The organism is Paenibacillus sp. 2KB_22 (assembly GCF_052115745.1).
Classification (GTDB): domain Bacteria; phylum Bacillota; class Bacilli; order Paenibacillales; family Paenibacillaceae; genus Paenibacillus.
On record NZ_JBFRHG010000001.1, the window covers coordinates 230686 to 288356 of the forward strand.

Here is a 57671-nt window from a genome sequence, read left to right on the forward strand (position 1 = left end):
AAATTTCACGGTAATGTCTCTGTACAAGTCTCTAATCATGGGCACCATGATGGACTTGTGGATTTTATAGTCCGTAACAAATTGCGACAGATCGGCAAGTGCATTATCCAGCTCTTCCTTGGAAATCTTCCTCTTCAGGCGTATAAGAAAATCAGCAAGCTTTTGCTGAAAGTCTGCTTTTTTGTCATTATGGTATTGGAACCGATGCATCGGTGTTTTTACGACTTTTTCGGTATGATAATAGAAATCCTCACTCACATTTGTAGCTTCCGTATACGCCTGTTTGATCGATTCCCAGCCTCGGTGTGGACCTCCAAAAGCGACGGATACCCTTTGATTCAAATATTGATGCAAATGAGTGATGATCTGCCCTCCCAAGGATAGGCAAGCATATTCCGTTTCCATATCACTGCGGTTATTTTCCCAGGATAAAAAGCCAATAAAGCGATTATCAGACAGATCCGCAGCTACACCACGGCCACCACTCATCACCGTTTCTTCGATGATATTCGTAATCGCATATTTCAAGATGTTTTGATCAGCGGCAGCGTATTCGTTTCGGAAACTTTCATACGTATTCATCTCAACGATGAAGCAGCAATAGTTGGCTTGAAAGAAATGAAACTGCATGCGATTGGCAAAATCCGATGCCCGATGAGAAGGAATTTCACCTCGGATCAGTTCGTTAAAAAATTGCTTACGGACTCTATATTTATTTTCAAGTACGGATACGTTTAACGAGTGAAATTCCGCTTCTTTTTTCTCAAACTCATTTAAAATTCCAGCTGCCTTATCCAATGCTCGATTCAGATCGGCTTCCCTTAGCGGAACCTTTACAATGTACTCCAATACGTTGGCTTGAATAGCTCGCTGGGCGTATTCAAAGGATGAATAGGCGGTCAAAAGTATGTACTGGGTATGGGGGAGTTCAGCCTTGAGCTGCTCAATCATAGAGATGCCGTCCATTCGCGGCATAACGATATCGGATATGACGATATCCGGCTTAAGTTTGATGATCTCCTCGATCCCATTCAGCCCATTATTTGCTTTTCCCACTAGAACAAATCGCTTATCCCTATGAGATAGCTCACTAAAAAACAATTCCAATCGTTGAATGATCAGGTCTTCATCGTCAACAATGAAGCAGGTATACTCTTTCCCCATTATGCATCTCCTTTTTGCAATTCTGCCGGGAATAATGCGCGTATGCGGGTTATTTCCTTAGGTATGCTAATGATATCCAGTCCGAATTGATCTCCGTAGTGAAGTCTTATTCGACCATGAATATTATTCAACCCGATTCTTTTTCTTTTTACTTCCTCTTCACTCGGTTCTGAGATTAAAATATGCTTTAATTTGTCGGCCGGAATTCCCTCACCTTGGTCAACAACTTCGATGATGACATAGTCTTCCTCCCTGTACGCATGAATCGTAATAGGTCCCTCAATTTCGCCTCCGTTATAACCATGGAAAATACTATTCTCCACAAGGGGCTGCAGCAGCATTCGGAAAACTGGAAAATCAAGTAACCCTGCTTCAATATCTTCAATCAAATTGAAGTTTCGGTTATACCGAATGTTCTGGATCTCGATATAGTCCGCTACATTGCGTAATTCTTGACGTAGGGATACCTTCTCAGAAGCATCGTCTATCCCGTATTCCAATAATGAAATAAGCGACCCGATCACTACATCTACTTTCTCTATTTGTCCGAGACGTATCACATTGCTGATCGAACCAAGCGTGTTATACAGAAAATGTGGATTTATTTGAGACTGTAACACCTGGATTTCCAGCTTCCGCTCAAGTTCATTATGAAGCTCGGCTCGGCGAATCAGTTCAACAATTTGCTGTAACATCCGATCGAATGCTCGTGAAAGATCTCCAAACTCATCGTTTCGGTTAATTGTTATTGTCGTTGTGAGGATGCCTTGCTCTACTTGCTTCATTTTTGTTTTGAGCGTATAGAGTGGTTTTCTTATAAATTTGGCAACCATAAAAGAAATGAACAAACTTAAAAGAAGACCTGCAGCCAGAAGCTCAATATAATAGGTTTCCAATCTGGACAAAGCTGCTTTCAAGCGAGATTCATCATTAACGGAGACAATGGTCCAGTTGAATTTCTCCGTTGGTTTCTTCAAAAGGGAGACGGGAATGCCATCCTTCGTATGCACTTGAAGGGTGGTTTCTGACGTATCCAAAATTTCTTCCGCTGACGTCTCTCCGATTGAAAACGTATGATCTTGAATACTAAGGGCTCCTTTATTTTCAGAAAATCCGGCAATGATCTTCCCTGACGCGGTGATTAGAGCCAGATTCATTTGTTCCTGTTTATTAATCTTGAACAAGGTTTCTTCAATGGCATTTAGATCTAGATCAACCGCAATGGCCATAGGAAACGGAGCACCGTTCAGATATCGAACCATCGTAACAGTCCAGCCGGAGTACTTTGATTTGTATGGTTCACTAACAAAGGTAGTCCTTCTATTTTTGTCAGCCGCATCATACAAAGGCTCCCTTTCCGATAAAGGTTCATCGAATATTCGTGTAGGTGCACTTCCGCCTAGAATGGATAAATCGCTTTTGATCAAATAAATATTACTAACATAATTGCTATTGAGTTCATACAACTCTCTTAATTGCTCTTTAATCACTTCGGTATGGTTAATATTAGCTTTCACCGAAGTTTCAACCGAGAAGAGGATCGTTTGAAAGGAAGAAAAGTTAACGGTGAAATACTGGTCCACCTTGTCTAATATTTGATTGGTGTAATAAATATCATTGGTTCGTATTTCTTTTTGGACATAGCGATAAGATAATTGGCTTATCAAGATGATGCAGCCCAATACAAATGCAAACACGATAAAAAACAATTTTAAAGGCAAGCTGATTCTTCTTCGCATGGATCATCTTCCTTTTAGTTCCGTTTTGTACTAAGAATAGCATATGCGAATAAAGAGAGGGGCTACGAATAGCCACTCTCTCTTTGTTTATTTTTACTTGATGAGGCCGGCGTCTATAAATTGCTGGGTGGCTGTTTCCTTATACTTCTGCATGTCAAACTTGGTATCCAACGTTTGGAGGAAATTGTCCCAGTTGGAAAGAGGTTCTTTGCCCGTCATAAATTTAACCAAGCTTTCATTAATGAAACGTTGGCGGTCAGCATCCAAGGTGTCGCTCGGGTCCGGGGTCAATAAATTTCCGGGCAACGTTGGCCCCACATATTGCTGATTATTCTTGAAAGCTTCCGCCGTCTTCGGATTTTGGAAGCTGAAGTACTCCGCATCATCACCACGGCGCGGCATTCTATAATGATCGACCCACAGGTACTTCTCTTTCATTTCCTTCGATAATTCGGAGGTTTTATTTTTGATCTTGCCATCTACGACGTCCCAATGAATCCCTTTGATTCCGTATGCAAAATTGGGATAGGCTTCTTCATCCGTAAAGAGATAATTCAGCATGGACAAGATGCGAATGATTTTGTCCTCGTCTGCTTTTGCAGATATGGCCCATGAATTGCCTTGGAATGATTTTCTCTCTACAATCTGATCCCCGTAAGGACCTTTCATCGGAGGAATAACGATCCAGTCCGGCACCTCTCCACTAATTTCTTTCATTTTCTGCTGATAATCCGGCTCCAGTCTGCGGGCATCCCTGATCATGAAACCAACTTTACCCTTAAACATCTTTTGGTCCAACAGATCAGGTGAATTCATCGTCACCCAGTCCGGGTCTACGACTTTGGCTGCCATCATTTTATTAATGTAAGCAAGTGCCTCTTTCATTTTGGGATCGATAAACAGAAATACCGGTTCATTATCTTTAATCTCAACGGCCGAAGGAGGATTAACGCCAAACATCCACATCAAGCTATCAAAGCCGTAGGTTTGCAGATTGCCTTCTTTATTCATACCGCCGATGAATCCGTACGTATCGTTTTTGCCATTACCGTCCGGATCTTTCTCTGTAAAGGCTTTCATAACTTCGAACAACTCGTCAGGTGTCGTTGGCACATCCATATTCAGCTTTTTCAGCCAATCGTTACGGATGAAGAAGCTACGACTGATACCGTTTACATTATCATAGCCTGGAACTCCGATCGTTTTCCCTTGATAGGACATCGCCTCCCAGGAGTCATTGCCAAACCGTTTCTGTAATTCAGGAAACTGATCCAGATAAGGTGTCAAATCCGCAAGCACGCCTTGGTCGTAATATTGCGCAAGATCAGCACGGCTCTTCAAGAAGAGCAAGTCTGGAATATCCCCGCCTGCAATGAGCGTGTTCAGTTTTGTTGTTGCTTGACCCGCTTGAGGAATCATCATATCCAAGTCGATGTTCATCTCTTCTTCCAACAGTTGGCGTTGAATATCTTCATCCCGTGGAGGTACCGGAGCAGCAGCATTGAATGTACCTTGGTTAAACATGGAGATCTTCATTTTGGTTGCAAATTGGCCAGACTGGCCTTGCGAATTACTCGAGGTTGTCGATGTAACTTCTTCATTTCCCCCACAACCCGACAATAGCGTTCCAAGTCCTAAGATTGCCGACATAATAGCAAATGAAATCTTTTTACGCTGCATATTGACCTCTCCTTTGTTTGTATATTATCACGGTTTCCCCGTAATAAGTTAGGTTGGAACACCTTTTAACCTTTAACGGATCCCAGGAGCACTCCTTTGGTAAAATGCTTTTGCAAAAATGGATAAACAATCAAAATCGGGACCGTAGTCACAACAACTGTAGCCATTTGCACAGCGAACGTACTGACAGCTCCGGAATTGGCGAGTGAATCAGCGCTTTGCGTTGCCACGTTAAGTAGGATATTGCGCAAAATCACTTGAAGTGGCATGTAGTTGGAATCATTGATATATACAATGGCATCGAAATAACTGTTCCAATGCCCGACTGCGTAAAACAAGGAAATGGTTGAAAGCACGGGTAACGACAGAGGTAAAATGATCCGCCATAACGTCTGAAGCTCACTGGCACCGTCTACCCTCGCGGATTCCTCGATTTCACCAGGTAGTTGCTCAAAAAATCCTTTAATGATCACCAGATTAAATGCACTAATGAGATTGGGAATAATCAATACCCACGGACTATTTAACAATCCGAGAGAACGAATTAGTAGATAGGTCGGAATTAACCCACCGCTGAACATCATGGTAAATACAATGAAGAGTAAAAACGGACTTCTTCCGGGCAAATATTTTTTGGATAACGGATATGCCGCGATTACTGTAAAAAATACATTTAACGCAGTCCCTACAATCGTTCGAAACAACGTAATTTTATACGCCTGCCAGATCCCCTGAGAAACGAATACTTCTTTATAGGCCAAAAAGGTAAAGGATTCAGGTATAATCACAATCCCTCTTCTTAATACTTCCGACTCTGGCGTTACGGAGACAGCAACCACATATAGGAAGGGCAGCACACAAAGTAGGGATAACAAAATAAGCATCACATAAACGACGGTTTGCCAGACTTTTTCACCAATTGTCATATGGATCATTCTAAAGACCACCTCACCAAATTTGCCCATCGAATTTTTTGGCGAGCTTATTCGCTGCCAACACCAAAGCAAATCCGATGACAGCTTTAAACAATCCTACAGCAGTAGCCAAGCCAATCTTGAGACGCTCCAACCCTTCACGGTATACCCATGTGTCGATAATGTCGATCTTCTCCTGATTAAAGGTATTGGCAAACATGAATATTTGGTCAAAACCCGCATCCAGGATATGGCTTAATTTTAGAATCAGCATCAGAATAATGACTCCTCGAATACCAGGTAACGTGATATGCCATAGTTGTCTCCATTTGGAAGCGCCATCCATTCGAGCTGCTTCATATAAGCTTGGATCTATTCCTGCCAAGGCGGCAAGGTACAATATTGCCCCCCATCCAATATCCTTCCATACTTCAGATAAGATGATCAGCAATCTGCCCCAGGCAGGTTCCGTTAGAAACGAGATGGGTTCAAAACCAAAATCCTTCATAATCATGTTAAAGAGACCATCGCCTGGGGCTAGTAATGCCACCATAATTCCATACACAATGACCCATGACAGAAAATGAGGTAAATAAGTGATGGTCTGTACGATTTTCTTAAACCATTGGCTATACACTTCATTGAGGAGTAAAGCAAGTACGATGGGCGCGGAGAATCCGAACAATAGCTTATACAGCGATATGATGATCGTATTTTTCATGATGTCCCAGAAATAAACGCCGTTCATAAAATCCGTAAAATTTTTGAATCCCACCCAGGGGCTATCCCATAGTCCCAAAGCCAGGTTATAGTTTTTAAAAGCAATCATGATTCCCGCCATAGGAATGTATTTGAACACGGCAAAGTAAATTAAGGCTGGTAATAAGAGAGCATACATCACTTTGTGCTTTTGTATTGTCCTTATCCATGACTTTCGCTTTGCGGAGATGGGAACGACGTCCGCTGCCAATTTCGCTTGCATTTCATCACCTCGTCTTTGTTTGTATTTGTATAATAGCACCCGCCTATCGGATAAATTTCTGAAATTTCAAGAATTTCTTATAAGATTTTAAGGAAGTGTACCAGGGTTCCTTTCAACACTTAAATCCAGGCAAGCTGGGCAAAAATTTGTTCTAATAAAATATAAAAAAAGCCGCTAAAATAGCGACTTTCAAATGGCGTTATATTCTTATCCCTTATTGTTGATATAACTGGGTATCATTTTGGTGAACTATACTTCTCCCCAAAAAATTTCAGTTTCATAGTCGAATGCAACAATACCCTCTTGATTATTTTTATCAAATAAATTCCGCAGTTCTGACATCATAGGATCGTAATTTGCATGCCCGGGTGCAGGGCTGTAGGAAGATGATAGCAACCGGCCTTTCAATCCCTCGAAATCGAACTTCTGACTCATTCTGAATCGCATTTCATGCATCGAACCTTCCTTGAAAAAAGAGAGCAGCATCGTTTGAGAAATATTTTTATGATTAACTTTTTTGTAGTCGGTTCCATATGTATGGAGCAATTGATTGTACTCTTCACGAAACGGAGTACCGTGTGAAAGGCGTGAATTCCAGATGAGTATTACTCTCCCGCCTGGCCGTAGAATTCTGCGAAACTCGATTTGAGCTGCGGAGCGATCGAACCAGTGAAATGCCTGAGCACAGACAATAAAATCAACCGACTGATCAGGTAATCCAGTAGATTCTGCAGAACCTGCTATACTCTGGAATTGCGGACTGCTTTTTAACGTTTGCTCGGCGGCTTCCCGCATGGCCTGATTTGGCTCGACCGCTATTACATAGCTTCCGCGTTCCAGAAGTAGCTTTGAGATGATCCCAGTACCTGAACCGATGTCTGCTATATTACTGTTCGAACTTAAACCAACTACGTCGTACAAATGGTCAATAGCCTCTTTTGGATAGCTCGGGCGGTATTTCAAATACGATTCGACCCGGCTCGTAAACCGTTCTTCACTGTTCATCGATCGTCACGCTCCCATCAATATTTTGACAACCTATATACCGGCCACAGTAACAGCTTCAAAATTTTACTGCCCCAAAAGGCAAATACCGTCGTTCCGGTCCATGAGCTGCGCTTATCTTGACTGTATTGATCGTTGATCATATAAGTCCGAGTCGAAATAGGACTCTTTAGACCGAACTGTTCCCATTTGGCCGGATCATTTGAACCTCCAAGTTTTCTAAGCATATTCGCTGACTCTTGATCTATTTTAGCCGGAATTTTCTCAAATGCTTGGGTGATTTGCGTATGAAACTCATCGATCGGGTTGCGACTGGTAATACTCTCGAGATGGATGCTTTCGCGAATGTAAGATACGTATGCCAGATGGTCAGCCCAGAACTCATCCATATAAAAAAGCCGTACCCGCTGCTCCGATGGGCTCATTGGTCTCTCGCCTTTCAATATTCCGAGCCTTTCTTCGTATAGGATTCGCCTCTGATCCTCCACCATATCCGAATAACCGTTTAATTCCCGCTGAATATCGAAGTTTTGACCTATGATCACGCGCTGAATATGCTCGATTTTGCTGCGTAGCGCCGGATCATCAAGAGCCTCGTCCTGTCTGGTAGCGCGAAACAGTCTATGAATGCCGAAGCGAAGCATCAACTCGTCTTCCAGGCTTATATAAAATACGGAAGCTCCCGGGTCACCTTGGCGGCCAGAACGCCCGCGCAGCTGGTTATCTATTCGCATGCTTTCATTCACATGTGTACCTATTACGTATAATCCGCCCAGCTTGGCAACCACTTCTGCCTGAGCAGGATTACCGCCGCCAAGACGAATGTCGACGCCGCGCCCTGCCATATTCGTAGATACCGTTACCGCGCCTATTTCTCCCGCTTTAGCGATGATTTCGGCTTCTCTCGCATCGTTTTTTGCATTCAGAACCTGGCAAGGTACGTAAGCAGCGGCAAGCGCCTCCGCCAGCATATCAGACTCCTCAACGCTTGACGTACCAATAAGAATGGGACGTCCCATCCTATGAACGGAAGAGATCTCTTGTACAAGTGCCTTATATTTGGCTTCCTTATGGGTGTATATTCGGTGCTTGTGGTCGATCCGTATGTTTGGCTGGTTCGGTGGAATTTGCACGACCTGCAACGCATAGATATCCTCGAATTCCATTGCTGAAGCGTGCGCCGTAGCCGTCATTCCGCAGATTCCCGAATACAGGCTAATGAAATGTTGAATCGTGATCGTGCCGAGAATTCTCCCGCCGGCCTTCCACTGCAATCCTTCTTTCGCCACCAGCGCAGCTTGCAGCCCGTCCGGCAAATACCTGTTCTCGGCCACACGGCCAGTATGTTCTTCGATTAGTTCAATTCCACCATCCCGGACGATGTAATCGACGTCTTTTTTTAATAGCGATTCCACATGCAGTGCACAATTCAATGATGTTAATAAATGACTGTTATGGCTATCGTACAGATTGCCGCATCCCAGAAGCAACTCCGCTTTCGCAGCACCCGCATCATTCAAGTATACGTTCCGCTGGAACTCATCAAAATCGTAATGCTCTCCTGGCTGAAGCTGTCGGGCCACTTCTGCGAAAAGAACACCATCACTCTTGGTTGTGCTCGAATCGCCACTAATGACTAGTGGCACCCGCGCTTCATCGAGTAGCAGCGAATCCGCTTCGTCTACAATGACGTAGTGGAAAGGACGGTGTACGGTATCAGCTTCATTTAATGCTATTGTGTCACGCAAATAATCGAACCCTGCTTCTTTAGCCGTAACATAGGTTATATCCTTGGCGTAAGCTTCCCTTTTCTCGAACAGGCTCATGCCCGCTTGAACCGAGCTTACGGTTAACCCGAGGAAGCGATAGATCGGGCCCATCCACTCTGCATCTCGATTTGCCAAGTAGTCGTTAAAAGTGAGCACATGAACGCCTTTGCCAGTCAAAGCGTTGAGATAAACAGGCATAACAGCAGAGAGTGTTTTTCCTTCACCGGTATGCTGCTCGATCAAAAATCTCTTGTGCAAAGCGATAGCAGCCATAATCTGCACATCGTAAGGCTGTAATCGGAGTGTTCTCTTCGCAACTTCGCAGACTAAAGCATAAGCATCAACCAGAAGATCATCCAAAGGCGTGCCTGATCTTGCTTCTTCTTGTAGCCGAAGGGATTCCACTTGCAGGTGCTGATCGTCCCAAGCTTCCAAATTCCGTTTCCTGATATGCTCCACTTTGTCTCGATAATCTTTCAACAAACGCCGGGTATCGCGCTCTTTGAATTCATCTATCAACTTGACGAGTACATTCATTGGAATGGATTCCTCCTTAGTCGAAACAAGATGTGAAAAGAAAAGACTCCATATGGAGTCTTTTCTGTCGATGATTAATGTGCCACTCAAACCATTTGTTGTAAGAGATAAGAGAGATAGTTACCTTACTTCTCCGATGGGAGCGGTGTAAAGAGCAGATTGACCGGCAGGTTGCTTCCTGGCGCGGCAGAGAATAGAATCGTTACGCTCTCTCCAATTGATCCGGTGCGGTAAAGAACGCTTTGTTCGCTTGAATTAGCAACGGCAACATTGCCTTCGGCAATCGATACCAACTGGTTGTTCACCAGCGCTACTCCGGAGTACTTCCCTCCACGAGGGTTAAAGGAGATAAGCGTACGCGGTGCAACATTGGTCAGCGTGATTTTGTACAATACGCCGAAATTACCCGCATTGGATGCGTCTGTGTAAGCCATCGGATCTGTTCCTACCAGATTGGGATCGCTTGAATTGTCACCAAGTGGCAGACGGGCCGGTTTGATTCCCACGTGCTCATCGTACTTTATGATGCGAGTCGCGTTCGGGTAGGTACCCCGGTTATGCACTCCGTCACGATCAAGCACGGGAAGCAATGGCAACGCTTCGAACGGATCTTTATTTTCTTCCACCAGGATAACGTTATAGTCTAAGGAATAATCACTATATGTATCCGAATAGAGAGAGATGACTTGTCCTTCTTTCATCGGCGTTTTATTAAGTTCTGTCAAAATCAATTTGCTTTCCCCAGGTTGAAGGTACTCTTTCTTTTGATCCGCTCCAGTCTGAATTGACTTGAACCATTTATCAATAGACAATTTCCCGGCTACGGTCGCATACGGTGTAGGTCCGGCAAAGCCCATATTCTGTTGTTCGAATACAGCCGGATTTGGGTTGTTATTGGTTGCAATCACATACATTTTTACTCTTTTGCCTGTGTTGTTCACGTGGTGAATCATGAAACGGGTCTGTCCTGAAGATGATTCTTTATATACGATGCCTTCCGTATTCACGGTTTCCGGACTGTTACTGCGGATCAGCAAACTTGGCTCATCCATATACGTATAAGGCACTTTCTCCATGGTAGTCACTTCGCCGCCGTTAAAGGTAAATTTCTGTCCTACCGGCGTGAAGAGTAAATTGAAGTCGGTAAATGAATATAAGGTCTCATTGGTTATGGTGATAACCTTGGAGTACGTATTCGTAGCGCCATGATTGTCAGTAACCGTAAGCGTCACCGTTTTTGGACCTGGTTCAAAGAAAGCAAGGGAATTGTTCTCCCATACTGCTTTGACTATATTATTTTCATCATCTGTACTTTGGTCTGTGTATGTTATTTTTTCGCCCATTTTATATTCTTCTTTATCTGTGGCGAACATCGCTACAGGAGGAAGATTAGGACTCAATACTTCAATGGTAATTGAATAGGGATCACTCCATTGGCCGTTGGAATCCTGTACTTGATATGAAATCGTATATGTACCTGCTTGATCAAATGAATCCTGGCGACCTGTCCAGCGTTCATCAACGATATCCATTCCATTGGGGGAACTGTTAGAAGTCACGTAGTCCACTTTATCCCCTGCAAAGATTTCCTTTTGGGAAATGGTGAAGCTTGCAACAGGTTTCGTATTCAGATTCAGCACAACCGTCTTGGCCGACTGATTCACTTTATAGGTGATGTTCAGGGCTTGAGTAATGGAAGTTAACGGCACCATGAATGTACTTTTTTGCTGATAAGCCGGGCCTTTCATCGTTCTTGTCTCTCCATTGACGGTATAGTCCTTGCTGTTCGTCTTGAATCGGAGTTCATCCTCACCACTAATAATGATGGTTTCCTTGGTTTTGTTATCATATTTGACGCCGTATCCCACACGGTCAACCAGCGCACGGATGGCAACATAGGATACACCGTTTTTTACAGCCATTGGCTGGCCAGCAAGATACGTTTTTCCATCCTGCTCCATTTTGTTGCTATTCATGTACAACGTCAGATTCCCACCTGCTGCTACAGGAGACGTCCCATCAATGGATGGTTGCTCTATTTGAGCAGGTGTAGCTGGCGTTTCCCCCTCAGGGGCTTCCTCTTGAACCTCAGGTTTTGTGCCCGTTGCGTCAGTAGTGGTCTCTCCCCCATCCAATGCAGGTTTCTCACTATCTGTTTTGGATGTTGCTTGATCGCCGGTCGAGGTTTTAGTTTCCTTGGCTTCAGAGGACGGAGTATTGATCGATTTGTTATTGCTCTCTGTCTTCACTTCACGCTCTGCAATCGGTTGCTCTTGTTTTAACACCTCTACGGATTCTACTTTGGCCGTGTTTACTGACGCGGTGTCACCTTGCGGTGCGGATTGCGCATTCACAGAACCAACTGCAAATGCCTGAAAAACGGTTAAAGCGGTAAAAATGGATAATTTCTTCTTCATATTCATGCGTTGTCTTTGGCTCCTTCTACTCTCTAGTAATTTATTTACATCCCCTCAAAAAGTCATAGTATTAGACGCTAGATTTAGGAAAAAGTTTCTAATTGGATTGTAAATTATGGATTTTGACAACGATCTTTCAAACTTTGGTTATAAGTTCTTGAATAAAAAGCCTCTTTTGAATAATCATCTTGATTTTGCACAACATAATCCATGTCGCATTTTATAAAGAGGTGGATCAATGACCCCAATCAATCAGGCATTCTCTGAATTAAAAATGAATATTGCTTATGTAGAGCAGTCCCTGTGTAATACTGACGATTTGAAAAAACAACTGCTTCTACTCAATGGTGTACAGAGTGTGCTTCTCTATATCGATTCACTTGTAGATCAGGAGATCATTCAAACACATGTCTTAACAGCACTAAATGAGCATGCTCATGCGGAAATCTATCCATCGTTCACCACATTAGAAAGTCGAAAAGAAACGAATCTGCACATTGGAGTAGACTCAATCATTCAAGGTAAATGTCTGTACATACTTGATGGATACCCGGAGTTTTACATACTTTCTACCGAGAAGATGTATGTCCGTAGCACAACCGAGCCGGAAAACGAAGGTGTTATTCGAGGGCCGCACAATGGATTCATAGAGCAACTTTCCGTTAATTTGAATCTGCTTCGTAGACAAATTATAAGTCCGTCTTTAATCGTTCGATATTTTAACGTTGGCGAGAAGACACATACCAAAATTGCAGTTGTATACCTTCAAGACTTAGCCAATCCGGAGTTGGTAAACGAAGTTAAAGAGCGAATCACATCAATATCTTCAGATATGGTGCTGGCTCCAGGATTTATTGAAGAGTTTATCGAGGATAATCCTTTTTCTCTCTTCCCTCAGCAACTCAATACCGAAAGGCCTGACCGGGTTATTGCCAACTTGATGGAAGGACGTGTCGCCATACTTGCCGAAGGCAGTCCTTCAGCTCTTATCGCTCCAGTGACGTTTTTTGCTTTTTACCAGAGTCCGGATGATTATCATGGTCGCTGGATTGTCAGTTCCTTTTTACGGTTAATTCGAATGATGAGTTTTGTCATTGCTTTTACATTACCTGCTGTTTATATTGCGACCATTTCCTTTCACTCCGCTATTTTACCGATCGAGCTGGCACACACAATCAAGAAATCATTGGAGAACATCCCCTTTCCTGCACTTGTAGAGGCAATGTTGCTTGAATTGATCTTTGAAGTATTAAGGGAAGCCGGAGTCCGACTTCCGAGCCGAGTGGGACAGACCATCGGCATCGTTGGCGGTTTGGTTATCGGAGATGCTATCGTTCGAGCGGGGCTTGTATCCTACACCATGATTATTGTGGTATCACTAACCGCAATCTCGTCATTTTTGGTACCTTCGCATGAGATGAGCTCAGCGGTACGTATTCTCCGCTTTCCAATGATGATTGGAGCTGCGCTTTTTGGATATATCGGCATCGCATTTGGTCTGGTGATTCTAACCATTCATCTATGTAAGTTAGAAAACTTTGGATCGCCTTATTTTGCTCCAGTGGCCCCTTTCCGATTAGCTGACATGAAAGATGTATGGATTCGCTTTCCGATCTGGGCGCTTCGCGGGCGTCCTCATGATGCCCGTCCGCAGCGGTTGAATCAGCAGAAGTTTTCTAGGAGTTGGAAAAAACGTGAATAAGGAAACGACAATCACTCAGGGACAATTGTTCTTACTTACTATGAAATTTGAAATTGGTGTAGATATCTTGTCCCTCCCTTATCGAATACACCTTCTGTCCAAAGGCGGCGGGTGGATTTCTGTTTTTCTTGGAGGGTTCCTGATTCAGCTTGTCATACTGTTGTGCTGGCTTTTGATGCGAAGATTCCCGAGTTCGTCCATTTATCAAATTGTAACGCTGATTATGGGTAAATGGATTGGCAAATTGCTGATCATTGCCTACGTTGGATATTTCCTATTAATGGGTACTTCTGTTTTGGTAAACGCCTATGGTGTGATTAACCGTTGGATGCTGCAGGATACACCTCGGTGGGCTATATTAGCCCTGTTTTTGTTCAGCAGTATCTATTTGGTTCGGCAAAAATTAAGAATCATCGCCCGGGTACTTGTTCTCATCTCCTTTTTGGTCTTGCCCATGATGGTATTGATCAGTTACGGACTTAAGGAGATCAATCTGTTATATCTTTTGCCTTTAACCGAAGCAGGATGGCCGAATATCATCAGTGGATCAACCGAAACATTAATGGCCATGTTTGGATTCGAGTTTTTTCTTGTTGTGTTTCCCATGGTTGAAGGTAGCAGCGGTGGCAAACTCAAGTCTGTTGCCTCTGCAAGTGCTGTAGTCGTTTTGTTATATGCATTTACCGTGTTTATATGTTCAACGGCTTTCAGCCCCCAGCAACTTGACTTAATGCCTGAACCCGTCATTTATTTACTCCGTTCTATCCCACTCGGGACAATGGACCGGGCCGATTTCCTGTTCCTTCCCATCTGGTTAATTTCAATTTTTGGAGCCATCTGTGGCTACTACTATACGGCATCCTATGGGATAAGTTATCTGTTCAAACAAAAACACCATAAAAAAGCTGTGCCTTATGTCGTTATTGCTTCTTGTGTTATTGCCTATCTGCCACAACAAAAGAAAAACCTTGAGTTGATTAGTACGATAGCCAACAGATCGGCTTACTTTTTTCTCATGATCCTGCCTTTCCTGCTATTGGTTCTATCCTATATATTGAAACGAAAAGAGAAGATGATATGAGTAAACGAGGACTGGCTCCTGGTATGTTGATCCTGCTTATGGTCGTGACGGGATGCTGGGACCAGGATAGTTTAAAAGATGCGAGGCTGGCTAATGCTTCGGCGTTCGACATCACCTCAGAGGGTGAAATCAAACAAACACTTGAAATTGTCGATGATTTTGAGAGTCAACAAGGGAGCAGTATTAATGAGGTTCATTCAGGCATCGGGAGATCGGTCCGACAAAGCACCGATCGAATTCGCGCTAAAGTGACTGGTGATATCCGGTTCTTCAAATATGGGATGATCTTATACGGGAACAAACTAGCACAGAATGATATCTATCCTTACCTGGATGTCTTATATCGGGAACCGGATTACCCGACCTCGCATGTGAAAATTGCCGTTGTGGATGGCGACGCCGGAGAGTTGTTACACCAAAAAAGAGTTGGCAGTATATTAATTGGTGAGTTTATCACTAAAAAAATTAAGAGTCTGGAGGAACTATGTATCTTTCCTGAGATGACATTAGAGACTCTTCTCCCGCCCATGCTGGATCCAGGACAAGATTTCACGCTGCCTTACCTCTATAAGGACGGAGAGGAGATTGATGCACGGGGAATTGCTCTGTTTCATGGGCAAAGGTTCAGTGGGAGTCTCGATACCGAACAAGCCCCTTTATACATTATTATGAGTGGTAAGTGGAATAAAACAGCGCGTTTTGTCAAAAAGGTTCACCCAGGTCCTTCAAACAATCCACGGAACTATGTTACGTATGAAGCGAATATGCAACAAATCAAACGAAAACTTGCGGTCAAGGTGGCATATGATAGCCAAATTGATGTGAGTCTCCATATCGAACTTCCTGTAACGATCGTTGAGTATGCGATGAACCATCTTCAGGAAAAAGACACGATTGAACGTCTAAACCGTAGGTTAACCGATGAAATGACCCAGGACGCAGAACAAATCATCAAGACACTTCAGCGAAGTGGGTGTGATTCCTTCGGTATTGGCAGACATTTAATTGCCCATTACCCGGAATTGTGGAAAAGCCTGGACTGGAATAAACAATATGCCCAAGTTCGTTTTCACCCGGAAGTAAAGGTGAACATTGTCGGCAATGGTGTGTTAAATTAACGCATGAAGTGCACCTCGTAGAATTTCATCGGATCAACCAGGGGTTATCCTATGTCCATTCTTACGGGTGCACTTCAATTACTTTCGAACCTTATGACCTACTGTTCTTTAATTCCGTACAACAGGAATCCACATTTCACCATATACCAAACCGTTTTTCTGTCCCATTTCAACCGTTGCATTGGGTCCGCCAACATAGGCATAATCCTTTTCTGCGGGGAGGGCTTGACCAAAGGCAATGCCAGTAAGCATATTACTGAGTGCATCTGCCGTCTCTGCTTCGCCCTTCACAACCAGGTATTCTCCCTTAGGGAATTGGATCACTCTTGTTGCTTCTGGCAGAGATTCTTCTGTCATGACGCCAGCATAATGCATCATTTTGTTATTCACCGCTTCGTTTACAGCAAAAATATAGTCATTCGTAGCCAGAGACTTTAATGTGTCCAGGCTTCCATCTTGTTTCACAGTGGACCAAAAATCCGCCTTCTCTTTGTTGATGCCAGCATAGTCTGTGTAGTCGCTCTTAAGCTCCGTACCAATACCTAAAACGATAAAGCTGTCTTTTTCTTCAAAATGATAATTACTCATTGTTACACCATCCTCTTTTAATTTTCAATTGATTTGTGTTTTCACTTGATGGGTTTATAATAACCTTAAATCATGTCAGAATATGATACTGTTTAGGGGGCCCAATGAAAAAAGTTGAACGCATTAATATCATCACGCGGTATATCAATAACCGAGCGCACTTTACCATTTCTGAAATCATGCGAGAATTTAACATTTCGCGTTCGACAGCCATTCGAGATATCAGAGAAATTGAAGCTATGGGAATGCCACTTGTCGCTGAAGTTGGGCGGGACGGCGGTTATTTTGTCATGAACAACTCCCTCCTGCCCACGGTACGCTTTACCGATAATGAACTCAAAGCGTTATTCATTGCCTTTATGGCGACAAGAAATCAACAACTTCCTTATCTGAAGAGTCGTCAATCTTTGGCTGAAAAATTATTGGGCCTCATCTCAGAGAATCAGCAAGATGACCTTGTGCATCTCAATCAATTATTGCTTTTTGAAGGGACCAATCCCCATAATCCAGACTTGCTTGATCTGTCAGACCTGCCCCACCCTACCTTGGAAAAACTCATCCAACTTCTTCTTATCGAACGTTATTTGTTAGTTACTGTCCAAGAAGAGAAGAAAACAAAGTCCTATCCCATCGTTCTCTTGCACCTTCATCATCAAAAAGGCCATTGGATCATTGAAGGTTTTGACTTGGAGGAAGAAAAGAGACGAATCATATCTGTCAACAATCTCATCCGTGTAGAAGCATACCCGACGAAAAAAAGACCGAGTATGAAAAAGATTGTAGAACAACTAAAACGAAATACACAGGAAGAGGTCATCAACCTTGTTTTGGAACTTGGCCCAAAGGCGATTGCCCAATATAAAAAGTACCATCCTTTAAAGTTTTCAATTGCCTATACGAATCCGTACCAAACTACAGCCCTTCTAAAGACATTTACAAATGTTCATAACGTAGACGAATTAACTGAAATCACCAATTGGTTGCTTTTTCTAGGTGAAGATATCAAAGTTAAGGAAATTCCGGAGGAAGTCCTAAACGCTGTACAAGAGAGATTAAACTTATACCAGTTGAAGCAGTGAGCGTCCCCTCCTCCCCTAGTCTCTCCATTTTTCTAACAACGATTTACCGGAATTCAGGCTGAGCGTTCAGTACGAAAAACCAAAAAAAGCCGCTATGTTAGCGACTTGTTATGGAATCATATTCATTATGCCTCACGCCAATCCTTGGCGAGCTGTTCCTTCTATATTAAAAATCAGCATTAGACTGGGCATGATTAGGTGTATGTTGCGAGATTTTTTTAACGAGTAGAAAATAAGTAACAATGGCAATGATACTGGTCATTAACAAAGTGAGTCCTAACGGGACGGCAGTGTCCTCACCTGCGATACCGACCAGAGGAGCAACCAATGCACCCAGTAGAAAAGGAACAACGCCGAGCAGTGCTGCTGCACTTCCGGCCATCTTAGCTTGACTCTCCATGGCCAGCGGGAATGCCGCTGTAGACGTAATGCCGATTGAGCAAACAAAGAAGAACAATGGAATGACCAAAGCGAAAAGTGGACCATGAACCAAAGTTACCACCAAAGCAGCGACACTTGCTATTAATGCAAGCCATAGTCCGGATAGTAGAAGCGTTTGCTCAGGGATACGTTTTGCCAATCGACCCACGATTTGAGAACCGATGATCAAGCTGATTCCGTTCGAAGCAAACAATATAGCAAATACTGTGGGTGTAACACCATATATATTTTGGTAAATAAAAGGTGTTCCTGCTACATAAGCAAAGACCCCTGCCGTCATGATTCCCTGTGCGAGCATGTAGCCAACAAACGTGCGGTCACGCAGAAGCATTCTGTAATTACCCAATTGCTGTTTGAAGTCGGGAACCATACGTCTTTCGACCGGGTGTGTTTCTTTTAAGCTCCACTTGGTCATGATCAATAAGAAAACCCCCAGGAATGAAAGCGAGATAAACACGCCAATCCATGTGGTGAAGGAAAGAATGCCACTTCCCGCGATCGGTGCTGCCAAAGGCCCCAAATTTCCTACAAGCAAGAGCAAAGAGAAAAATTTAGTGAGTTCATGCCCACTATACAGATCTCTAGCTATCGCACGGGAAATGACAATTCCAGCGGATGCCGCAAATCCTTGCGTGAAGCGAAACAAAATCAATAGTCCGATATTCGGAGCAAACGCACATGCCAAGGAACAAATAATGTAGGCCGCCATGCAGATCAACAAAGGTCTACGTCTACCGTACGCATCACTCAAAGGACCCATAACGAGTTGTCCTACACCTAGTCCTAACAAACAAGCAGTAAGACTAAATTGTACAAGTGATGCCGTTGTATTCATATTTTGTGCAATCTCCGGGAAAGCCGGTAAATACATATCAATCGTAAATGGACCTAATGTAGAAAATAAACCTAGTAGTATTGCGAGTCCAAAAACATTCCAATTCGTGCTCTTCGCCATGATAAATAAAATCTCCAATTCCTCATATAATTTGCAAGCCTAATCGAGTATAAGTCATAGAGTTAACTGTAGGTCAAGTCTTGAGGTTATTAAAACAAAAAAAAGCCGCTAATTAAGCGACTTTGGATGGACAACCATTAAATTGTGTAACTTCCCCGGCCTGAATCTATATGACTCATAATCAATTCGGCTGCCCGTATGTAACCTCCAGCCTGCCTTAAGGATTCACCAATGAGGTAAGCCTGCCGTTTATAACACGGATTGTGTAGCACTTCCGTTAATGCCTCTCTCAAATCAGTTGCATTGAGGTTATGTTTATCTAATGTAATACCCGCGCCCAACTCCTGTACCCGATTGGCGACAAGAGGCTGATCCGATGTCAATGGAATCATCACCAACGGAACGTTGTAATATAACGCCTCACTCGTGCTGTTCATTCCAGCATGTGTAATAAAAACATCGGTATGCTGCAGCATCTCCAACTGGGCAATGTAGGGCTTAACGATAAAATTAGGAGGTATTTGATTAGCGAGCGGCTCCATATCCGTGTATTTTCCTGAAGATAGAACAACATTCACGGGTAGATCCCCTAATGCTTCAAAGAAAAGCTGATAGAAATCCAAATTTTTATTTAAAATCGTCCCCATAGCAATGTACACGGTATGCGGGTACCTTTCATGTAGCAACTCAAATGAGAAGGTCGGAGCATCATGACGTGTTATGATTGAAGGACCCGTGAAAATAAAACGATCATCCAGCTTTTCTGCCTGCGGCTGAAAATAACGGCTGGTGTAGACGAGCTTTAACTGACCTGCATGTGCCGGAATCTCTTCTATGGCTGGGATACTCACTTGAAACTCTTCGGCTAACTCCGTTGTGATCTTCATCGTAGCCTCATAAAGCTCCGTCGTCTCCGTCTCACTCAGGCCTGAGTGGGCCCCGAGAGGCTCCACGAAAGCAAAGGAAGCAATGGAGCACACCGCAGGAATTCTAAGTTTTTCTGCAAGAATAGTCCCTCCCCATCCCATCAGAGAATCAAAGATCATATAATCGAACTTTTGATCCTCTATCACATGCAGCACATTGGGGATGATCCTCCCAATAATACCGCTTACCATCATATAAATGAACTGATAAGAATGCTTGTATTCCTGGGGTTTCAACACCGGATCATGAGAGAAGGCATCTTGTGGAAACGGATAGGTAATGATCTGGGCACCGGTTTGTTCAATTCGGGAACGGTACTCCTCCGTGCACACATAGACAACTTCCTCACCGTTGTCAATCAACTGAGTAACTAATCCTAACGATGGATTCACATGTCCTTCAGCTGGAGTAATGACGACTAATACACGTGCCATCTTATCCACCTCCCAATGTAATTAGTCCCCCCGTTCTTCTTGATGTATTTAACGACGCGGTCGTCATCCGTTACATGGAGATGTTATCCTTCACTTGGTTGATTGGATGATGTTCTTGATGAACGAGTTTGGTAATTCGTAGTGATGCTAAGAAACTTAACAAGACCCATAATAATTGCAGTGTTAACACGATGAAGACGCCAGTCGATATGCCCCACTGTAACGTTTCGGACAAGGCAATCAGTGCGCCACCAACTCCAATGCTTACTCCCATATAGAAGGAATCCACAAATTGTAGATTGGCGGACATTTCTCCCTCTTTCCTGGGCAAGGCATGTTGTAAAGCAATGGCTGCCGTTGTAGGGTTGGCCAATCCAACACCGAACCCTGTAATCATTTGTGAGAGAAGGATGAGTATAATCCCGCCGTCCGTCAGAATAAGAGCCAGAATCACAAGTACAGTTCCAACGATCATAATCCCAATGCCCGTCATGACCCTACCCTTTCGGGCACGACCTTGATCTCGTGCATCAAGCTTGGCTTGTAACCACGCTGCGGCGGACCAGCTGAGAGATCCTCCTGCTACAATGAGGCCAGCAAGGTCAGCTGATAACCCCTTCACTTCGGTTAGTGCCAAGATCACAAAACTTTCCGTTGTAAAATAACAAGCAACATATAGCCCTCTCGAAACTAAAGTAGCAGGCAATCCTTTTTGTACCGAAAAAGTACCCACAGGCAGCAATTTACGCATTGGTGGGATCATGACGACTAATCCACCCAAAGTGAGCACGATGCCTTTCCAATCGGTTATCATACCAAGTCCTGTGAGTAACAGCCCCGTTCCAACGGCAAGCAGAATCGCATACATAATCTTTGAGTCCGTTGCTCGCGCTGGACCTGTCAGATCTTGCTGAAGCTGCAAATTACGGAAAGAACGGAATGTGAGACTGAGCGCTATTCCAATCAAGGGTAGAACGATCCAGAAAACATATCGCCACGAGATGTAGGAAGCAATAAGGCCTGCTGCATAAGGTCCGATTAAGGTAGGCAGGACAAATGCCATGGAGAATGCGGCCAGGATTTGAGTACGAAGTTTATCTGGATATTGCAACGTCACACAGGTATAAACGCATGTGATCAGGGCCCCCGCTCCAAAACCTTGAAGGGCTCTTCCGGCAATAAGCATGTACATATCGAAAGAGACAGCGGAGACCACAGTTCCTAACACAAAAACACTAAAAGATACCAGCATGGATGTAAAAACGCCGCGCTTGTCAATCTGCTGACCCATAACCAAAGTTCCAATAAGCTGAGATAACAAAAATGCGCTGAAGATCCAACCATATAAATGAATGCCCTCTAAACTTTGTGCCATTTTCGCAGCAATCGTTGTGATAGCCAGTCCTTCAAAAGCTACGGTTGCCAGAACCAGCATAATCCCAATTGTAGGCGCCCTGTACTGTGCATCAAAAATCCCAATCTGCTTGTTATTTGTCTTCTACACCTCCATAATTCGATGGATATTATGGTAAAATAAACCTTTTTACTTCCTGAATATACATGAAGTGTTATACTTTGTAAAGTTAAATGTTTAAAAAGTAGGATTGTAGTTTAGAATATGATTCCCATGTTCAATAAGAGATTTTGCTTGAAAATATGCCATTTTCATTACAGTCAATTCGGAGAAGTTGATCCTGCAGGATCCAGACATCTGTTTTTTCAACAAAGAAATGAAAGCCTCCAATGGATTGAACCAAAGCGGGATCGACTGGTGTAGCGCTCGCATTGATGCCAATTGTAAAAGCATCGGAGCCTCCTCCAACATATTTTGCGTAAATTCTTACATACTGGCCCTTTTCCAACTCCCATTCATTCTTAAAGGAATCGATCGCTTGATCAGATACTACAAATGAAATCAATGATTTGCACCCCTTCCCTCAGTTTAATCACATTTTTTTACTTCGCCACGATAATTGGCCATTCTAAAACTGGCCCCACATCCACACGAGACTTTGGCATTTGGATTATTCATGATGAATCCGCCCAGCATTCCGCTCTCTTCATAGTCGATCTCAAGACCATCAATATATGGAATACTTTTCGCATGAACCAATATCCTGAAATGCGTTTTATTTAACACCATGTCTTCTTCTGCCTGCTGCTCATCCACGATAAGGGTATAAGATAAACCACTGCATCCCCCTTCATCAACGCCTACTCTAAGGAAGGCATTTTGGATATCCGCACCTGATAAAATTTCGACGATTTTGTCCGATGCTGTATCACTGACCTTAATGATCATTTTGTTCCTCCCTGATGGTATCATTTTGAAAATCTTGTATCCCAGTCGATTAGACAGGGTATAAATGTAGCAAGAGCAACTCCTTTTGGCGTAAGTTCATAAATAATTTGTGTAGGGCGTGTCAGTATTGTTCTTTTGACCAAATGATCATGTTGAAGACCCTTTAAACGTCTGGAGAGGATCATTTCGGAAATGGAAGGAATGCTTTCGAATATTTCACCGAATCTCTTCGGGCCTTGAGAAAGAGCACATAAAATATGGATCGTCCATTTCGTTCCGATGATACGATAAGCCGTAAATATTTTATTCTGTTCTTCAGTGAACAATGGTCTGTACACCCACTTTCATATTCATCCGCGTGGTGAGATCCGAGTGCTCGCAACGATACTCATGACGATCAACAAGAGATGGAAACCCATGGCTACAATTAAGCCGGATTGAAGTGACATTCCACCAGCCTGACACACTACAAGGATGGAACCACCGATGCCGATCACTACGCCAGGAGTAAAAGAATCTGCAAATTGCAGATTGGCCGAGGTCTGGCCCACACCTTCCTCCCCCGTTTGGGAAAATGCGACAACACCGCTAATCGGGTGCGCCAATCCAATACCAACGCCTGCAATGATCTGACCAAGAACTGCGATGGTAACGGTCACAACAGGTACCCAAAATACGATGGCAATCCCTATCGCAAGCAGCAATACCCCAAGAATGATTCTCATATGACGTCCACTGCCCTGATCTGCCGCATCCCATCGTCCTTGCAGATACGCAATGATACACCAACTTAATGCAGCACTCGCTACAATTAATCCGGCCTGAGAAGGTGTGATTCCTTTCACGTCGATTAGAGCCAATACCAAGAAATTCTGTGTGCTGGTATAAGCAGCGAAGAACAACCCACGTGTTGCCAGAATTGCTGGCATACCTCTTCGCAACGTAAGTGTGCCCTTCGGTAGCAACTTACGGAGCGGAAACAACATCAATACGAAGCCAATAATGACTAAAACAAATCCCATAATGCTCGGAAGCTTACTAAGACCAACCAAGAAAACCCCTGTACCCATCGTTAAAAGTAACGCCATCCAAGTGGATGAAGATCCGCTATCCCCTCCCGATTTCTGCACTTTCAATTTCCTAAAGGCAGGTAAACTAAGCAATGCCGAAACCACCAGTACAGGTAAGATTCCCCAGAAAACAAAGCGCCAGGACCACTGATCTGCGATTAGACCAGCTACATATGGACCGAGCATAGACGGAAGAACATAGGCAGTACCAAATGCTCCAAGAATTTTGGCACGTAGCTCATCCGGGTAACTTAAGGATATAGCCGTATACACACAAGTCATCATGGCTCCGGCACCCAAACCCTGCAGGGCCCGTGACCCTATCATGATATACATATCGCCTGCTGTTGCGGCAGCGATCAGCCCTACGATAAACAACAGAAGTGCAAAAGTGAACGGCGCTGCAGGTCCTCTTTTATCAATGATCCGACCGACGACCAGCGTCCCGATAATCTGCGCAAGCAGATATGTACTGAATATCCACCCGAACAGGCTAAGACCATTCAAGTCTCCAGCAATTGAAGGAGCAATGGTGGTTACGGATAGACCTTCGAATCCAACGGCCATCACTGACAAAATAATTCCTATGGATAATGCAAAATAACGCGGGCTGAAAATACTTTGATGATTAGACGACATGAAATGTGACCTCCAAGAAAATTGGTATGTATACATCGTATCCGGATACTTAGTAAACATTTTTGTTTATAATGTCTAAGCTACAGTTCGGCTTTGACTTTGTCAATATTTTTGTTTAAAATGTAGGGAGTGTTGAAGATTCAGTTGCTTCAAAAGGAGGTTCACCATGAGCGGAAATCAGACTAAAAAAGATGTCTCGACCAGTACCCGGAGAGCGATTATTGATCTGTTAAAGGAGCGCGGGGGAATGGATGTTGTGGCACTCTCCTCTCAGTTTTCATTATCTGGAATGGCAATTCGTCAACATCTGAATGCGCTAAAAGAAGAAGGATTGGTTACAACTGTGGAAGAAGCGCGTCCCATGGGTCGACCCACCAAGCTATGGATATTAACTCCTTCGGCTAATCGTTTTTTCCCGAGCGGATATTCGGATTTATCCGTCAGCCTCATCAATTCGATGAAAGAAGCCTTTGGTAATGAAGGGCTGGACAAGCTGCTGGATGTTCGAAATAAAAATATGCAAAAACAATATCTTGAGTATCTAGGCGATGCATCAGATGTTAGAGAGAAGTTGGAGAAATTAGCCGAAATTCGTACGAATGAAGGTTACATGGCCGAGGTTAAGGAGCAGGATGATGGCAGTCTCCTACTCATTGAGAAGCATTGTCCCATCTGTGAAGCGGCTGCGGTATGTACCGGACTATGCAAGAATGAGTTACATTTATTCAAAACAGTTCTAGGCGATAATGTTCATATTGAACGGGGAGAATACATTCTTGCCGGAGGAAGAAACTGCGTGTACACCGTTAGGCAAAATAAACCATGACAAAAGGAGCAACCTCATTGGAAATTGCTCTTTTTGTCATGGTTTTGAAGTAACTAGAACGATTTGGGTGAATATTCCGGGATTGTTCGTTTTAGGCTCTGTGTATTTTTCGACAAACACTAATGATGGAAGGAGATAAAGGATTGAACGGTGTTTTATCCCAGTCCGAATATTGATCTTCGATACAAAAGCCGCAGCTTGTTAATAACCCCTGAAGCATATCATTATCCATAAAGCGACATGCAATTCGAGAAATTGTTTTCTTCGATCCTCCCCAATCACGGAACGTGACCCAGTGCATGATCTGGTGACTTGTATCATACGTCTGTGTACCTGATACCTTGACTGTAATTCCATCTTTATCGATAAACTCTCCCCAGGTGCTTTCCTCTTCGTTGGATAAATCGGTCCCCAAGGGGTTTCGGGTTTCAAAAACAAACAATCCATCAGGCTCTAGATGTTTGTTGACAGTCTCAAGTAAGGCCCTTTGATCTTCATCGCTCAAAAAAGCCTGAAATGCATTTCCTGTCAAATAAATCATGGAAAAACGCTGTTCGGAATTGAATGTACGGGCATCAGCTTCAATGAATTCAACAGGCAGACCTTGAGCTTTAACCCGCGCATATTCAAGCATTGACGAAGAAATATCAACACCTGTTATGTTTATCCCCGATTTTGATAAATGAATGGTAGTCAACCCTGTACCACATGCAAGTTCCAACACCTCACCTGGATTTAATTTGGAAAATTCAAGATAAAAGTTGTATTTATTCGTTTCGCCGCCAAACTCAAGATCATAATTAACCGGGTCTAGATACTCTTCAAGATTATCGTGATCTATCAATATGAATCATCCCTTCACTACAAAGCAGATTTCTCTAAATCAGCCTTCATTATACCCGTTATTTCTAAACATCTCATTATTGTACGTACCTGATTATGTAATTTTGGATTTAAGTAGAGTATAGTAAGAGTGTTCAAAATATACTCTAGGAGGCTGCAGCCATGTCACAAAATATCTGGATTAACCTGCCGGTGAAAGACGTTGTGAAATCCACTACCTTTTTCAACGAGATTGGATTCCATGGGAAGAATGTTGGTAACGAGAGAGCCCAGCTTGTCATTGGCCAAACAACGATCATGCTGTTTCCGGATGCAGCGTTTGAGAAATTTACAGGTGCAAAAATCACAGATACTTCCCATAGCGCAGAAGTTATATTTTCCATTGGAGCTGACAGCAGAGAGGAAGTTGATGCTTTTATTCAAAAAGTAGAGACTGCCGGAGGAACTATCTTTGGCAAGCCTGGTGAAACGGACGGCTGGATGTATGGCGCGGGATTTGCCGACCTGGACGGTCACCGCTGGAACCTGCTTTATATGGATGAGAGCAAAATGCCGAAAGGTAATTAAATTGCCGGTAATCTTTATAAAGTCACTGGCTTTGCAGCTTCCGATAGAATCAACTTCTTGATCCTCGAATAACAAAGATGATAACACCAACTAGCCGCTTCTTTAGACGGATTGTTGTTATCATTCTTTGTTATTTTACATATCCAATTACCACTCAGTAACCCTCGTTACTGTCTCCATAGCATCACGCGTCTACTTCTCATGCTCTTTAACCACTTGTTCAATCCCCAACAATATAAGCTTCAAGCCGAACTCGAAAGCTCCTTCGGTTCCCATTACCTCAAACATCCCGTTCTTGTACATCCTACTGAAGATTCCAGCTTCCTTCTCACTCATGGAGTCCAGAAGTTGGATCATCTCATCACCCTGAAGTGTTTCCTGATCCTTAAGGACAGCCGAGATATTGCGCTGATGCTGATAATCGTCCAGTACAAAATAGAATACATAGTTTACAAGCGTAAGAACTGCCTGTAATTTCTGTTCTTGCTCTAATGGCGTCGATTCCATGCAGAGCAACATACGGTTGGTGAACCGGATCATGTCCGGCTCGTGGGGTAGCGTCATCATCATGAGCTGTGTGGAGCAAGGATATCGGCTGAGCACATTCCGTACGGTTAGCGCAAGCCCTTCCATCTGCTCTTTCCAATCCCCTTCAGCGTGAAACTCGTCCAGAATAATTTTCGATATCTGGTTGGCCAGACGCTGGTAGAGTGCCTGCTTGCTCTTGAAGTACCAGTATAGAGATGGAGCCTGAATCCCCAGCTTGTCTGCCAAGCGTCTCATGCTGAATTTCTCAATGCCCTCTTCCGCCAGAAGCTGCCACGAGGTTTCCAGAATCTTATCTTCCGAAATCTGAGGCTGTTGTTTTTTCATCATTATCCGCCCTTTAATCTAACAGTGTAAGTTTATGCTTTACAGGTTCATAAGTTCATGATAACATCTAACACTGTAAGGTTCAATCTAACGGTGTTAGATTAGATCAAAATTAATGATGAAAGTAGTGATCCACATGGATGCAGAAAACCTCCATTACTTTGAAAAAGCACCGATCACCAAAGCTGTAGCTCACTTTGCTGTCCCAATGATGTTAGGCACATCAATGAGTGTTATCTATTCCATCTTGAATGCCTATTTCCTTGGTACATTGGGTAATACAGCCATGTTAACCGCACTTGCACTAACGTTGCCGTTATTCGCGGTCATTATGGCGCTAGGCAACCTAATTGGTATAGGTAGCGGTACATTCATCTCTCGTTTACTGGGTGAGAAAAAAGTGGATGATCTAAAGCATGTATCTTCATTTGCCTTTTACAGTAGTTTAGGGCTTGGAATTATCGTAATAGCTGTTGGCCTCCCTTTAATTGAGCCTATTGTTCATGGGCTGGGGGCAACGCCGGACTCCTTCGGATTTACGAAAGACTATGTCACGATAATGCTTATCGGTTCACCATTCGTGATTTTATTCTTCACGCTGGAGAATATCGTACGCTCGGAGGGGGCAGCAATCACGTCAATGATCGGCATGATGCTCAGTGTTATCGTGAATATTGTTCTCGATGCGCTATTCATCTTTGCCTTCCATTGGGGCGTGATCGGTGTTGCATCTGCAACGGTCATCTCCAACATGGTTGCAAGTGCTTTCTACGCTTTCCATATGAGTTATAAGAGTACTTTCTTAACCGTCTCCTTGAAATGGTTCAAGGTTACCAAGGACATTATGAGCAATGTGTTCAAAATCGGAGTTCCCGTCTTTGTTATGAGTGTTTTCTTGGGTGCGATGTCGCTTATTCTTAACCTTTTTCTTGTCGAATATGGGGATCAGGCCATCGCGGGGTATGGAATTTCATCACGTTTATTGCAATTTCCTGAGTTCATTCTGATGGGTTTGTGCGAGGGAGTCGTTCCGTTGATTGCCTTCTCATTTACAGCGAACAAATTACGCATGAAACAAACCATTGGATTCACGATCAAAGCTATTTTGGTCTTAGCTGTCCTGTTCGGCGTTATCGTCTATCTGATTTCTGACCACTTGATTGGTTTATTTACGACTGATCCGCAATTAATTGAAATGGGTAGCTACATTCTCCATGTGACCTTCTTATCCTTGTTTATTACAGGATTGACTTCGTTGTTTATTGGAATTTTCCAAGCTACAGCCCAAGGAACTGCTGCTTTTGTGATGTCCATCATTCAAGGAATTACGCTGATTCCTGTATTGTATATCGCGAATCAACTGAATGGTTTTCATGGAGTGATCTGGTCACTCGTTATTGCGGATGCCGTCGCGTTTCTTGTAGGGGCCATCATGTTATATGTTCTGCGGACCAAATTACAGCCGGATATGGCACAATTGGCACAGTAAATTGCCTATTACACGCAAAAAGGCAGGATAATAAATACTGCCTCACCCTGCTCTTTTATTCCCAAATGACAATGGTCTATCCAGTCTCACGCAGAGATCGTAAACCGCCAACTACAACGAAAGGCTGGTCAACATATGTTCGATTTCGTCCATATACCCATCAACTGTAATGCTTCTCGGTGCAAACAGAAATCGTAGGGATTGTTTCCATTGGGAGTCTGCAATAGATGTTGGCAGCATTGAATGTTCTGTATGAGCGAATATTTTCACATGAAGCAATGAAGATGGCTGAATGCCTTTGCGGTATGCTTGCTCTGTATCTGCAATGTCCACATTCACATCATCTTCTCCAAGCAGAAGTAATACAGGGGTTTTGAAATGGTGCAAGTCCGCCGTGGCATCAGAAGCATAATTTTTTCTTATGAAGTTCCATCGTTCTTTGGAAATCAGATCGTTCTCTCGAGCGATCTTGGTATACTCTTCATATGTGCCCTGTTTTGTTAGAATCTCATTAACCTGGTTTTCATAATCGACCTGATGTTGAATCTCTTCAGGGGAATGACCATCCTTCGCCATTTGGCTGCGAGTGTTGTATTCCCCCTGTTGTAACCAGTTTATCGCTGGCGATACCAAGATACTGAAAGCCAGGTGTTCTTTGCCAGCAAGCTTAGGGATGACCCAGCCGGCCTGGCTGGTGCCCCATACCCCTATTTTGGAATCATCAATGATGGATTGTTCTTTTGCCCATGCGATAGCTTGCTGTGCCTCGACTACGCGATCATCCATGCTTTGATCTAGCCAGTTTCCCTCTGATCCTCCAATGCCTCGTTTATCTAGCGACAAGGACGCATAACCGATTGATGCCAATCGCTCCCACAAAGGTTTGTATCCCTCACCATGAGTAGAGTCTATCGGACCATCACCGTGAATAAACAACACTAATCCTAACTTGCCCGAATGGTTTCTGGGTACAGTCAGCGTACCTGTTAACTTGCCCTGAGGTGATTGGATTTCAATGGATTGTTCCACCATGTCAAAATCATTTTGATTGACTATGTATAGTCCTGTACCAACCATCAATAAAATCGTCACGATAACGGAGATGTACACTTTTCTTCGTTTAAACATAATAATCTCCTTCATAAGTCATGTAATGCCACTGATTTTCATCCAAGAGCAGGCCAGTCAGGAAGCTGTTCGTGCTACGCTGCTTGCGAAATTGATGGCGTTCATATAACTGGATTGCATGATAATTATGACTTGCGACATGCAAGCTAAGAAATGATAGCGCTCTGGACTGCAACATATATCTCTGTGCCCATTGGAGCAACAGTGTACCAATCCCCTTGCCTTGATGCTGTGGATGTACAACCAGATCTTCCACATAACATTCGTGTAATTCAGGCGTATGCTTCAGCAGATGTAGACCAATGATTAGCTGAAGCAGTTTCCAGTTACCTATCCTATTACACTTGCTCCACCAATGGGAGTAGGCATGAAGAGTTGTTATTGCTGCTCTGTTACTTGCTTCTTTCCATTTCAAGCCCATGGTGCCAACAATCTCCTCATTATGGCGTGCAATGACTCGAAGAGTATGCTGTTCCTTAGCGGGATGCTGGAGTAACTGTTCAAATACGTAAGCCAGATCATATGTAGACAATGAAGTGATCTTTTGGAATTGGTGTCCAAAACCATAAGCCATGAGTTCAGCAACAGCTTGATGAAACTGGATACGAACGGGTTCTATCTGAATGGAAGTTATCACTCTCCGTCCCCCTAATCGATCATTTTTAACAATAGCTCATAATGAAGCTTCTCTGGTGTGAATAAAGATAAATATGATTTCTCTACCATCACAAGTGGACCGTGATATGAGTAGCCCTTATGTTCAGCGTAAGCATAGAATTCGGTGATATGTTCTTCGAGTTCAGTTTCAATGTGGACAAACACATGCCGAGAAAGGTATTTCCCTCTGGGTAAAACTAAATCGTTAGCTCCCTCCTTTTGAGTATAAATTCCTACAGTGTCTCCCTCTCCATACACATAATGAATATCGGTTTCAAATAAATGGGGAATGTTACTGTTCTGTTGGACCAGCTGTCTTGCGTGCAAGTACCCTTGCGCTTGCATATGGAACCAAAGTGATAAGTGAATCTCGTCACGAGTAACGATATAATATTTCACTTGATCCTCATGTGGGATATGCTCTTTCTCATGCAACAACTTGCTGATCAGGTGTTTGGTTTGCTGAAGCTGATGAATAGCTGCTTCCGTGTCAGCCAACGCTTGGTGAAATAATGATGTGATTTGATCGGATGTCAGATTACTCAGACATTCCTTAATCATTTGAACAGACAGCCCCATTTTGCGGAGTAATAAAATATGAGATAGACGATAAATTTCTTCGACCCCATACATTCTGTATTGGTTTTCTGCTACATAGGCAGGGTTCAACACCCCTTTTTCTTCAAAGTAACGAATTTGATGTACAGAGACTTTCATCAGCTTTGCCAGCTCGCTAATCGTAATTTCATCACTCAACCCATTCACCACCTTTGCTGTTTTTCATATTACAAGCTTAAACCTTGGGGCTGACCTAAGGTCAAGTCTTTATTTCAAAGTTATGATTTCATCTCATCTTCGTCCCATTCATGGAGCATTTGCATAAGTTAGCATTATAAGTAACAGGGTCGTGGAGGGAAAAACTATGAATGAAATATACAGAAATGTTAAACCCACAATCTCCAACCCAAATAAGTCCGGTTTTTACAAAGACATCACGGAATGGATCGTTTCCGTTTCCCCCGGCAGCGATGACAGGGTCGCCCCTTTTGATTTTGGTGGAGTCGCTGAATTCAAGATTCCGAACACCCTTGAAACGGAGATTCACCGTTATTTAATGCCCTATACCCTTCATCCCGAAGGTGGATATGTCGCATTCATATCAAATGGGCGTGTTTGGGGAACATCAGGTGCTATCCTCACATCCGACGGCAAACTGATCTTTGACCTTTCCCCAGAATACGATGGACAAAAAAACAGAATGATGACACTGGAAGAACACCCCGCTTTGCATCGGAAAAAGGTTCAAAAACATCATCATCTACAAGGAACTGTTGCCGGTTTGACTTTTTGCGGGAGTCATAATTATTTTCATTGGTTATATGATGTTCTGCCGCGACTGGGTATGCTTCGGATGCTGAATGTTCCTTTTGAATTCCTGGTCATGAATCCGAACCCTCATGAATCTTTTGTCAAAGAAACGTTGTTCATGTTTGGCGTATCGGAATCGACCGTGATTCGTACTCATGATGATCTGGAAATTCAGGCTGATCGGTTGGTTGTGCCTTCCCTAATGATGAATTCCCATTATCCACCTTGGGCTACAGCTATCCTTCGGAAGTTTATGTTACCCTGGGCTGACAGAACACTTGATCCTCCCCTACGCATTTTTATCTCTCGGAGCAAAGCTTTGGCCCGACGAATAGCTAATGAGGATAAAGTCATCCGGCATTTGGAGGCGTACGGTTTTATTCCTATCTGCCTGGAAGATTGGACCATAGCCCAGCAAGTTCAACTTTTTGCCTCCGCAGAGGCAATCGTCGCACCGCATGGAGCAGGACTGGCCAATCTTGCATTTTGCAGGAAAGGAACCCTTGTTATTGAAATTTTCCATATCAGGCATGTAATACCTACTTACTGGATGATCAGCAATCATAACGAACTTGATTATTATATGATGTATGGGCAAGAAGACGGGACAACACAGGAGTGTTTTCCGGGATTAGAGGACTTCTTCGTGGATTTGGATCGACTCGAACAAACTCTTTGTTTAGCTGGATTGAATGAACATAAATAAGTTTCTAAATCTAAACTAAAGAATACCTCATATCTGTAATTAACTTGTCGACCCTCCTGAAAACCCAAAAAACCACGGTACCAATGATGGCACCGCAGTTTAATGATCATTTATATTACTGAATTTGTTTCATGTAAGACTTGAATTCCTCGGCGATTTCTTTATATTTCGTATGATGCAGGTAATGTGAACCTTCCATTGGGATCATTTTGCCCTGTGCCGATTGTTTGACTTGTTCTTCATGCAGTGGTATCCACTGCGGGTTATGCTCGTTGTTGGATTGTACAAAGAGAAGTATTGGCAGATTACGAGGGTACGTGAGATTTTCTCCATTTTTGAAATTGGAACCGAGGTGTTTCAGCTCGTCGATCAATGTAGGATTCGTCGCGACTTGATTCGAAATCAACCTCATCTGTTCTTTGGTATGTTCGTCGTATGCAAGTGATGCATCTGAATCACCGCTCACTTTTGAAAGTACTCTCATCAGCCCTGATTGTTTAAGAAATTTCATTAAGTTCAAAGGTAATTTGACATCCATCCCCGGTTGATTCGGAACACTGCTGTCGATCCCGACAAAAGCTGAAACTTCATCCGGATACGTGTTCACATACGTCGCTGCATATAGTCCCGTGATGGAATGGCCCATCAGAATGTAGCGGTTAATCCCGAGTTGCTGTACAGCTTCATGAACTTCACTGACGATATTCTCCGTTGTTCTCTCCGTCTCAGTTTGGTCACTTAATCCATAACCGAAAGGTTCGATTGCCACAACTCTGTAATCCGAGGTTAATTCATCAATTAACAATTTGAAATCGAGTACTGGCGATGGGGTTCCTTGTCCAGGCAAAAGCACAATCGTTTGTTCGCCGCTGCCTTGAATGGACACATTCATTTTTTTTCCATCGACATTAACATATTGGCCATACGATTCAATTTTCTTTTTCTCAATCCCATTACTGATAGTATGAACGACAAAGGTGATACCCATAAACAGCACCAGCGCGCCGATAATACCACCAATTATTTTCAACCATAACTTCCGTTTTTTACGGCCCTTAGTCCCCGTTACTGTTGTATCTTCTGATTTTTCCACATCCATCTTCTCCTGTCTTTATAACTGTAGAGCCGCTCTTGCGACATAGGTATAGTGTAACGATGGAAGATGTACCCTTCGTGACGGGAATATGAACGGAATATGAACTGCAAAAAAAGAGAGCTGCTTGTAGAGCAGTTCTCTTTAGGGTTAGACCATTTTAGTGGTCCAGGAATACAAGCTGAATGAAGAACAATACCGCAAAGATATAGAATATCGGATGAACATCCTTGCCTTTTCCGCGAAGCAGCTTGAGTACCGGATAAAAGATGAAACCTACGCCGATCCCTGTCGCAATACTATGCGTGAGCGGAGTAAGGATGATAATTAGGAAGGCAGGAAATGCTTCTTCGAGATCATCCCATTTGATTTTGCTGATAACGTTAATCATAAAGTACCCAACAATGATCAGTGCCGGAGAAGTGATCGCCGGAATGCTTGAAATTACACTTACGATCGGTGTGAAGAACAACGTCAGAGCAAGAAGCACACTTACCGTTACCGCTGTCAGTCCCGTTCTTCCTCCTGCAGCCACCCCTGTGCTGGACTCGATGTAAGCCGATGTTGGGCTTGTTCCAAGCAAAGCGCCACTGGTTGTTCCTACGGCATCTGCCAATAATGCGCCACGCGAGCGTGGAAATTTACCTTCCTTAAGCAATCCTGCTTGTTCGGCAACGCCGAGCATCGTGCCCGTCGTATCAAACAGTGTGATCAGCAGGAACGTAAATATGATCGTATACAAGCCATTTGAGAATACACCTGCCAGATCCAGTTGCAAAGCCGTTGACGTCAGGCCTTGCGGCATGGATACAATCGATTCCGGCATTTGGAATAGTCCCATGATCCAGGCAAGTATCGCTGTAACCACCATGCCGATGAACAGGTAACCCTTCACTTTGTAAGCCATCAGCACAACGGTAATAATTAATCCGATAATAGTCAGATAAGCCATTGGCTCAGCCAGGTTTCCGATTGTAATCAAATTCGATTCTGAATCGGCAATAATTCCGGAATTTTGCAGACCTACCGTTGTAATAAACAATCCGATCCCTGCTGTTATGGCATGTTTTAAGCTTGCAGGAATGGCATCTAGCAACATGTAACGGAATGAAGTAAGCGATAAAATAATAAACAAAATCCCTGCGATAAATACCGCTCCCAGTGCAACCTGCCAAGACACGCCATACCCGGCAACGACGCTATACGCAAAGAATGCATTCAGTCCCATACCCGGCGCGATGACGATGGGATAATTGGACCATATCCCCATAATCAGGGTTCCCACAATACTTGCCAGTACCGTTGCTATGAATACTCCGTTAAAGTCCATGCCCGTGCTGCTAAGTATCCCTGGGTTTACGATCACTATGTATACCATTGTGAAGAATGTTGTAATCCCAGCGATAATCTCTGTGGGAATGCTCGTACCTCTTTCTTTTAGTTTGAACCAATTGTCCATGCTAAAGCCAGCCTCCAACTTTCAATTTATACTCCAAGCTAAAAACAAAAAATCCTAATCTTCATATAGGATTGTAATATTAACGCTCCTATATTCGTTGTTAGGATTAAAGATTTAACAGCTATGCTCTATACGAAACATAAAAACGAAACATAAAGATACTCATCTCTGTTTTAACCTGAAGTCCATTTCGTATTCTAATTAAAACAACATGCGATGTCAACGATTTGACGATTTGTTCACAGTTATTTACGAACTATATATATACTATATCTTATGTTCATTCGTTTTTAGGACAGAGTGTATACACTTAGTGCTCAATGTTTACCACATCTAAAAAGACTGCCAGCAATGTTCACTGACAGTCTTTCGTTTAATTCGTAGTAGGTTTCTCTTCATACTCGCTGGATAATTCTTTTAGCGATTTGATTTTACCATGGGGATGCTGTTCTTGCTTTCGTGACTTCCAGGCAGCTTCTTTTCGTTTCTTCTGGTCAGCCATAAAAGAGATCCTCCTCTGGAAACTGAGATGTGTACTACCTCTTTATGATGTCACTATAAGGCAACTTTATTCTACGTTTTTAGCTGCTAAGAGGATGAGAGTAGAAGCTAATTAGCAGGACCCAGATTAATCAAGCTGACATCGGACAAAGAGACAGTTGTGTTACCGTCTTCTGCGCCGTCAATGTTACCCAGATCAAATGAGATGCGAGTATTCGCATAGCTGGCTTCTGTTGCATCAAATGTAAACGTGAACTCCTGTTCTTCTGGAGTCAAATCAACTCGTGCCCCAAAGAATCCATGCCATTCATAGTTGGCAGCTGCGTCGACCCATCCAATTCCCAAACCCACTTTTCTGGACTTCTCCGCTTTGGCTTTAAACGTTAATTTGTATTTAAAACCTTGCTGTATGCCAAATCCTTCATTGATGACTTGACGATCCCATGGGTTCTGTCCAGCATTACCAATCTTGGCATGAAGCTGTTGATTGCTAACTTGCATCTCAAGATCAGCTGCATTACCATCCGCGTAGGTAAACCAGCTGTCTTTACCTTTGGAGAAGTCTCCATTGGAAATAAGATTAACATGAGCTGGTTGCCCTCCTTGATCTGCATTCGGATTAACTTCATATAACTGAATGTTATGGATGTTAATCGAGTGTTCACCTGCAGGTAGCGGATATCCTAGTCCAAATGCAAGTATGGCTGCCGAATCAGAGATATCTCCCATGGTGATTGTATAACTATACGACTGTGGATCCGCAGTTAATTCCACTTCTTCTTCGAAATACTTCACAAAATCCCCTGCATTCTGAGAAAGGACCGCTTGCATGGATTTAGGACTTGAAGCAGATGCCTCGAAGGTAAGTCGGTATGATTTATTTGCATCCAGTTCGATCTGACCTTGTTGCAGCAATGCATCCCACCAATGGTCACTTGTACCAGGCAAGTTAATCGTTAATCCTTCGCCCTCTTCATGTGAAGCTGTCAGATCATTAGGAATTAGCTCCCAATGATTCAGATTCGCTGCAAGCTGGCTGTTCTGAATTTTATTTTTTGAAATATCCACCCAACGTGTATTATAATTTGCTCCTTCAAAATTCACATAATAGCGTTTGCCTGCTGTCAAGTTGACCCCTGGGAAATACTCGGTTTTGTATGTTTGCCATCCCCCCGTGTCTCCGAGATTCAGTTCGTATTGAGCAACGATTGTACCTTGTTCATCCTGAATGCTGTACTGAACAGTGGAGTCACTCTTGCCACTAGCCATTCGAGCAGATAGGACGTAAAGTCCATCTTCCGCAACATCGATTTTATACTGGAGCAGATCTCCCTGATCCATGTAGCTAACGTGTTTGCCACCTTCGACGGAGTCCTCCAATTGCAAACCTTGCATCATCCAGGCTTCGGTTGCAGGTATATGTGCGTAGCCATTCACGGACAGAGGTTTGCCACGTTTGGTCAGACGCACATTGTCCACATATACCTTGCCGTTGGAACTTCCGAATAACAGTCTAAGTTCGGATTGTGCGATTGCTGGCCCATCTCCAATGATGATCTCTCCGGTATACGTTTTGATTTCTTGGCTCAATGAGAGGTTTTGCCCTTGATGAACCTGCACCGTATGCCCATTACTGCTGACAACATCGATATCGATGCTTCGTGATGAATCTGCCTTGGCATCAAAGGAGAATCCATACGTTGAATTGGCCTCCAGTTTTAACTCCGGTTGGTTCACCGATACCTGCTGTGGTTCACCATTTGTTTGCGTAACATCCACAACCAGTTGACGTTCCATAATCGGGAATTTCAAGAAGTTATTCACGCTGATCTGAGCCTTTGCACCTTCTTGAATGTTGCTTGACCAGAATCCCAGACGCTCTTTACCTTGATCAAACGTTCCATTGTAAATGAAGTTGCCATCAGGTAACGCGTTACGTTCAACCGTTAGCGGATCTGCCTCACCCACCTCAATCAGTCGAACATTGGCAAGCCAAACGGTTTTATCATCCAATCCCAAATTAAATTCGAATCTGGCATTATTATCTGATCCATCACGCATATTGAAAGTATAATCATAGGACTGCCAATCTGTCGTAAGTGTAAAGGTGTGATCACCCGAGTAATTTGTCCAGCTTTTTTCGAATTGGTTCACTTTGGACATAATCGTACGGTTAGCAGAAGCCTTCGCATCAAATTGTATTTTGTACTTTTTGTTTTTCTTCATGTACATGGGCATCTGAGTGAGTTGAACCGAATAGTTTTCAGTTCCTGATGCATCGATACTAACTTGTGCTGCTTTCCCTTTCTGCTCATCCTCTACAACTTGCGCACTGCCCACTCCGTCAGCATTCGTAATGAATTTCCATTGCGAAGGAACACCGTTATCTCCAGATGCTTCCGCAAAACGATCATTGTAGAGTTGATTGCCATCGGCTTGTGGTTCACGCTGTTGTACAGGCTCGATCGGACTCGTTGTTACATCCGGCCAAGTGTTTAGATTTTTGTAAGAGTACACACGTACAAAATCAACATTCATCGTTTCAGAAGTGAAGTCGCTCTCAGGTGAGCCCGGCCAGTCTCCGCCAACTGCCAGATTCAGAATCAGATAGAATGGACGATCAAATGGTGCAGGGAACGTATAATACTCGGGTTGGCCCGCGGCCTTTGTTTGCCAGTTGGTCACTTCATGGTGCAGCTTTCCATCCACATAGAAGCGAATCATGCCCGGCAACCATTCCACCTGGAAATCATGATAATCGTCAGCAAAAGTTTCTCCCTCCGGAAGAGTAAGGCTTCCCTGATCATGTCCATGGGACCCATCAGGCTTCACACTATCATAGTGCAATGTGCTATATACCTTGCTATTACTCTCATTGCCACCAATAAGCTCCATAATATCAATCTCTCCAGATGCCGGCCATCCGCCATAATGCGCTTCATCGGTTGGCATCATCCAGATGGCAGGCCACATGCCTTTTTCAATAGGAAGCTTCGCACGTACAACGACTTTACCGTAAGTCCAGTCACCTTTTCCCATTGAGATCAGTTTGCCGGAACTGTAATCTTTACCGTTTTTCTGCCCTTTTTTTGCTTCGATCTGTAATACGCTTCGGTTCTGATCTTTCGTAATACGAGTGTTATCCGGGCTGTAATACTGCATTTCATTATTATAAACCAGACCCGTATCCTGCACGGTCCATTTGGAAGAATCGATCGCAGAACCGTTAAACTCATCATTCCAGACAAGCTCCCATTGATCATGCGGAATCGTTGTTGCGGGAACCGGCTTTTCCCCCGCCGGATTGCTTGGGTTCGATGGTGTAGACGGTGATTGTCCGTCTGGGGAAGATTGCGTTGGTGTGTTTGTCACATTGGTTGAACCACCCGGCTGCGATGAAGCAGGTTGTTGGTCTTCACCCAACATGGATGTGCGCAATCCTTGTTTTACTTTCTCTCCGTTGATAACAACGTCACTCGCGTCTACACTCAATTTGTTGATCGTACCTTTGGTATCCATTCGGGTCTGAGTCGCTTCTGCATGAATATTCATGGAATCAATGAGGCTGTCGGAAGAGATTTCCAGAATAGATTTTTGCATGACATGCAGCTCCTGGATGTTACTTTCTCCCGCAATGGCAACTCTGACGGGTTCACCACGTTTGTCAACGACCACTCGATTCAACTTGGAGTTGCTAATGTCAATGGAATGACTGCCGCCGCCTTTAATGATGACACTTCCTGTAACGGTTACGCCTTGGAGCACCACAGAACCCTCACCTATTCCTTCTGCCAGCAGGAGATTTCCATTGACGATCGTATTTTTTAACGTGACATCCGTCGATTTAATAATCAAGTTGCCATCCACCCGGGAGTCATATATACCAGGAGCACTTTTCACATCGGCAATCATCGCTGACAGTAACTCTGCCGTCTCCGCTCGTGTAATCGGGGCTTTGGGATTTAATTTCCCCTGGAAACCTTTGATCATATTTTCGTTCACCAGATAGGTAAGCGCTTTCTTAGAATAACTGGAAATATCATCTGCATCCTCAAAGTTCAATGGTTCACTCTCTTCGTTCGCAGTCGTTGAAAGTTGAAAAGCTCGATCCACCATAACCGCTGCATCTTGCCGGCTAATCGGTTGTTTCGGTGACAGATGCTCACGGTCTGTGCCTTCAATAATGCCAGAACCATTGGCCCGAACCAACACATCATAGTACCAATCGTCTGAAGTCAGATCAGCATATGAACCCGTCGCCGCATTACCGATGAAACCAAACGCCCGATCCAGAATCATAACAAATTCAGCTCGGCTAATGACCTGACTGGGCTTGAATGTGCCGTCGGTGTAACCTTTCAATAGATTCAAGTCCTGCAATCGTGTAACTGCGGATTGTGACCAATGCCCGGTAAGGTCATTATAGGAAACAGAGGAGTGCAGGCTTTTCGCCTGCACATTTCCTACCTCTGATTGATCTTGTACACTTTCTGCCCCAGCAGTTGCTGGATAAACGAGGGTAGCCATTAAACTCCATGCCACCATACATGCCAAACCTCTTCTCATCTTACTTCCTCCCTCAGCTCGGTTATCCTTGCATTGCATAGCCTATTCCTTGACTGCTCCAATAACAATTCCCTTTACGAAGAAACGTTGTAAAAACGGGTAAACCATCAGGATCGGAAGCGCACCAATAAAGATCTGTGCTGCGCGCACGGTTCGCTGTGAGATATTCTCCAACATGGAAGGATCCACATTGATTTTGCTGAGATCTTGCTGAACGATAATGGTCTGTAACAGAGAAGCAAGCGGATAATTTTTAATGTCAGACATATAGATCATGCCGTCGAACCAGGAGTTCCACTGATACACCATTGTAAATAAGGACAAGGTTGCGATCGCCGGAAGCGACAGTGGAACGTAGACCAGGATCAATGTTTTGATATGACCTGCTCCATCCAGATAGGCTGCTTCTTCAAGTTCTTTCGGCAGACCCCGGAAGAAGTTCATCATGAGAATGACGTTCCACACGGACAGAGCGCCGGGCAGAATAAGCGCCCAGATCGTATTCATCAGACCAAGCTTCTGAATCAGAATGTAACTTGGAATCAAACCGCCGCTGAACAAAATGGTGAATACAAAAAACCATGTATACAAGGAGCGGCCTTTAAAGCTGATATCTTCCTTCGACAACGGAAATGCGGTGATGAGCATGATGACCATACCGATGATCGTTGCAAGCACAGTCCGTTTAAGAGACACCAGAAGCGAGTTGATGAAATTTGAATTTCCGAATGTTTTCACGTATGCGTCGGTTGTGAACCCGATGGGCCAGAAGCTGACCAGGTTCGATGATGCTGGCGCCATACTGCTGAATGAAACGGCTAATATATGAATAATAGGCAAAATGCAAAGTATGGATAATATGCCAAGAAACGTATAGTTAGCTATGCTGAATATGCGGTATCCTTTAGTTTTATAATACAAGCCCTTTTCTCCTCTCTAGAAAACTCGATAATTAGCCAGTTTGTAAGCCATTCTGTACGATATAACAATCAAAATGGTAGCTACCACTGATTTGAATAACCCCACTGCTGTGGCAAAACTCATCTTCCCGTTCAAAATCCCGAGTCGATACACAAAGGTATCAATGATGTCGCCTTTGTCATACACAAGCGGATTGTACAAGTTGAACACCTGATCAAAACCGGCGTTCAGGATATTACCGATAGAGAGTGTCATCAGTACAATTGTAATCGGCATCAATGCCGGAATCGTAATGTGCAGCGTCTGTTTGAACCGGTTGGCCCCATCCACCTCGGCAGCCTCGTAGAGCGCAGGATTGATTCCTGATAGAGAAGCCAGAAATACGATCGTACCAAAACCAAATTCTTTCCAGACATCGCTGACAATTAGCGTAATACGGAACCATGTGCCATCTCCCAGGAAGAAAATTGGTTCTCCTCCAAAGGCTACGACAAGCTGGTTCACCATGCCGCCCTGAGGAGACAGGATATCAAGCAAAATCCCACCGAGAATAACCCATGATAGGAAATGCGGCAGATACACAAGCGTCTGACTCACTCTTTTGAATGCCGTCAAGCGAACTTCATTGAGCAAAATGGCAAACAAGAATGGAGCGAACAGTCCCGCGATGATTTTGAAAAATGCAATGACCAGCGTATTCCAGATTACCTGACCTACATCCGGATATAAAAACAAGTATCTAAAGTTGTCCCAACCTACCCATTTGGACTCTGAAAATCCCAGGTATGGCTTGAAATCCTGAAAAGCAATCACAATACCACCCATCGGTATGTACTGAAACACTATTGCCAGCAGTACGGCTGGAACGAGCATCATATGCAAAGTCCAGTTTCGTTGCATATTCCAGCGCTGCTTGACTCTGGTGGAGCGCCGTTTGTGCGGCGTTTCTAACGTATGTTCCTTCACTCCTGCATCCCCCATGTTCTAAATTTTGTATTTTACAAGTCATCGTGAACTTGTATATTAAAATTATAGCAATGGTAATTTGCGATCTATATCCTAATATTGCAACAACGATATCACTATTTTAATGAGATTAAGGAGGTTGAACTTTGCTCACACGCATGAATGTCTTTACCAAAATTACATTGTTGTTTGTGATGCTGCTTATTTTGGTATTGTTTCTCTACACGTACTCGAACCGGGAAAGCGTACGAGTTATCGAACATGAGATTCAGAACAATACGATGAATCATCTTTCGACATTTGCGGATTCAGTAGAATCCAATATATACCAATTGTCGTTATATGGGATGTCTATCGGACAAGATTCCAGTATTCAGGAATATCAACGTCCCGACTACAAAGACGTACCTTACGAACGTGTAAAAGTCGGAAGCGCCATTCTGGAGAAGATGAATCTGTATAACGCAGCAAGTAAGTGGCACTCGACGATTACGCTGTATTTCCCCCGGATGAAGAAAGTGATATCAACGGATTATTATGCCTACATTCCGTACAGGGATAACGAATTCACAGAGCCGCTCTCGCAGTCGTGGACCTATGCTGATCATCAGTTTATCTGGTATACGACCGATCCAACGATAGCGATGGCGAAACCCGGCAAAGCTCGGTTAATTACCAAAATCAGTTTTCCGGATCACCATTTAACCGCACTGCTGAATCAAAACAAGTTAAACAACAAGGGTGATCCGTTTATGTTCCACCCGGATTATGGTTTAATCAGTAATAGCTCTGGAAAGGATACCTTGAAGGCCATCCTGCCCTCTCTGAAAGAAGCTGATCTGAAAACCAGTGGTGGATTCAGCACAACGTTGAACAAGACGGAATATTACGTCTCTTACATTCAATCTAAGAGCCTTGGCTGGTACTATGTTGACTATGTTCCCATGCAGCAAATATTAAAACCGATTACGAGCAGCCGGAATCTTTTTTACGCTTCAATTGCGGTTCTAATCGTGATGAGCGTTGTTGTGTTGTATACACTCTATCGCAGTGTGCAACTTCCACTTCTACAGTTAGTGAAAGGAACGAATCGTTTGTCCACCGGGGATTTTTCCGTTCGGTTGCATCATCCGGCGAGGAATGAATTCAGTCTTTTATTTGCACGTTTCAACATCATGGCTCAACGAATTCAAGAGTTAATCGAGAATGTATATGAGGAAAAATTGAGAAGCCGCGAAGCTACGCTTAAACAGCTTCAATCGCAGATTAATCCGCATTTTCTCTATAACTGTCTCTTCTATATCAAGAACATGGCTAGAATGAAAAATGAGAAAGCTGTGGTAGCCATGGCACTTAATCTGGGAGAGTATTACCGATACATAACCAGGTCTGAAAATGATCAAGCCACGCTTCGGGAAGAGTTGACGATGGTCAAAAATTATTTGGAAATCCAGTCCCTTCGATTGGAACGAATGCATTTTACAATCGACGTACCCCATGCTATTTTGGATAAAACAGTTCCCAGACTGACCCTTCAGCCTATTATTGAGAACGCTATTATTCATGGTTTGGAACCCAGATCCGAGAACGGTGAGATCAAAATTTATGCCGATTGCGAGAATGATGTGTACACGATTACAGTGGAGGATAGCGGGCTTGGCATGTCTGATGAACAGCTTGAACAATTAAGGAATAATCTTACCAAACCGCTGGATGAGAACATGGGATGTGGCACATGGAATGTCCACCAACGCTTGTCTTTTCTCTATGGTGATGGATCAGGACTGGCCTATGATCATTCTGAATCGGGTGGGATCAAAGTTAACATCGTATGGCACGACAATACTAACAAGTAGGTGAGCAACTCATGCTGCAAATATTACTAGTGGACGATGAACGATCAGTCGTGGAAACGCTGGCTGAGACCATTCCGTGGGAAAGCTGCGGGATTGGCACAGTACATGAAGCCTTATCCGGTTCGGTGGCGTTGGAAATCATGGAAAACCACGACATTGACATTGTCATTACAGATATACGAATGCCCGAAATGTCAGGTATAGCGCTTATTACAGCGATTCATGAAAAGTGGCCGTATGTACAGACGATTCTGTTATCAGGTCATGCTGATTTTGAATATGCAAAACAGGCTATCGCGCAGGAAAGCTTTGATTACTTGCTAAAACCGGTTAGCGATGAAGATCTTATTGACACGGTCCAACGCCTCGTTCATCGAATTAAAGAAAAGTGGGAAACGGCAGCCTCCCATCAACGAGCCTTACACGCCTTTCAGGATCACCTGCCCTTGCTTCAATCCACAATGCTGCATGAATTGCTGACTGGAAAAGTCTATGATCCGAAGACACTGGCAGACAAGCTTGATCTGCTGGAGCTACCCTACTCCATAGGTGAAAACCTGGGTATGTTGGTTATTCGCATGGAGAAACATCTATCCGAGATGGCACACGGTGACCTGGCCCTAATGGAATATGCGATATGTAATATCATTAGTGAAGTGATGCATAATCATTTTCATATCTGGCACACACGAGACGTTCACGATTACATTGTTGTTCTGGTTAGCATGAAACACTCCACAACGATGAGCTATAGCAGGAACGAGACACCTCAGACCCTGCTTGAGCAGTATGCTGCCCAGATTCAAACCAATGTTAAGTTATACTTGAAGGGTGCGATCTCGATTTCCGTCTCTAACTGGGGCAAGTTCCCTCACGAAATAGGAGAAATCTATGAGCGGGCCGTAATGTCCATGCGTAAACGGATGGGGCAAGTTCAAGGCTTGTTTGTCACAGCTTCCGATGAAACGGACGCCAATCCGCTTCATACGATCAGGTCACTTTATCAGCCGCCAACGTTGATCAGCCTATTGGAAGCTGGGCGATTTGAGGATGTGGAACACAAAATTGAGCATATTTTTGAGGAATTGCTGCATTCAAGTGAACATCATGATATTGCGGAGTCAACCATTGAAGTGTATTTTGCTCTCGCTGGTGCATTTGCGTACATCATTCATAAAAATGGTAAACAAATATCTTCTTTGATTCCAGCGGAGTCCAATCGTTATTTTCATGCTCCCAGCTATTCTACTGCACAGCAGTTGCAGGACTGGTCCATACGTACGCTTTATTACATACGAGATGATGCCGAACAAGAGCTCAGAGACAATCACAGCACCATTGTACGCAGCGTCAAGAGTTTCGTAGACCTTCATCTGGCTGGAGATGTATCGCTCCCTGCCATTGCCGACCATGTGCATCTGCATCCAGTGTACTTGTCCAAGGTATACAAGGCGGAGACCGGTGAAGCACTTACTGCCTATGTATACCGATTAAGAATGGAGAAAGCAGCCTATCATTTGCGAACGTCAACTGCCAAGGTATTTGAAATTGCTGAACTTGTCGGATACAACAATACCGCCTATTTCATACGAGTTTTCAAGAAATTTTATGATCTTACTCCTCAAGAATATCGGGAAAATCTACCGGTTTAAGGGATACTCAGACCAGACTTTGACGCTTTAGTAGGCTTACCGTTTTCCCATTTCTCATAGTGCATACCAAAAGGCATTGCCGGAGTTCATCTCCTGCAATGCCTTTTGTCAGCTTATGTGACCGCGATGCATAGAATTAATGTTCGCGGCTCTGCCCTCGTACTATTTTCCGCTTTTCACGGAATCATACCACTCGTTAACTTCTTTCGTAATCTGATCTCCGCCTGAGGATTTCCATTTCTCAACAAATGAGTCGAACGCATCCACAGAGGTTTTGCCATATACAATTTGGGAGAAGGTATCTTTCTCCATCTTCGTCAAAATATCATTGTTCATCTGCATCGTCATGGAAGGTGCACCAGTAAACATCTGATTGAACACGATATCTTTTTGATCCAAAACAATCTTGGCTGCATCAAGCATAGGTGTAGGTACACCTGATTTGATTTTTTTCTCAAATGGCGTTGTTGGTTCTTCACCACTTGCCAGCTTCGCGAGTGTTGTCATGCTCAAATTCGGAATGCGCGCTCCATCAAAAGTTAAAGTGTACTTCTCGGGAGCATAACCGCCCGTAAGACTTGCATCAGTTGATGGTTTCCCATCAACCATAACCCAATCGTATCCTTCGGCAAATCCATGTTCGAACTCGTCGCCTTCTTTAGGATTTGCATAGTGATCAAAGAGATAGTTCTGATACGTGAAAAAGGCTTCCGGATTTTTCATGTCTTTGTTAATCAGAACTACGCCGTTTCCATTCGACGTACCATGTCTCCCTGCTTGACCATTCGGACCGGAAGGAATCGGATACGCTTTGTATTCAGCCTCAGGATTGTTTTTCTTCACATCCTCCAGTGGCCAGGATGGCATCCAGTGAGGACCTACCACAATACCTGCTTTTCCAGCAGTAAATTCTTCAGCAGCTTTTGTCTCGTCATACACGCCGGCTTCTTCCGGGATATACCCTTTGCTCATCCAGCTTTGTAATTTGGCTAAAGCCTGTTTCGCACCAGGTGTTACGGAACCGTATTCAAGTTTTCCATCTTCCGTCAGATTCCATTGGTTCGGCATGGTACCATAAGCGCCAAATACCCATCCGGCTTCTGACATCCATGTGTTCAGCCAGTTCTTGAAGCCAATGGTCAATCCGTAGGTATCCTGCTTCCCATTGCCATCTGGATCTTGGTTCGTAAACGTTTCCATAATGACTTCTAGATCATCTATAGTTTTAGGTGCTTCCAGATTGAATTTCTTCATCCAGTCTTCACGGATCCACATGACAGGATCACCGTTATAGGCATAGTCCAAAATGGGAATACCGATCTTTTTGCCATCTTGCATGTATGGATACCATACGGAAGGATCTTCGTTTACGGCTGCTTTCCATGTATCGCTTGCATATTTGTCAAACAACTCGCCGGCATCGACAAATTTTCCAGACTCAATCAACTCACGTACCAGATTGAACTCGCCGCGATACGAAATGATGTCCGGCATTTCAGCATTGGAGGCTAGTGATAGGCGCAGCTTTGTCTCGAATGCATTGTTCGTGGATGGTGAGATCCACTGATTTTTCAGCTCAATCCCGAGCTTCTCTTTAGCCCATTTCGTATGGACATTGTTGTCCTGGTCCTCGCCTGGCTTAAATTTTACATCCGGGCCCCAAGGCCGTAGATACGTGATAGACACTGGTGGATCATATTTCCCGTTTTTGAGCTCTAACGTTGCCGCAGGAGTGCTCGATTCTGTTTTCTTGTCGCTCCCGCTGCTGCATCCACTCAAGGCTGCAGATACAGCCAATACACCGATCATGACCAAGCTTCCTACTCGTCTCTTTTTACGTGTGTCCAACTTCGTTCCCCCAGTCTATGTAATGTTGCTTACAGGTTAATCATAATGAATGATTGATATTTATGCCCATACTAATTTTGCAACATTTATTGCAATAATTTAGGATATTGGATATTGAATATATAGATTGAATAATTACAATACCGTTGTATAGAGAAAAAAGCAGCCGTTAACGGCTGCTTCAGTCTACTTAATTACTCGTATATTTAACCCAATCGTACTCTGCATATAGCGGATTGGCACCGTTGTAAGGACCGAGCCAGCTATCTACACCCGTTCCATTCCAGAGATTCATCATAATTTTGCCTGGTGTTTTTGGAATATTACTGGTTGCCGTATGTTTCAAGACACCATCAACATACCATTTAATATGTCCAGGCTGCCAGTCGAATGCGTACGTATGGAAACCTTGGGATGCATCAAAACCTAGATTGATAATCTGCTCATGATTGCCAACCCCATTGGTATAATAATTAAACTGCACTTTGGTGGTGTCTTTCCCTAAAAATTCGATATCAATTTCATCCCATTGGGTGCCATGTGAGGGCCCTGTGTATGTGAAAAATGAGGAAACCACACCTGTGTTCTTGGCAGGTTTCATACTGACTTCATACAAGCCGTACCCATACGTATTCGTGGATCGGTACTCTCCGCAATCAAATTTGTTTTGTGCAGAACTGGTCAAACCAAGCTTAAGCTTGCCATCACTTGTAAAATTAACATTGTTAGCCCTCCAGGTACAGTTGAACATACCCCCATTGGAATACCCATCTGCCTTTTGCCATGTGCTTGCGTTAAAATAGGTTAGAGGCTCCCAGAACACATAACCCGCGAAAGCGCTTACTGAAAAAAACAAAGAAACGATACCTGTTACCGCCAAAGTATACCAAGACTTCCTCTTCATCATACACCTCCATGAATGATTCCAACATATGCAAGTTAATATTACTGAGTGCAGGTCAATAAGGTAAAGATAACTGCACTGCACCTAATAGATAGCGCTTACATGGTTGGTATTTCCATTTTATCTGGAAGCAGAGTGGTACACTATAGAAAATTTCAAAGCAGAGATATTCATTTTTTAATATAATGAAGCGCCTGCCCCTCAACATAGAGGGAACCAGGCGCTCCATAAATACCATTTTACATGTAGCTCAACATTTTAGTTTTTTTATTGACCCTAGATCATTGCTATTGGGCTCCAGCTCGTACCAAAAGCTCTTCAATTTCCTTAAAGCCTTTCTTCTTTGCATGACTGAGCGGTGAAACACCATCACGATCTGTTATATTTACGTCTGCTCCATGCTCAATAAGTAATTGAATGGTCTCTTGCTGTCGTGCATTGCCATCGTTTAATATGATCGCTTCCAGAAGCGCTGTCCATCCCAATTGATTCACGTGGTCCACATTCACTGAAGTTTGGGTTAGGAGTTCTCGTACCACCTCCACATATCCATGCTCCGAAGCCGGAATAAGTGCCGTTCCTCCATATCGATTCGTTATCGCTGGGTCTGCTCCCGCCTCGATCGTTAACTTCAAAATGTCCAAATATCCTTCAGCGCCAGCGTACAGGAATGGGTTATTCTTCATGTCATCTTGTACATTTACATCTGCACCAGCTTCAATCAATATTTTTGCTGAGGCCAGATCGTTGTTATAAGTTGCCATCATGGCAGCCGTTCTTCCGCTCTGATCCTGAGCATTGATATTGGCGCCCGCTTGAATCCATTTTTGAATATTTTCGTTATCTCTATCCTCTACCGCCTTGAACAACTTTTCTTCCAGTGAAGTCATGTTCTTCTCCTCCACATTCGAGTCGTTTTTCACTTCAGGTACACAGCCTTGCAAGATGAACATACTACTTATTAGAATAACGATGATTAGCGACTAACTCATACTGCCTCCTTTACTCCAGTGTCAGGGTAACCGAAGAAGAGACGCTCCAATCCCCAACTGGGTTTAATGTATAGGTCGTACCTGGAGTCAGCTTTCCGTCATTCGTAATGTCGAATACACCTGTAGATCCTTTTCGACTTGAGTATTTATAAGTGGCTGTCAGAACTTCCCCGCTAGGAGCTTTTAACGTTACACTACGACCAGAGAACAGTTCATCTTCGGGATCTTGGGCAAGCGTAACTTCAATGGAGGTTTCACTCACAGCCTGAGCACTTGCAACCTCCAGAGCATCAAACGATTTTGCAGTGAATGAAGCATTTTCGAGGTGTGCCCAGTCTGAAGAAACGGTATATGTTACACCTGGTTTCAACACTTGACCTTCAGGCAAACGGAACTTCGGTTCTTGTTTGCCGTCTGTCGATTGTGTGAACGGCACATATCTGGCAATGATGGGCTCGCCACCTTCTGGCGTAATTACAACTTGTCTTGCCTGCATGGAAGAAATGATTTGGAACGTTTTGCCTCCTGCTTGTTCTTGATCATTTAGTACGAAAGCATTCGCGCCACGGCCACCACTGTAAGCCGAGATAATGTAACCGTAATCCACGACTCCATTCTCTTGCAATGCTTCAATCTCGAATGTATCATTCGTAACTTGACTAGCTGTGGTCATGTTTATTTTCGTGCCACTGCCTTCAAAGGAACCAACGTCTTGGCCTTTGTAAGTAAGGTTGTACACTTCACCAGCATCTTGTACGGACGTTGGAACGATGTAAGTGGCAATCGAACCTGTTTTCAAACGGGGCATATTGGTTAAGGTCAGCCCACCACTAAACGCAAAATCCGTTTGTGCCTTGGCAAAAGCTTCATCCGTTGCTGTCAGTGGTTTGTCTAACGTGACGATTAACGTAATGGCATTCAGCGATCTAACGCTCTTGATTTGAGCTTGCTCCGAAGGAATGGCTCGGTGGGCTGTTTGCAGTAGCACCGCTGCTTCGCCGCGTGTTGTTGAACCGTTCTCAGAGTAGAACTCGCTCATCCAATGGTGAACGGATTTTACGTCACGCTGCATCGCTTTGGATACGACCTGTTCGAGTTCAGCATCTGTCACTTGAGATTGTGGAGAGAATTGTCCGTCTTTTGCCTCCATGATTCCGAGTTCAACAATCTTTGACGCATAAGGTGCATACCACGCATTTGGGTTCACGTCCGTTATTTCTAAGGTTTCGCCCGTCTTGCCTTTCAAATTAAACGTTTTGTAAACCAAGGACGCCAGCTCAGCACGCGTAATCGCTCTATGTTCACCCATGGATTGATCTGCATACCCATTCATGATCCCCAAACTATTCAGATCCTTGACAGCAGCTTCAATCTGTTGTTGGGTAAGCTGTGTGGTTGTTGCCGCGATGTTAGTAACGTATGTAGCTGCATGTACTTGATTCCCAGTTAGCGGGAATACTGCTGTACCTAATGCAGTTATGGTTAGAAATGTAGCGATTTTGCGGGTTGTAGAATTCATGGTTGAATTCCTCCTCTATAGGTTGTAGTTGCCTGTATCTATAGAATAGAGGACAAAAAGAAACTCCCAATGATAAAGTTATTAACAAAATATAAACTGGCTCTAAATTTTCACGAAACTTATGCAGTAAACCGGTAGCCTGCGCCCCAGACGGTTTCGATGTATTCCGGATTTTTGGGGTCTGTCTCCAGTTTCCCACGAAGTTTGCGAATATGGACGGTAACCGTTGCAATGTCTCCAGTGGAATCCATGCCCCAGATGCGCTCAAACAGATCTGATTTGCTGAATACACGATTGGGATGACTCGCAAGAAATACAAGTAACTCGAATTCCTTGGTTGTAATCGCCACCTCTTCTCCATTAACGAAAACGCGGCGTGAACCTTTGTCAATGTGAAGCCCTCGAATGTGGATTTCATCCTGCGCAGCTGGTTTGTTTTTGCCAAGTAGTCTTTCGTATCGGGTCAAATGAGCCTTTGCTCGCGCAACCAATTCACTTGGGCTGAACGGTTTTGTAATAAAGTCATCCACTCCCAGATTAAATGTTCTGATCTTATCGATTTCTTCCTTTTTCGCGGAAACGACAAGGATGGGGACCTCCTTTACCTCGCGAATGCGCCTGCAACATTCGAAGCCGTCGAGTCCCGGAAGCATCAGATCAACAATGATCAGATTGTAGTCCCCCTCCAGTGCCTGCTTCAGGCCTTCATCTCCGCTGTGGCAGAGATCCACGGAAAATCCATTGAGCTCAAAATAATCCCGTTCCAGTTCCGCAATCGTTGTTTCGTCCTCAATGATCAAAATGTTTGCCATGACTCATTAGTCCCTCTCTTCATTTAGCCGTTTCAGTTTGATATATATGCTCGTGCCATTATTGGGCTTGCTTTCTGCCCAGATGAAGCCCCCATGTCCATCAATAATTTGCCGGGCAATGGCCAGCCCAAGTCCACTGCCACCCGTTGACGAGTTGCGGGATTGTTCTGCACGATAGAAGCGTTCAAATATATAAGGCAGTGCCTCTTCGGCTATCCCACTGCCATTGTCTTTAAACGCCATCGTAATCCATTTCTCATCAGCTTGAAGTGTAATCTCGAATCGTTTGTGGTCATTCTCCATGTATTTGAGTGCATTATCCACCACATTGACAACGGTACGTTTTAACTTCTCCAGATCCACAGCAGACATAGCGGGACCAGACACCTGGTTATTCCAATGCAAGACAACACCTTTGTCCTCCAAATCGTATCTCAACTCTTCAATGCTGTCTTCCAGGAAATCAGCGAGATCAACTGTTTTGAACAGGAAAGGCTCTTGGTTCAAGTCGAGCTTCGAATACAAAAACAGTTCATCCACCAGCTTATCCATACTAACTGCTTTGGAGTGAATGATATTAACGTAACTCTCCATTTTCTCAGGAGTATTGGCCACTCCGTCACGAATACCCTCAATATAACCTTTAATATTGGTGATCGGCGTACGGAGATCATGCGAGATGTTGGAGATAAGCTCTTTGCGGTTCGCTTCGTCCTGCTGTCGTAACGCATAGGAGCGCTGCAATTGATTCCGCATACTCTCAAATGCTTCGCTGAGTTGCCCAACCTCGTCATTGGAGTTTAGCTGAATCTCAAAGGATAGATTGCCATCCTTAATATGTTCGGCTGAGCTTCGTAGTTGATTCAGCGGCTTAATAAAACTGCGCGTGATCCAGCGGAACAGTAGCAGATTGGTGATGATCAGGACACCGATTAGCAGCAGTGACATCACAGGCAGTAATTTGCGAGTAAGTTCCGCAAAGGGGCTTCGCTCCCGAATAACGAAGATACTTCCTCGTTCTCCATCTGAGTATTGAAAATCAAATTTCGCATACGCGTAGAATCGTTCACCAATATTGAAGGTGCTTCGAATCTGATAATTGTTAAGATCGTAGGCAGGGAGAGCTTGTCTCAGTTCCGGCTGGTTGAAGGTCAGCGATTCGAAGATCTGACTATTCTCCCGTCTGACGTAGAGCCCTGATTTCTCGGCTCTCAGCTTCATGTCATATTCACGCAGCAAAACCTTGTTCTGCAGGTCGTCGGGGTCATTTTTAGCCAGAAACTTCATCTCTTGAAAGATCGATTCTCCCTGGTCACTCAGTGGATTGACCTGATAATGTACCTTGTATATATCACGAAAACTCTGCAGATCCCCTGTGGCCGCAATCGTGTACAGGCTTGCCGTAAGCAGGATGAACAGTAGACTTATTACGAGCATACCCGTGAAAGACAGCAGCATTTTTATTCGAATGGACATGGGTTCCCCTTCTCAAGCAAACATTTGGATTAGTTAGTGCACATGTTAACACAAGATCGATTCAATTGCCCAGATGTACAAAAGAGGTTTCGTACTCTCGTGATTCTTGAAAAGTCTTTGTTTAATATGTTGACATTGATAATGATTATCAATAGTGTTGTAGTAAGATCTACAGCGATTTATCTCAACATGACTGGCAACATTATTGAAACGAGGTACGGAATGTGAAAGTAGACGTTAATCAGCTAGCAGCGCATTTTGCACACATTCCTTTTCAAGTAGAAGGAATATATCGATATGCTAGAAATCCAGGGGTTCCTCACGCTGACTATACCGATTCTTTTCCTGGATTTGTGTTTCCCCTCACAGGAAAAATACAATTTCAATTTGATGGGACGCCTTATATCTTTTCGCCAGGAAAAGTTGTACATGGGGGAGCAAAAATGAAACTCGATCAAACTGTGTTTAATAAAAATGACTGGGAGTATATCTTGGTTTTATACCGAATATGTAGTTCAGACCTGGATGAGTCAAGCTTTTCTCATCAGCATTTTGAATTATCAACGGGCCAATCCCCTCGTCTGATCGAATTAATTATGCGTCTTTGGCATGTATATAACCAGCATGGAGGTATTTCAAGGTTTCAGACCGAGATGCTGTTTCGCGATGTGTTGAATGAAACTTTATTATGTGTTGACCATAGGCAAAAAAGTTGCGAATCAGATGCTTTATTTGAACGGGTCTCCACCTTTATTCAAGAATACTATGATCAAAGTCTGACTATCGCATCGCTGGCAGAACAAAATAACGTTAATCGAAATCGACTTTCCTACGTGTTTAGAAGACATGCAGGTATGGGTCCAGCAGAATATATATTGAAATATCGTATAAACATGGCACAACAAATGTTATTGGCAAATGATGCGTCTGTACAACAGATTGCTGAAACCGTTGGCATTGCTGACCCCTTTTATTTTAGTAGAGTGTTCAAAAAACAAAACGGTGTCTCTCCTACTGCGTATCGTCAGAAGTTCATCAATAATCCATCCTGATTTCAACAGGCATCCATGTTATGCCTAAATCTAAATCAGTATACTGAACTTAAACGAATAATACACAGGAGGAATGATGATGCACTATCAAGCTATTAAATTGAATGAGGAATTTTCGAAAATAAACGATCTGTGGTCTCCGAAACTCATTGGAGAAATGAATACCCATCAATTTAAGATCGTTAAGATTGCTGGAGATTTTGAGTGGCATGTTCATGAAGAGACAGATAAATTATTTTTCGTGCTCGAAGGTGAGATGATTATTGATTTTCGTGATGGTCAAGTGAAACTTTCCAAAGATGAGATGTTTATTGTCCCTAAGGGAGTCGAGATTAAGCCTTCCGCCGATAAGGAATGTCACATCATGTTAATGGAGCATGGAAGCGAAGTTGTCATACCGAACTTATCCCCCATTGCCCCTAATTAAATGTTATCTTTGCCGCCGCTCACTCTGATCAGCGGCTCTTTGAGATATTAGCTATCTATTCAACGAGGAAGCACTTCAAGTACTTTACCACTTCCATCTTCGATAATACGTATACTGTTGTCATCGATGAGTTGAATGGTACCATCTTCATTTAAAATCTCATGCTGCCCCGTTACCCCGTGAGCAATGGATTTGCGAACCAGACCTTTGTTTTTGAATACCAACGTGTAAAGATCGTAGTCTTCCGTTTTTCGGTTAGTATGTTCTATGATGACAATAAGTAGATTTTGAGGACTCCGCTTGAAATTGATCTTGAGATCATGGGTATTTACATTCATATCCTTTATACCTAATGGAATCAGACTCTTTTTTCCAGTAACTGCATTCGTAATCTCAAGATCACCTTTTGCAGCACGAATCATATAGATGTATCCCATGTTGCTGCCATAAAAAGTATCGGTATAATTGCTCAGCCCAGTCACGGTTACCTTGTTCGTCTTCGTATCTTGATGAGTCACTTCCCCGTCCATAGCAGTTGCAAGAAAACTAATGGGCACATAAAGGTTACTAATATACCACACAGGTTCACTGCCCATATCTACTTTTTGACGATCCACTTCGGCAATTTTACTTCCCAAGTGCACTACAATATGCTTCTGACTGTTCTTCAGTACGGCCGTATTATCATCGTCCATCCCCCACGGCAGACCTGCCTTAATACCCAGTGAGAACAAGCTTCCGTAAGTGACTCCATCCTTGTGTAACGTCTCAACATGGTTAATACGGCCGTCTGCCCACTGAATTTCCAAATCAACGTATTTTTTTGCTGCTTCAGATTTTTGAGCCCCCAGTGGTAATAAGACGGACATCACTAATGCAACGACAACTACTTTTTTCAAATACTTCATTTTCACAGCGACTCACCCCATTCATGTGATTTTTTAATCTTATAATAGTAACGTTAGATTCCGAATAAAGTTTGACTCCATTCTCATTATCATTCAACGAGTTAACCCGGTTCAACTAAAGTCGGAGACTTGGTCCCTGGTAACAAAAAAAAGCCGCTAAAATAGCGACTTTTAAGGGGACTCATTTACAACCCGAGATCATCAGCGAGCCCTTCAACACCTGTGAAGATGGAATCTCCGTAGCCCCAGAAGTTGTTGAAATCAATAATGTAGATTTTCTTGTTTTTAACTGCATTAATGTTTTGCACCTGCTTGTTGGCTAGCAGCTTTTTAATCGTTTCTTCTGGATCAATGCCACCAGCATACCTGGAAATAATCAGGGCATCTGGATTAATCTCGATTAGCTTCTCCAGACTAAGTGTGCCGGTTTCATTAATCAGCATATTATGCATATTGATCAATGACATTGCACTTTCAATAAACGTATCTCCGTTTCCGTTGTAGATTCCAATGGTTCCATCACCATTATCTGAAAAAGATGCATAGTTGATCGTTTCAGCGCTAGCTCGGGCCGACAACGCAGTCTCGCGCGCTTTTAGCGTCTCAACATATGCCGCTGCATTCGCTTGTACGTTGAATATCTTACCTAATTCAGTAATATCCTGATACAGGCTATCTAACGATGCATCAGGAACACTCGTGCTTTGTACATACGTTTTGATCCCCATATCATTCAAGCTGCTTACTGTACCAACACCCCAATCCGCATCCTCAAACAATCCACCACGCCCCACAACCAGGTCAGGCGAAGCGCCTATGGTCAATTCCTTACCAACATAGCCTTCAGCAAGCACAGGAATTTTTTTGAATTCATCAGCAATATCATCATCAGGCACACTGCCGAACAGCGCTGCTACACCTACAAGTTTGTCTGTCAAACCCAAGCGAATCATCAGTTCGGCTGCACCTTGGGTATTAGCAACTACTCGTTCAGGTGCCTTGTCAAACGTTTGATCCTTCTTCACCCATGTACCGTTCTCTGTCGTATAATTTGAAACGGTTACCGGGTAAGTTGTTTCAGCAGGTGTTGAAGCGTCTGCGTCGGTTTGTTCCCCGCTTGTTGCTGCATTCGTGGCGCTACTCTCCGCAGCTTGCTGTGAGTTGCCATTCGTATCTTCGCTGCCACCACTGTTGCTTGAACACGCTGCGAGCACCAGAATCATTGCAGTAATCAAACATAGAATCATCCCTTTTTTAACGGATACCAACATGTAAATAATCTCTCCCTTTTGAATTCTCTTTTGTCTTTTTGACCAATATGTAAAATAACTATTGTCAGTATACAATAAATGTCGTAGCGTGTAAATGAGAACAATAATCAATATCATTTACATGATAAATAAAAAGAGACCCCCGTATGGGTGGCCTGTTCGTATCGATCGGCATTTATATCGTTATTCGAGTAAGTTCTGCATAACGTTCGGTAGCTTTTAATCGATATATCCCGTAAGGTTAGAAAAACCAAGTTCATGTCCTTTGTTTAGGATCGAACTTGGTTTTTCTTTTACTTAACTATTCATTTCGTGCCTGATTAGCCTTGGTGATAAGTTCATGTATAATTTCATCAGGTGAACGTTCATTCATCCATTGTTGACCGAACATTTGGAATACTTTGATCATCGGGAAATCTGCCCAGAATCCCACAAACTCCTCATTAAG

48 protein-coding genes (2 of these 48 only partly in view) are annotated in these 57671 nt (G+C 43.5%); 12 read left to right on the forward strand and 36 right to left on the reverse strand.

What is annotated here, in order from left to right:
- The 8 genes from AB4111_RS00980 to AB4111_RS01015 form a co-directional block, all read right to left on the reverse strand.
- Window positions 1–1164, reverse strand: the 5' portion of a protein-coding gene (locus AB4111_RS00980; protein ID WP_442029678.1) for a response regulator. The gene continues 447 nt to the left of window position 1, outside the view; only the first 1164 of its 1611 coding nucleotides appear in the window; its start codon is at window positions 1162–1164; its stop codon lies off the left edge, out of view.
- The gene (locus AB4111_RS00985) at window positions 1164–2903 is read right to left on the reverse strand and encodes a sensor histidine kinase (protein ID WP_442029680.1); all 1740 of its coding nucleotides are present in this window, start codon (window positions 2901–2903) and stop codon (window positions 1164–1166) included. Before AB4111_RS00985 ends, AB4111_RS00980 begins: the two co-directional genes overlap by 1 nt.
- Window positions 2904–2996: 93 nt before the next feature.
- Window positions 2997–4583: an extracellular solute-binding protein gene (locus tag AB4111_RS00990; RefSeq protein ID WP_442029682.1), complete on the reverse strand. Its 1587-nt coding sequence runs from the start codon at window positions 4581–4583 to the stop codon at window positions 2997–2999.
- A gap of 65 nt (window positions 4584–4648) precedes the next feature.
- Window positions 4649–5518 (reverse strand): carbohydrate ABC transporter permease, encoded by an 870-nt coding sequence (locus tag AB4111_RS00995; protein ID WP_253436011.1) that lies wholly within the window; start codon window positions 5516–5518, stop codon window positions 4649–4651.
- Window positions 5519–5531: 13 nt separating this feature from the next.
- Window positions 5532–6479, reverse strand: coding sequence for an ABC transporter permease (locus AB4111_RS01000; RefSeq protein ID WP_442029685.1), 948 nt, complete (start codon window positions 6477–6479; stop codon window positions 5532–5534).
- A gap of 249 nt (window positions 6480–6728) precedes the next feature.
- Complete coding sequence (locus AB4111_RS01005; protein WP_442029687.1) at window positions 6729–7484, reverse strand: class I SAM-dependent methyltransferase; 756 nt, start codon at window positions 7482–7484, stop codon at window positions 6729–6731.
- Between the two features lie 17 nt (window positions 7485–7501).
- Window positions 7502–9790, reverse strand: a complete 2289-nt coding sequence (gene secA2, locus AB4111_RS01010) for an accessory Sec system translocase SecA2 (RefSeq protein ID WP_442029689.1) — start codon at window positions 9788–9790, stop codon at window positions 7502–7504.
- A gap of 125 nt (window positions 9791–9915) precedes the next feature.
- Complete coding sequence (locus AB4111_RS01015) at window positions 9916–12213, reverse strand: stalk domain-containing protein (protein ID WP_442029691.1); 2298 nt, start codon at window positions 12211–12213, stop codon at window positions 9916–9918.
- Between the two features lie 232 nt (window positions 12214–12445).
- Between AB4111_RS01015 and AB4111_RS01020 the strand changes: the two genes are divergently transcribed.
- Genes AB4111_RS01020 through AB4111_RS01030 form a run of 3 tightly spaced genes read left to right on the forward strand, consistent with a single transcriptional unit; the run spans window position 12446 to window position 16108 of the window.
- On the forward strand, window positions 12446–13909 hold the full coding sequence (locus tag AB4111_RS01020) for a spore germination protein (protein ID WP_442029693.1): 1464 nt from the start codon (window positions 12446–12448) through the stop codon (window positions 13907–13909).
- Window positions 13902–14990, forward strand: coding sequence for a GerAB/ArcD/ProY family transporter (locus AB4111_RS01025; RefSeq protein ID WP_442029695.1), 1089 nt, complete (start codon window positions 13902–13904; stop codon window positions 14988–14990). The genes AB4111_RS01020 and AB4111_RS01025 overlap by 8 nt, the downstream gene beginning before the upstream one ends.
- Complete coding sequence (locus AB4111_RS01030) at window positions 14987–16108, forward strand: Ger(x)C family spore germination protein (protein WP_442029697.1); 1122 nt, start codon at window positions 14987–14989, stop codon at window positions 16106–16108. The genes AB4111_RS01025 and AB4111_RS01030 overlap by 4 nt, the downstream gene beginning before the upstream one ends.
- 108 nt (window positions 16109–16216) lie before the next feature.
- Here the strand turns inward: AB4111_RS01030 and AB4111_RS01035 are convergent, their stop codons facing one another.
- Window positions 16217–16696 (reverse strand): GyrI-like domain-containing protein, encoded by a 480-nt coding sequence (locus AB4111_RS01035; protein WP_442029699.1) that lies wholly within the window; start codon window positions 16694–16696, stop codon window positions 16217–16219.
- Window positions 16697–16800: 104 nt separating this feature from the next.
- Here AB4111_RS01035 and AB4111_RS01040 point away from each other — a divergent pair, with 104 nt between their 5' ends.
- The gene (locus AB4111_RS01040) at window positions 16801–17775 is read left to right on the forward strand and encodes a helix-turn-helix transcriptional regulator (RefSeq protein ID WP_442029700.1); all 975 of its coding nucleotides are present in this window, start codon (window positions 16801–16803) and stop codon (window positions 17773–17775) included.
- A 166-nt stretch (window positions 17776–17941) separates the two neighbouring features.
- Here the strand turns inward: AB4111_RS01040 and AB4111_RS01045 are convergent, their stop codons facing one another.
- From AB4111_RS01045 to AB4111_RS01075, 7 genes are all read right to left on the reverse strand, one after another.
- Window positions 17942–19171, reverse strand: coding sequence for a multidrug effflux MFS transporter (locus tag AB4111_RS01045; RefSeq protein ID WP_442029702.1), 1230 nt, complete (start codon window positions 19169–19171; stop codon window positions 17942–17944).
- Between the two features lie 137 nt (window positions 19172–19308).
- Window positions 19309–20532, reverse strand: a complete 1224-nt coding sequence (locus AB4111_RS01050) for a macrolide family glycosyltransferase (protein ID WP_442029704.1) — start codon at window positions 20530–20532, stop codon at window positions 19309–19311.
- A gap of 70 nt (window positions 20533–20602) precedes the next feature.
- Window positions 20603–21967, reverse strand: coding sequence for an MFS transporter (locus AB4111_RS01055; protein ID WP_442029706.1), 1365 nt, complete (start codon window positions 21965–21967; stop codon window positions 20603–20605).
- Between the two features lie 196 nt (window positions 21968–22163).
- Window positions 22164–22451: a HesB/YadR/YfhF family protein gene (locus AB4111_RS01060; RefSeq protein WP_442029708.1), complete on the reverse strand. Its 288-nt coding sequence runs from the start codon at window positions 22449–22451 to the stop codon at window positions 22164–22166.
- Window positions 22452–22474: 23 nt separating this feature from the next.
- Window positions 22475–22834: a HesB/IscA family protein gene (locus tag AB4111_RS01065; protein WP_442029710.1), complete on the reverse strand. Its 360-nt coding sequence runs from the start codon at window positions 22832–22834 to the stop codon at window positions 22475–22477.
- Between the two features lie 20 nt (window positions 22835–22854).
- The gene (locus tag AB4111_RS01070; protein WP_442029712.1) at window positions 22855–23172 is read right to left on the reverse strand and encodes a winged helix-turn-helix transcriptional regulator; all 318 of its coding nucleotides are present in this window, start codon (window positions 23170–23172) and stop codon (window positions 22855–22857) included.
- 12 nt (window positions 23173–23184) lie between these two features.
- Window positions 23185–24543 (reverse strand): MFS transporter, encoded by a 1359-nt coding sequence (locus tag AB4111_RS01075; RefSeq protein WP_442029714.1) that lies wholly within the window; start codon window positions 24541–24543, stop codon window positions 23185–23187.
- Between the two features lie 166 nt (window positions 24544–24709).
- On the opposite strand from AB4111_RS01075, the gene AB4111_RS01080 reads away from it, so the two are divergent.
- A complete protein-coding gene (locus AB4111_RS01080) occupies window positions 24710–25369 on the forward strand; it encodes a helix-turn-helix transcriptional regulator (RefSeq protein ID WP_442029716.1) in 660 nt (219 codons plus the stop codon).
- 91 nt (window positions 25370–25460) lie between these two features.
- Here AB4111_RS01080 and AB4111_RS01085 read toward each other — a convergent pair whose 3' ends face one another.
- Window positions 25461–26213 carry an SAM-dependent methyltransferase gene (locus AB4111_RS01085; RefSeq protein WP_442029718.1) on the reverse strand — a complete coding sequence of 251 codons (753 nt, stop codon included), beginning with the start codon at window positions 26211–26213 and terminating at the stop codon, window positions 25461–25463.
- Between the two features lie 161 nt (window positions 26214–26374).
- On the opposite strand from AB4111_RS01085, the gene AB4111_RS01090 reads away from it, so the two are divergent.
- Window positions 26375–26779 carry a VOC family protein gene (locus AB4111_RS01090; protein ID WP_442029720.1) on the forward strand — a complete coding sequence of 135 codons (405 nt, stop codon included), beginning with the start codon at window positions 26375–26377 and terminating at the stop codon, window positions 26777–26779.
- A 192-nt stretch (window positions 26780–26971) separates the two neighbouring features.
- Here the strand turns inward: AB4111_RS01090 and AB4111_RS01095 are convergent, their stop codons facing one another.
- Window positions 26972–27652, reverse strand: coding sequence for a TetR family transcriptional regulator (locus AB4111_RS01095; protein ID WP_442031548.1), 681 nt, complete (start codon window positions 27650–27652; stop codon window positions 26972–26974).
- A 136-nt stretch (window positions 27653–27788) separates the two neighbouring features.
- On the opposite strand from AB4111_RS01095, the gene AB4111_RS01100 reads away from it, so the two are divergent.
- Window positions 27789–29141 carry an MATE family efflux transporter gene (locus AB4111_RS01100; RefSeq protein ID WP_442029722.1) on the forward strand — a complete coding sequence of 451 codons (1353 nt, stop codon included), beginning with the start codon at window positions 27789–27791 and terminating at the stop codon, window positions 29139–29141.
- Window positions 29142–29252: 111 nt separating this feature from the next.
- On the opposite strand, the gene AB4111_RS01105 is transcribed toward AB4111_RS01100, so the two are convergent.
- The 3 genes from AB4111_RS01105 to AB4111_RS01115 are packed head-to-tail and all read right to left on the reverse strand — an operon-like array spanning window position 29253 to window position 31682.
- Entirely contained in the window at window positions 29253–30269 is a 1017-nt protein-coding gene (locus AB4111_RS01105) for an alpha/beta hydrolase family protein (RefSeq protein ID WP_442029724.1), read from the reverse strand.
- Window positions 30262–30906, reverse strand: a complete 645-nt coding sequence (locus tag AB4111_RS01110; protein ID WP_442029726.1) for a GNAT family N-acetyltransferase — start codon at window positions 30904–30906, stop codon at window positions 30262–30264. The genes AB4111_RS01105 and AB4111_RS01110 overlap by 8 nt, the downstream gene beginning before the upstream one ends.
- A gap of 11 nt (window positions 30907–30917) precedes the next feature.
- On the reverse strand, window positions 30918–31682 hold the full coding sequence (locus AB4111_RS01115; protein ID WP_442029728.1) for a helix-turn-helix domain-containing protein: 765 nt from the start codon (window positions 31680–31682) through the stop codon (window positions 30918–30920).
- Between the two features lie 166 nt (window positions 31683–31848).
- On the opposite strand from AB4111_RS01115, the gene AB4111_RS01120 reads away from it, so the two are divergent.
- Complete coding sequence (locus AB4111_RS01120) at window positions 31849–33000, forward strand: glycosyltransferase family 61 protein (RefSeq protein WP_442029730.1); 1152 nt, start codon at window positions 31849–31851, stop codon at window positions 32998–33000.
- Between the two features lie 115 nt (window positions 33001–33115).
- Here the strand turns inward: AB4111_RS01120 and AB4111_RS01125 are convergent, their stop codons facing one another.
- The 6 genes from AB4111_RS01125 to AB4111_RS01150 all read right to left on the reverse strand — a co-directional run bounded on the left by AB4111_RS01125 (window position 33116) and on the right by AB4111_RS01150 (window position 42506).
- Window positions 33116–34099, reverse strand: a complete 984-nt coding sequence (locus AB4111_RS01125; RefSeq protein WP_442029732.1) for an alpha/beta hydrolase — start codon at window positions 34097–34099, stop codon at window positions 33116–33118.
- A gap of 154 nt (window positions 34100–34253) precedes the next feature.
- Window positions 34254–35552 (reverse strand): NCS2 family permease, encoded by a 1299-nt coding sequence (locus tag AB4111_RS01130; protein ID WP_442029734.1) that lies wholly within the window; start codon window positions 35550–35552, stop codon window positions 34254–34256.
- 373 nt (window positions 35553–35925) lie between these two features.
- Complete coding sequence (locus AB4111_RS01135) at window positions 35926–36054, reverse strand: DUF6254 family protein (RefSeq protein WP_219845137.1); 129 nt, start codon at window positions 36052–36054, stop codon at window positions 35926–35928.
- Window positions 36055–36161: 107 nt separating this feature from the next.
- Complete coding sequence (locus tag AB4111_RS01140) at window positions 36162–40619, reverse strand: carbohydrate binding domain-containing protein (protein ID WP_442029736.1); 4458 nt, start codon at window positions 40617–40619, stop codon at window positions 36162–36164.
- A 42-nt stretch (window positions 40620–40661) separates the two neighbouring features.
- Window positions 40662–41540, reverse strand: coding sequence for a carbohydrate ABC transporter permease (locus AB4111_RS01145; protein ID WP_442029738.1), 879 nt, complete (start codon window positions 41538–41540; stop codon window positions 40662–40664).
- Between the two features lie 15 nt (window positions 41541–41555).
- Complete coding sequence (locus AB4111_RS01150; RefSeq protein WP_442029740.1) at window positions 41556–42506, reverse strand: ABC transporter permease; 951 nt, start codon at window positions 42504–42506, stop codon at window positions 41556–41558.
- 146 nt (window positions 42507–42652) lie between these two features.
- Between AB4111_RS01150 and AB4111_RS01155 the strand changes: the two genes are divergently transcribed.
- A complete protein-coding gene (locus AB4111_RS01155; RefSeq protein WP_442029742.1) occupies window positions 42653–44362 on the forward strand; it encodes a sensor histidine kinase in 1710 nt (569 codons plus the stop codon).
- A gap of 11 nt (window positions 44363–44373) precedes the next feature.
- Complete coding sequence (locus AB4111_RS01160) at window positions 44374–46014, forward strand: response regulator transcription factor (protein ID WP_442029744.1); 1641 nt, start codon at window positions 44374–44376, stop codon at window positions 46012–46014.
- Window positions 46015–46176: 162 nt separating this feature from the next.
- Here the strand turns inward: AB4111_RS01160 and AB4111_RS01165 are convergent, their stop codons facing one another.
- The 6 genes from AB4111_RS01165 to AB4111_RS01190 form a co-directional block, all read right to left on the reverse strand.
- A complete protein-coding gene (locus AB4111_RS01165; RefSeq protein WP_442029746.1) occupies window positions 46177–47862 on the reverse strand; it encodes an extracellular solute-binding protein in 1686 nt (561 codons plus the stop codon).
- Between the two features lie 190 nt (window positions 47863–48052).
- Window positions 48053–48766: a beta-glucanase gene (gene bglS / locus AB4111_RS01170; RefSeq protein ID WP_253442587.1), complete on the reverse strand. Its 714-nt coding sequence runs from the start codon at window positions 48764–48766 to the stop codon at window positions 48053–48055.
- Window positions 48767–49053: 287 nt separating this feature from the next.
- The gene (locus tag AB4111_RS01175; protein ID WP_442029748.1) at window positions 49054–49719 is read right to left on the reverse strand and encodes an ankyrin repeat domain-containing protein; all 666 of its coding nucleotides are present in this window, start codon (window positions 49717–49719) and stop codon (window positions 49054–49056) included.
- Window positions 49720–49768: 49 nt separating this feature from the next.
- Window positions 49769–51277 carry an S-layer homology domain-containing protein gene (locus AB4111_RS01180; protein WP_442029750.1) on the reverse strand — a complete coding sequence of 503 codons (1509 nt, stop codon included), beginning with the start codon at window positions 51275–51277 and terminating at the stop codon, window positions 49769–49771.
- A 119-nt stretch (window positions 51278–51396) separates the two neighbouring features.
- On the reverse strand, window positions 51397–52089 hold the full coding sequence (locus AB4111_RS01185) for a response regulator transcription factor (protein WP_442029752.1): 693 nt from the start codon (window positions 52087–52089) through the stop codon (window positions 51397–51399).
- 6 nt (window positions 52090–52095) lie between these two features.
- The gene (locus tag AB4111_RS01190; RefSeq protein ID WP_442029754.1) at window positions 52096–53565 is read right to left on the reverse strand and encodes an ATP-binding protein; all 1470 of its coding nucleotides are present in this window, start codon (window positions 53563–53565) and stop codon (window positions 52096–52098) included.
- A gap of 224 nt (window positions 53566–53789) precedes the next feature.
- Between AB4111_RS01190 and AB4111_RS01195 the strand changes: the two genes are divergently transcribed.
- Both AB4111_RS01195 and AB4111_RS01200 read left to right on the forward strand, forming a co-directional pair.
- A complete protein-coding gene (locus AB4111_RS01195) occupies window positions 53790–54617 on the forward strand; it encodes a helix-turn-helix domain-containing protein (protein ID WP_442029756.1) in 828 nt (275 codons plus the stop codon).
- A gap of 79 nt (window positions 54618–54696) precedes the next feature.
- A complete protein-coding gene (locus AB4111_RS01200; RefSeq protein WP_442029758.1) occupies window positions 54697–55044 on the forward strand; it encodes a cupin domain-containing protein in 348 nt (115 codons plus the stop codon).
- Between the two features lie 59 nt (window positions 55045–55103).
- On the opposite strand, the gene AB4111_RS01205 is transcribed toward AB4111_RS01200, so the two are convergent.
- From AB4111_RS01205 to AB4111_RS01215, 3 genes are all read right to left on the reverse strand, one after another.
- Window positions 55104–55952 carry a stalk domain-containing protein gene (locus tag AB4111_RS01205; protein WP_442031549.1) on the reverse strand — a complete coding sequence of 283 codons (849 nt, stop codon included), beginning with the start codon at window positions 55950–55952 and terminating at the stop codon, window positions 55104–55106.
- 185 nt (window positions 55953–56137) lie between these two features.
- The gene (locus AB4111_RS01210; protein WP_442029760.1) at window positions 56138–57223 is read right to left on the reverse strand and encodes an ABC transporter substrate-binding protein; all 1086 of its coding nucleotides are present in this window, start codon (window positions 57221–57223) and stop codon (window positions 56138–56140) included.
- A gap of 301 nt (window positions 57224–57524) precedes the next feature.
- Window positions 57525–57671, reverse strand: partial view of a beta-glucosidase gene (locus tag AB4111_RS01215; protein WP_442029762.1) — the final stretch only. Its footprint extends 2127 nt past the window's final position; the window shows 147 of its 2274 coding nt (coding positions 2128–2274); the start codon falls outside the window, past its right edge — the gene reads right to left on this strand; it ends in the stop codon at window positions 57525–57527.

Bases quoted from the DNA above. Each gene is read 5' to 3' on its own strand.
- AB4111_RS00985 (WP_442029680.1), bottom strand. From the start codon at position 2,903: ATGCGAAGAAGAATCAGCTTGCCTTTAAAATTGTTTTTTATCGTGTTT.
- AB4111_RS00990 (WP_442029682.1), bottom strand. From the start codon at position 4,583: ATGCAGCGTAAAAAGATTTCATTTGCTATTATGTCGGCAATCTTAGGA.
- AB4111_RS00995 (WP_253436011.1), bottom strand. From the start codon at position 5,518: ATGATCCATATGACAATTGGTGAAAAAGTCTGGCAAACCGTCGTTTAT.
- AB4111_RS01000 (WP_442029685.1), bottom strand. From the start codon at position 6,479: ATGCAAGCGAAATTGGCAGCGGACGTCGTTCCCATCTCCGCAAAGCGA.
- AB4111_RS01005 (WP_442029687.1), bottom strand. From the start codon at position 7,484: ATGAACAGTGAAGAACGGTTTACGAGCCGGGTCGAATCGTATTTGAAA.
- secA2 (WP_442029689.1), bottom strand. From the start codon at position 9,790: ATGAATGTACTCGTCAAGTTGATAGATGAATTCAAAGAGCGCGATACC.
- AB4111_RS01015 (WP_442029691.1), bottom strand. From the start codon at position 12,213: ATGAATATGAAGAAGAAATTATCCATTTTTACCGCTTTAACCGTTTTT.
- AB4111_RS01020 (WP_442029693.1), top strand. From the start codon at position 12,446: ATGACCCCAATCAATCAGGCATTCTCTGAATTAAAAATGAATATTGCT.
- AB4111_RS01030 (WP_442029697.1), top strand. From the start codon at position 14,987: ATGAGTAAACGAGGACTGGCTCCTGGTATGTTGATCCTGCTTATGGTC.
- AB4111_RS01035 (WP_442029699.1), bottom strand. From the start codon at position 16,696: ATGAGTAATTATCATTTTGAAGAAAAAGACAGCTTTATCGTTTTAGGT.
- AB4111_RS01040 (WP_442029700.1), top strand. From the start codon at position 16,801: ATGAAAAAAGTTGAACGCATTAATATCATCACGCGGTATATCAATAAC.
- AB4111_RS01045 (WP_442029702.1), bottom strand. From the start codon at position 19,171: ATGGCGAAGAGCACGAATTGGAATGTTTTTGGACTCGCAATACTACTA.
- AB4111_RS01050 (WP_442029704.1), bottom strand. From the start codon at position 20,532: ATGGCACGTGTATTAGTCGTCATTACTCCAGCTGAAGGACATGTGAAT.
- AB4111_RS01055 (WP_442029706.1), bottom strand. From the start codon at position 21,967: ATGCTGGTTCTGGCAACCGTAGCTTTTGAAGGACTGGCTATCACAACG.
- AB4111_RS01065 (WP_442029710.1), bottom strand. From the start codon at position 22,834: ATGATCATTAAGGTCAGTGATACAGCATCGGACAAAATCGTCGAAATT.
- AB4111_RS01075 (WP_442029714.1), bottom strand. From the start codon at position 24,543: ATGTCGTCTAATCATCAAAGTATTTTCAGCCCGCGTTATTTTGCATTA.
- AB4111_RS01080 (WP_442029716.1), top strand. From the start codon at position 24,710: ATGAGCGGAAATCAGACTAAAAAAGATGTCTCGACCAGTACCCGGAGA.
- AB4111_RS01090 (WP_442029720.1), top strand. From the start codon at position 26,375: ATGTCACAAAATATCTGGATTAACCTGCCGGTGAAAGACGTTGTGAAA.
- AB4111_RS01095 (WP_442031548.1), bottom strand. From the start codon at position 27,652: ATGAAAAAACAACAGCCTCAGATTTCGGAAGATAAGATTCTGGAAACC.
- AB4111_RS01100 (WP_442029722.1), top strand. From the start codon at position 27,789: ATGGATGCAGAAAACCTCCATTACTTTGAAAAAGCACCGATCACCAAA.
- AB4111_RS01105 (WP_442029724.1), bottom strand. From the start codon at position 30,269: ATGTTTAAACGAAGAAAAGTGTACATCTCCGTTATCGTGACGATTTTA.
- AB4111_RS01120 (WP_442029730.1), top strand. From the start codon at position 31,849: ATGAATGAAATATACAGAAATGTTAAACCCACAATCTCCAACCCAAAT.
- AB4111_RS01125 (WP_442029732.1), bottom strand. From the start codon at position 34,099: ATGGATGTGGAAAAATCAGAAGATACAACAGTAACGGGGACTAAGGGC.
- AB4111_RS01130 (WP_442029734.1), bottom strand. From the start codon at position 35,552: ATGGACAATTGGTTCAAACTAAAAGAAAGAGGTACGAGCATTCCCACA.
- AB4111_RS01135 (WP_219845137.1), bottom strand. From the start codon at position 36,054: ATGGCTGACCAGAAGAAACGAAAAGAAGCTGCCTGGAAGTCACGAAAG.
- AB4111_RS01140 (WP_442029736.1), bottom strand. From the start codon at position 40,619: ATGAGAAGAGGTTTGGCATGTATGGTGGCATGGAGTTTAATGGCTACC.
- AB4111_RS01160 (WP_442029744.1), top strand. From the start codon at position 44,374: ATGCTGCAAATATTACTAGTGGACGATGAACGATCAGTCGTGGAAACG.
- bglS (WP_253442587.1), bottom strand. From the start codon at position 48,766: ATGAAGAGGAAGTCTTGGTATACTTTGGCGGTAACAGGTATCGTTTCT.
- AB4111_RS01175 (WP_442029748.1), bottom strand. From the start codon at position 49,719: ATGTTCATCTTGCAAGGCTGTGTACCTGAAGTGAAAAACGACTCGAAT.
- AB4111_RS01180 (WP_442029750.1), bottom strand. From the start codon at position 51,277: ATGAATTCTACAACCCGCAAAATCGCTACATTTCTAACCATAACTGCA.
- AB4111_RS01185 (WP_442029752.1), bottom strand. From the start codon at position 52,089: ATGGCAAACATTTTGATCATTGAGGACGAAACAACGATTGCGGAACTG.
- AB4111_RS01190 (WP_442029754.1), bottom strand. From the start codon at position 53,565: ATGTCCATTCGAATAAAAATGCTGCTGTCTTTCACGGGTATGCTCGTA.
- AB4111_RS01200 (WP_442029758.1), top strand. From the start codon at position 54,697: ATGCACTATCAAGCTATTAAATTGAATGAGGAATTTTCGAAAATAAAC.
- AB4111_RS01205 (WP_442031549.1), bottom strand. From the start codon at position 55,952: ATGAAGTATTTGAAAAAAGTAGTTGTCGTTGCATTAGTGATGTCCGTC.
- AB4111_RS01210 (WP_442029760.1), bottom strand. From the start codon at position 57,223: ATGTTGGTATCCGTTAAAAAAGGGATGATTCTATGTTTGATTACTGCA.